Origin of the sequence: Massilia atriviolacea (assembly GCF_003953935.1) — a bacterium.
Classification (GTDB): domain Bacteria; phylum Pseudomonadota; class Gammaproteobacteria; order Burkholderiales; family Burkholderiaceae_D; genus Telluria_A; species Telluria_A atriviolacea.
Genome location: NZ_RXLQ01000013.1, coordinates 111818 through 168697, shown reverse-complemented (window position 1 = coordinate 168697; position 56880 = coordinate 111818). Strand labels below are relative to the sequence as shown.

The 56880-nt window shown below is 66.5% G+C and carries 50 protein-coding genes and 1 tRNA gene (2 of these 51 only partly in view); 25 read left to right on the top strand and 26 right to left on the bottom strand.

From position 1 onward, the window contains the following. From EJB06_RS22975 to EJB06_RS22965, 3 genes are all read left to right on the top strand, one after another. A protein-coding gene (locus EJB06_RS22975; RefSeq protein WP_229427230.1) for a hybrid sensor histidine kinase/response regulator crosses the window boundary here: on the top strand, positions 1 to 1220 show its 3' portion. The gene continues 1099 nt to the left of window position 1, outside the view; 1220 of the gene's 2319 nt are visible here — the last part of the coding sequence; its start codon lies beyond the left edge, outside the window; it ends in the stop codon at positions 1218 to 1220. A 353-nt stretch (positions 1221 to 1573) separates the two neighbouring features. Next, the gene (locus EJB06_RS22970) at positions 1574 to 2152 is read left to right on the top strand and encodes a collagen-like domain-containing protein (RefSeq protein ID WP_126076348.1); all 579 of its coding nucleotides are present in this window, start codon (positions 1574 to 1576) and stop codon (positions 2150 to 2152) included. A gap of 130 nt (positions 2153 to 2282) precedes the next feature. Beyond that, complete coding sequence (locus EJB06_RS22965) at positions 2283 to 2588, top strand: hypothetical protein (RefSeq protein ID WP_126076347.1); 306 nt, start codon at positions 2283 to 2285, stop codon at positions 2586 to 2588. 98 nt (positions 2589 to 2686) lie between these two features. Here EJB06_RS22965 and EJB06_RS22960 read toward each other — a convergent pair whose 3' ends face one another. Then, positions 2687 to 3928 (bottom strand): class I SAM-dependent methyltransferase, encoded by a 1242-nt coding sequence (locus tag EJB06_RS22960; RefSeq protein ID WP_126076346.1) that lies wholly within the window; start codon positions 3926 to 3928, stop codon positions 2687 to 2689. A 50-nt stretch (positions 3929 to 3978) separates the two neighbouring features. Beyond that, complete coding sequence (gene pdxH / locus EJB06_RS22955) at positions 3979 to 5181, bottom strand: pyridoxamine 5'-phosphate oxidase (RefSeq protein WP_126076345.1); 1203 nt, start codon at positions 5179 to 5181, stop codon at positions 3979 to 3981. Between the two features lie 82 nt (positions 5182 to 5263). Here pdxH and EJB06_RS22950 point away from each other — a divergent pair, with 82 nt between their 5' ends. The 5 genes from EJB06_RS22950 to EJB06_RS22930 all read left to right on the top strand — a co-directional run bounded on the left by EJB06_RS22950 (position 5264) and on the right by EJB06_RS22930 (position 8936). Further along, the gene (locus EJB06_RS22950; protein WP_126076344.1) at positions 5264 to 6118 is read left to right on the top strand and encodes a tRNA threonylcarbamoyladenosine dehydratase; all 855 of its coding nucleotides are present in this window, start codon (positions 5264 to 5266) and stop codon (positions 6116 to 6118) included. A gap of 60 nt (positions 6119 to 6178) precedes the next feature. Beyond that, positions 6179 to 6787 (top strand): FKBP-type peptidyl-prolyl cis-trans isomerase, encoded by a 609-nt coding sequence (locus EJB06_RS22945; RefSeq protein ID WP_229427229.1) that lies wholly within the window; start codon positions 6179 to 6181, stop codon positions 6785 to 6787. A 29-nt stretch (positions 6788 to 6816) separates the two neighbouring features. Then, positions 6817 to 7749 carry a cysteine synthase A gene (cysK, locus tag EJB06_RS22940; RefSeq protein ID WP_126076343.1) on the top strand — a complete coding sequence of 311 codons (933 nt, stop codon included), beginning with the start codon at positions 6817 to 6819 and terminating at the stop codon, positions 7747 to 7749. Positions 7750 to 7824: 75 nt separating this feature from the next. After that, positions 7825 to 8448 (top strand): SMI1/KNR4 family protein, encoded by a 624-nt coding sequence (locus EJB06_RS22935; protein ID WP_164558007.1) that lies wholly within the window; start codon positions 7825 to 7827, stop codon positions 8446 to 8448. Next, positions 8442 to 8936, top strand: a complete 495-nt coding sequence (locus EJB06_RS22930) for a hypothetical protein (RefSeq protein ID WP_126076341.1) — start codon at positions 8442 to 8444, stop codon at positions 8934 to 8936. Before EJB06_RS22935 ends, EJB06_RS22930 begins: the two co-directional genes overlap by 7 nt. Positions 8937 to 8943: 7 nt before the next feature. Here EJB06_RS22930 and EJB06_RS22925 read toward each other — a convergent pair whose 3' ends face one another. From EJB06_RS22925 to EJB06_RS22905, 5 genes are all read right to left on the bottom strand, one after another. Continuing rightward, on the bottom strand, positions 8944 to 9975 hold the full coding sequence (locus tag EJB06_RS22925) for a cation diffusion facilitator family transporter (protein ID WP_126076340.1): 1032 nt from the start codon (positions 9973 to 9975) through the stop codon (positions 8944 to 8946). After that, positions 9972 to 10298 carry an ArsR/SmtB family transcription factor gene (locus tag EJB06_RS22920; RefSeq protein ID WP_502559456.1) on the bottom strand — a complete coding sequence of 109 codons (327 nt, stop codon included), beginning with the start codon at positions 10296 to 10298 and terminating at the stop codon, positions 9972 to 9974. Before EJB06_RS22920 ends, EJB06_RS22925 begins: the two co-directional genes overlap by 4 nt. Positions 10299 to 10357: 59 nt before the next feature. Beyond that, entirely contained in the window at positions 10358 to 10879 is a 522-nt protein-coding gene (locus tag EJB06_RS22915; RefSeq protein ID WP_126076338.1) for a hypothetical protein, read from the bottom strand. A gap of 6 nt (positions 10880 to 10885) precedes the next feature. After that, positions 10886 to 11617 (bottom strand): P-loop NTPase family protein, encoded by a 732-nt coding sequence (locus tag EJB06_RS22910; RefSeq protein ID WP_126076337.1) that lies wholly within the window; start codon positions 11615 to 11617, stop codon positions 10886 to 10888. A gap of 115 nt (positions 11618 to 11732) precedes the next feature. Beyond that, positions 11733 to 12215: a CinA family protein gene (locus EJB06_RS22905; RefSeq protein WP_126076336.1), complete on the bottom strand. Its 483-nt coding sequence runs from the start codon at positions 12213 to 12215 to the stop codon at positions 11733 to 11735. A 334-nt stretch (positions 12216 to 12549) separates the two neighbouring features. Here EJB06_RS22905 and EJB06_RS22900 point away from each other — a divergent pair, with 334 nt between their 5' ends. The 3 genes from EJB06_RS22900 to EJB06_RS22890 are packed head-to-tail and all read left to right on the top strand — an operon-like array spanning position 12550 to position 17743. Continuing rightward, entirely contained in the window at positions 12550 to 13131 is a 582-nt protein-coding gene (locus tag EJB06_RS22900) for a TOL_0243 family YfiR-like periplasmic protein (protein WP_164558006.1), read from the top strand. After that, positions 13128 to 15161, top strand: coding sequence for a sensor histidine kinase, YfiR-like protein-associated (locus tag EJB06_RS22895; protein WP_126076334.1), 2034 nt, complete (start codon positions 13128 to 13130; stop codon positions 15159 to 15161). The genes EJB06_RS22900 and EJB06_RS22895 overlap by 4 nt, the downstream gene beginning before the upstream one ends. Next, positions 15158 to 17743, top strand: coding sequence for an EAL domain-containing protein (locus EJB06_RS22890; protein ID WP_126076333.1), 2586 nt, complete (start codon positions 15158 to 15160; stop codon positions 17741 to 17743). Before EJB06_RS22895 ends, EJB06_RS22890 begins: the two co-directional genes overlap by 4 nt. Before the next feature lie 4 nt (positions 17744 to 17747). Here EJB06_RS22890 and thiL read toward each other — a convergent pair whose 3' ends face one another. Next, positions 17748 to 18716 carry a thiamine-phosphate kinase gene (gene thiL / locus EJB06_RS22885; RefSeq protein ID WP_126076391.1) on the bottom strand — a complete coding sequence of 323 codons (969 nt, stop codon included), beginning with the start codon at positions 18714 to 18716 and terminating at the stop codon, positions 17748 to 17750. A gap of 415 nt (positions 18717 to 19131) precedes the next feature. Then, positions 19132 to 20394: a hypothetical protein gene (locus EJB06_RS22880; protein WP_126076332.1), complete on the bottom strand. Its 1263-nt coding sequence runs from the start codon at positions 20392 to 20394 to the stop codon at positions 19132 to 19134. A 235-nt stretch (positions 20395 to 20629) separates the two neighbouring features. On the opposite strand from EJB06_RS22880, the gene EJB06_RS22875 reads away from it, so the two are divergent. The 6 genes from EJB06_RS22875 to EJB06_RS22850 all read left to right on the top strand — a co-directional run bounded on the left by EJB06_RS22875 (position 20630) and on the right by EJB06_RS22850 (position 28536). Then, positions 20630 to 22942: an NADP-dependent malic enzyme gene (locus EJB06_RS22875; protein ID WP_126076331.1), complete on the top strand. Its 2313-nt coding sequence runs from the start codon at positions 20630 to 20632 to the stop codon at positions 22940 to 22942. 322 nt (positions 22943 to 23264) lie between these two features. Next, positions 23265 to 24311 carry a GDP-mannose 4,6-dehydratase gene (gene gmd, locus EJB06_RS22870; RefSeq protein WP_126076330.1) on the top strand — a complete coding sequence of 349 codons (1047 nt, stop codon included), beginning with the start codon at positions 23265 to 23267 and terminating at the stop codon, positions 24309 to 24311. 10 nt (positions 24312 to 24321) lie between these two features. Then, positions 24322 to 25257, top strand: coding sequence for an NAD-dependent epimerase/dehydratase family protein (locus EJB06_RS22865; RefSeq protein ID WP_370660148.1), 936 nt, complete (start codon positions 24322 to 24324; stop codon positions 25255 to 25257). Next, complete coding sequence (locus EJB06_RS22860) at positions 25254 to 26387, top strand: glycosyltransferase family 4 protein (RefSeq protein ID WP_307720469.1); 1134 nt, start codon at positions 25254 to 25256, stop codon at positions 26385 to 26387. Before EJB06_RS22865 ends, EJB06_RS22860 begins: the two co-directional genes overlap by 4 nt. 31 nt (positions 26388 to 26418) lie before the next feature. Continuing rightward, positions 26419 to 27564 (top strand): glycosyltransferase family 4 protein, encoded by a 1146-nt coding sequence (locus tag EJB06_RS22855; RefSeq protein ID WP_126076328.1) that lies wholly within the window; start codon positions 26419 to 26421, stop codon positions 27562 to 27564. Between the two features lie 246 nt (positions 27565 to 27810). Further along, a complete protein-coding gene (locus tag EJB06_RS22850; RefSeq protein ID WP_229427228.1) occupies positions 27811 to 28536 on the top strand; it encodes a substrate-binding periplasmic protein in 726 nt (241 codons plus the stop codon). 23 nt (positions 28537 to 28559) lie between these two features. Here EJB06_RS22850 and EJB06_RS22845 read toward each other — a convergent pair whose 3' ends face one another. From EJB06_RS22845 to EJB06_RS22810, 8 genes are all read right to left on the bottom strand, one after another. Next, a complete protein-coding gene (locus EJB06_RS22845) occupies positions 28560 to 29600 on the bottom strand; it encodes an RNA methyltransferase (protein WP_126076326.1) in 1041 nt (346 codons plus the stop codon). An 84-nt stretch (positions 29601 to 29684) separates the two neighbouring features. Further along, positions 29685 to 30647 carry a hypothetical protein gene (locus EJB06_RS22840; protein WP_126076325.1) on the bottom strand — a complete coding sequence of 321 codons (963 nt, stop codon included), beginning with the start codon at positions 30645 to 30647 and terminating at the stop codon, positions 29685 to 29687. A gap of 330 nt (positions 30648 to 30977) precedes the next feature. Continuing rightward, positions 30978 to 31499, bottom strand: a complete 522-nt coding sequence (locus EJB06_RS22835; protein ID WP_164558005.1) for a hypothetical protein — start codon at positions 31497 to 31499, stop codon at positions 30978 to 30980. Then, entirely contained in the window at positions 31496 to 32374 is an 879-nt protein-coding gene (locus tag EJB06_RS22830) for a CsgG/HfaB family protein (RefSeq protein WP_126076323.1), read from the bottom strand. Before EJB06_RS22830 ends, EJB06_RS22835 begins: the two co-directional genes overlap by 4 nt. Further along, positions 32371 to 32799 (bottom strand): curli assembly protein CsgF, encoded by a 429-nt coding sequence (locus EJB06_RS22825; protein ID WP_126076322.1) that lies wholly within the window; start codon positions 32797 to 32799, stop codon positions 32371 to 32373. Before EJB06_RS22825 ends, EJB06_RS22830 begins: the two co-directional genes overlap by 4 nt. A 40-nt stretch (positions 32800 to 32839) precedes the next feature. Then, positions 32840 to 33298, bottom strand: coding sequence for a CsgE family curli-type amyloid fiber assembly protein (locus EJB06_RS22820; RefSeq protein ID WP_164558004.1), 459 nt, complete (start codon positions 33296 to 33298; stop codon positions 32840 to 32842). Positions 33299 to 33661: 363 nt separating this feature from the next. Next, the gene (locus EJB06_RS22815) at positions 33662 to 34780 is read right to left on the bottom strand and encodes a PEP-CTERM sorting domain-containing protein (protein ID WP_164558003.1); all 1119 of its coding nucleotides are present in this window, start codon (positions 34778 to 34780) and stop codon (positions 33662 to 33664) included. A 379-nt stretch (positions 34781 to 35159) separates the two neighbouring features. Continuing rightward, positions 35160 to 35246, bottom strand: a tRNA-Leu gene (locus EJB06_RS22810). 232 nt (positions 35247 to 35478) lie between these two features. Here EJB06_RS22810 and EJB06_RS22805 point away from each other — a divergent pair. Beyond that, complete coding sequence (locus EJB06_RS22805; protein WP_164558002.1) at positions 35479 to 36543, top strand: DUF418 domain-containing protein; 1065 nt, start codon at positions 35479 to 35481, stop codon at positions 36541 to 36543. Between the two features lie 14 nt (positions 36544 to 36557). Here EJB06_RS22805 and EJB06_RS22800 read toward each other — a convergent pair whose 3' ends face one another. Then, positions 36558 to 37301, bottom strand: coding sequence for an SDR family oxidoreductase (locus EJB06_RS22800; RefSeq protein ID WP_126076318.1), 744 nt, complete (start codon positions 37299 to 37301; stop codon positions 36558 to 36560). Positions 37302 to 37409: 108 nt separating this feature from the next. On the opposite strand from EJB06_RS22800, the gene EJB06_RS22795 reads away from it, so the two are divergent. Beyond that, a complete protein-coding gene (locus tag EJB06_RS22795) occupies positions 37410 to 38300 on the top strand; it encodes a LysR family transcriptional regulator (protein WP_126076317.1) in 891 nt (296 codons plus the stop codon). 21 nt (positions 38301 to 38321) lie between these two features. On the opposite strand, the gene EJB06_RS22790 is transcribed toward EJB06_RS22795, so the two are convergent. The 7 genes from EJB06_RS22790 to hutC all read right to left on the bottom strand — a co-directional run bounded on the left by EJB06_RS22790 (position 38322) and on the right by hutC (position 48061). Further along, positions 38322 to 40043: an ArnT family glycosyltransferase gene (locus EJB06_RS22790; RefSeq protein ID WP_126076316.1), complete on the bottom strand. Its 1722-nt coding sequence runs from the start codon at positions 40041 to 40043 to the stop codon at positions 38322 to 38324. A gap of 91 nt (positions 40044 to 40134) precedes the next feature. Beyond that, entirely contained in the window at positions 40135 to 40404 is a 270-nt protein-coding gene (locus EJB06_RS22785; RefSeq protein WP_054268338.1) for a type B 50S ribosomal protein L31, read from the bottom strand. A 417-nt stretch (positions 40405 to 40821) separates the two neighbouring features. Beyond that, positions 40822 to 42084 carry a transcription termination factor Rho gene (gene rho / locus EJB06_RS22780; RefSeq protein WP_054268339.1) on the bottom strand — a complete coding sequence of 421 codons (1263 nt, stop codon included), beginning with the start codon at positions 42082 to 42084 and terminating at the stop codon, positions 40822 to 40824. 146 nt (positions 42085 to 42230) lie between these two features. Beyond that, entirely contained in the window at positions 42231 to 42557 is a 327-nt protein-coding gene (trxA, locus tag EJB06_RS22775; protein WP_126076315.1) for a thioredoxin TrxA, read from the bottom strand. 189 nt (positions 42558 to 42746) lie between these two features. After that, complete coding sequence (locus tag EJB06_RS22770) at positions 42747 to 43229, bottom strand: response regulator (RefSeq protein WP_126076314.1); 483 nt, start codon at positions 43227 to 43229, stop codon at positions 42747 to 42749. 119 nt (positions 43230 to 43348) lie between these two features. Then, positions 43349 to 47203, bottom strand: coding sequence for a PAS domain S-box protein (locus EJB06_RS22765; RefSeq protein ID WP_126076313.1), 3855 nt, complete (start codon positions 47201 to 47203; stop codon positions 43349 to 43351). Between the two features lie 138 nt (positions 47204 to 47341). Next, on the bottom strand, positions 47342 to 48061 hold the full coding sequence (gene hutC, locus EJB06_RS22760) for a histidine utilization transcriptional repressor HutC (RefSeq protein ID WP_126076312.1): 720 nt from the start codon (positions 48059 to 48061) through the stop codon (positions 47342 to 47344). 138 nt (positions 48062 to 48199) lie between these two features. On the opposite strand from hutC, the gene ada reads away from it, so the two are divergent. Together ada and EJB06_RS22750 are read left to right on the top strand one after the other, a co-directional pair. Further along, the gene (ada, locus tag EJB06_RS22755) at positions 48200 to 49390 is read left to right on the top strand and encodes a bifunctional DNA-binding transcriptional regulator/O6-methylguanine-DNA methyltransferase Ada (RefSeq protein WP_126076311.1); all 1191 of its coding nucleotides are present in this window, start codon (positions 48200 to 48202) and stop codon (positions 49388 to 49390) included. Then, positions 49387 to 50082 (top strand): 2OG-Fe(II) oxygenase, encoded by a 696-nt coding sequence (locus tag EJB06_RS22750; RefSeq protein WP_126076310.1) that lies wholly within the window; start codon positions 49387 to 49389, stop codon positions 50080 to 50082. The genes ada and EJB06_RS22750 overlap by 4 nt, the downstream gene beginning before the upstream one ends. 124 nt (positions 50083 to 50206) lie before the next feature. Here the strand turns inward: EJB06_RS22750 and EJB06_RS22745 are convergent, their stop codons facing one another. Continuing rightward, on the bottom strand, positions 50207 to 50890 hold the full coding sequence (locus EJB06_RS22745) for a transposase (protein WP_126076309.1): 684 nt from the start codon (positions 50888 to 50890) through the stop codon (positions 50207 to 50209). A 257-nt stretch (positions 50891 to 51147) separates the two neighbouring features. Between EJB06_RS22745 and EJB06_RS22740 the strand changes: the two genes are divergently transcribed. The 4 genes from EJB06_RS22740 to hutG all read left to right on the top strand — a co-directional run. After that, on the top strand, positions 51148 to 52818 hold the full coding sequence (locus tag EJB06_RS22740; RefSeq protein WP_126076308.1) for an amidohydrolase: 1671 nt from the start codon (positions 51148 to 51150) through the stop codon (positions 52816 to 52818). A gap of 120 nt (positions 52819 to 52938) precedes the next feature. Continuing rightward, positions 52939 to 54651 (top strand): urocanate hydratase, encoded by a 1713-nt coding sequence (gene hutU, locus EJB06_RS22735; RefSeq protein ID WP_126076307.1) that lies wholly within the window; start codon positions 52939 to 52941, stop codon positions 54649 to 54651. A 32-nt stretch (positions 54652 to 54683) separates the two neighbouring features. Beyond that, positions 54684 to 56249 carry a histidine ammonia-lyase gene (gene hutH, locus EJB06_RS22730; RefSeq protein WP_126076306.1) on the top strand — a complete coding sequence of 522 codons (1566 nt, stop codon included), beginning with the start codon at positions 54684 to 54686 and terminating at the stop codon, positions 56247 to 56249. Between the two features lie 40 nt (positions 56250 to 56289). Next, a protein-coding gene (gene hutG / locus EJB06_RS22725; RefSeq protein ID WP_126076305.1) for an N-formylglutamate deformylase crosses the window boundary here: on the top strand, positions 56290 to 56880 show its 5' portion. 198 nt of this gene lie beyond the right edge of the window; 591 of the gene's 789 nt are visible here — the first part of the coding sequence; it begins with the start codon at positions 56290 to 56292; its stop codon lies beyond the right edge, outside the window.

Genomic DNA, 56880 nt, shown 5'->3' with positions numbered 1-56880 from the left:
TGGCCTGCGAGCTGCCGCCGCACCTGCCGTGCGCCATGAAGGGCGATCCCGGCCGCCTGCGCCAGGTGCTCATCAACCTGCTGGGCAACGCCATCAAGTTCACCAGCGAGGGCGGGGTGACCCTCAGCGTGACCATGCGGCGCGCGCTGGAAGAGCGCTGCGAAGTCGAATTCGCGGTGCGCGACACCGGCATCGGCATCGCGCCGGACAAGCAAAAGCTGATCTTCGACGCTTTTTCGCAGGTGGACGGCTCGACCACGCGCCAGTACGGCGGCACCGGCCTGGGCCTGACCATCTGCCGCCGCCTGGTGATCCTGATGCAGGGCGATATCGCCGTCAGCAGCGAGCCCGGCCGCGGCAGCGTGTTCCGTTTCACCGTGCCGCTGGGGCAGATGGCCTCCGCCGTGGCGGACGCTTCCGGCGCGCCGGCCATGGCCGCGCCGGCGCCGCCGGCGCTGCCCGCGCCCGCGCCGGCGCCCGATCCGGTGCCGGCGGCCAGGAGCGGGCGCCTGCACATCCTGCTGGCCGAAGACAACCCGGTCAACCAGCGCCTGGCGCTGCGCCTGCTGGAAAAAATGGGGCACCGGGTGACCCTGGCCGACAACGGCATCGACGCGCTCGAGCTGGCGCTGCACGGCGGCGTCGACCTGGTGCTGATGGATGTGCAGATGCCCGGCCTGGACGGCATGGCGGCCACGCGCAGCCTGCGCCAGCGCGAAGCGGCGGCCGCCGCTGGCGGCCACCTGCCGGTGGTGGCCATGACCGCGCGCGCGATGCAGGGCGACCGCGAACGCTGCCTGGAGGCGGGCATGGACGACTACCTGTCCAAGCCGGTCGACAGCGCGCGCCTGCGCGAGGTGCTGGCGCGCTTCCAGGGATGCCCGGACGGCGCGGTGCTGGACTGGCGTGGCGCCTTGCTGCGCCTCGATGGCGACCGCGAGCTGCTGCTCGAACTGGCGGCCCTGTTCATCGCCGACGGACCGCAACTGCTGGCCGCGCTGGAGCGGGCGCTGGCGGCGGGCGAGCGCGACGCTTCGCAGCGCGCCGTGCACAGCCTGCAGGGCGTGCTGGTCAATTTCGGCGCGCAGCGCGCGATCGCCTGCACCGAACGTCTGGCCGCCAGTGTGCACGCGGGCGCCCACGGCGCGTCGACGCGCGAGCTGGCGGCCGCGCTGCACGAGGTCTACGCCGCGCTGGGCGCGCACCTGGGCAAGGCCTGAGGCGCCGCCGCCAGTGGCGCGGTTCAACTCCTGATTCCCCTTTCCATTTTTTTTGCTGGCAGAAGCGCTCCGCTGCCGCGCGCGGCGCTTTGTCGCCTGTCGATTCGGATAGGGGAGGCCCTATACGAAGCGTCAGGTACCCCGGCATCGCCGTCAGCTTATTCTGAGTCACGCCTGCGGGACATGTGCCCGACGCCCGGCAGGCGCAGCGGCTTACGAGCAATTTTTCTCAACGCGTCATTGTTGATCTTTCTTTAAATCCAGAGGAGTGCACGGACATGAATGAACAAGGCTTGGTGTTATCGCTGAACGACGATCAGATTCGTCAAATTCACGCCCTTAGCGGACAACGGATGACGTCGATCCGGATCGTCCCCGACTTCCCTGGCGTACAGGCTGGGCAGGGCGTCCCGTGGGTGCAGGGTTATCAGGGGCCGCAGGGCTACCAGGGGCCGCAGGCGTCGGGCGGCTTCCAGGGCACGCAGGCCGTCATCGGCCCGCTCGGCTTCCAGGGCTCGGTCGGTCCGTTCGGCTTCCAGGGCCCGCAGGCCATGGTCGGCTTCCAGGGGTCGCAAGGCGTCTTCGGGCCGTTCGGCTTCCAGGGCGCGCAGGGACCCGGTTTCTTCAACCCCTTCGCCTTCCAGGGCGGCCAGGGACAGCAGGGCTACCAGGGGCCGCAGGCGGTGTTCGGCTTCCAGGGGCCGAGCGGCTTCGTCGGGCCGCTGGGATTCCAGGGTTTCGTCGGGCAGCAGGGCTACCAGGGACCGCAGGGCATGGGCAGCTTCCAGGGCGGGCAGGGCTTCCAGGGCCCGTTCGGCTTCCAGGGGGGGCAGGGATTCCCCGGCATCGGCTTCCAGGGCTTCCCCGGCCAGGGCTATCCGGGTTTCGCCGGCCAGGGCTATCCGGGTTCGCAAGGCTATCAACGCTACTAGGCGGCTGATCGGCTAGCGGCGCTGCCCATGGCCTGGGCGATCGGCATTGCCCGGGCCATGGTTCCGGTTTGGCGCGCAAGGGCGCCAAGGTTCTTCTTCACTACGACAGAGTCAACAAGGGAGCTTTATTGTGAATTCATCAGAGGTATTTATTCCGGCCGGCTGGCTGGCCCTGAGCGGCGAGCAGTCGGCGCACATCAAATCGGTGCTGGGCCAGGACGTCAGCGCCGTACCGGTGTACAACGTCGTGTCGCGCGGCGCGAACAAGGGCTACCAGCCCTTGAACATCGTGCCGGGGCTGGCCTGCCTGGTCGTGCATGAGGACAGCCACCAGCAGTTCGGGACGCACGGCGAACAGGCGCGCGCACTGCCCGGCGACATGGCGCGCCAGGGCGAGGACGACGCTGCCAGGAACGCAAAGCTCAAGGCAAAGTAATCGGTCCGTTCGAGGCGGGAAGGGAACTGCGCCAGGCCTGCCAGGCATCCTTCCTTGGCCGCTGGCCGCCTCCGTAACGCAGGCGCGGCCGCGCGGGCTCACGCCTGCGCATACATGTAGCGCCGCGACCACGGTATCGGCGCCGGATCGCGCCCGGCCTTGCCGCACACGATCTGGTACAGGCTGATCCAGTCATGCGCGAACGCATGCGTGCACCCGGCCAGGTACACCTGCCAGATGCGAAAACGGCGCGCGTCGGTCAAGCCCTTGATGCGCTCCGCATTCGCCTCGAAATTCTCGCTCCACATGGCGCAGGTGCGCGCGTAGTGGCGCCGCAGGTTTTCCACGTCGCGCACCTCCAGCCCGCCTTGCTGCATGGCCTTGACCACCGTGCCCAGGTGCGCCAGTTCCCCGCGCGGGAACACATACTTGCTGATGAATTCGCCGCCACCGTGCGGCACGCCGCGGCCGTCCGGATCGGTGCTGGTCAGGCCGTGGTTCATCGCCACGCCGTCGGGCGCGAGCAGGGTCGCCATGCGGCGGAAGTACGCCGGCAGCTGGCGCACGCCCACGTGCTCGAACATGCCCACGCTGGTGATGCGGTCGAACTGCCCGCCGACGTCGCGGTAATCCTGCAGGCGGATGTCGACCAGCCCTTGCAGGCCGGCCCGCTGGACCTGTTCGCGCGCCAGCCTGGCCTGGTTGTCGGACAGGGTGATGCCGACGCAGCGCGCGCCGTAGCGCTGGGCCGCCCGGATCGCCAGCGCGCCCCAGCCGCAGCCGATGTCGAGCAGGCGGTGGCCGGGCCGCAGGCCGATCTTGGTGAGGATGTGGTCGATCTTCCCGAGCTGCGCCTCGGCCAGCGTTTCGCTGCCGTTCTCGAAGTAGGCGCAGGAATACACCATGTTCGGATCGAGCCAGGCGCCGTAGAAATCGTTGGACACATCGTAGTGGTAGCGCACCGCCCGCGCATCGCGCTGGCGCGTGTGGCCGCCGCCGAGTGCGTCGCCCAGCGCATCGCCGAGCGCGCCGAGCAGGCGCCCCAGCGCGGGCTGCCTGGCGGCGAGTGGATCGCCGGCCAGCGCATTGACCACGGCGATCATGTCGCTGGCGCGCCCGCTGACATCGAGCGCGCCTTCGACGTACGCGCGGCCCAGCGTGTACAGCGAGGGCGACAGCAAATAGCGCAGCGCGCCCGGGCGCGGCACGCGCACCGTCACGCGCGGCGCTTCGGGCGAAAAATCGAAACGCTGCCCGTTCCACAATTCCACCCGCAATGGCAGCGAGGGCTGGCTGCGCAGCCCCTCGCTCCAGGCCTTCAGTCTGATCTGCTGGAACACAGGCACCTCCGGTCGATGACGGCAGGCCCGTGTGCGTGCACGCAGGCCGCTTAAGGTTGCAAGCGCTCGCGCACCCAGCTGCCATCGCTTTGCAGCGTGTACACGATGCGGTCGTGAAAGCGCGAGCGGCGTCCCTGCCAGAACTCGATGCGTTCGGGTACCAGGCGGAAGCCGCCCCAGTTGTCGGGACGCGGCGGCTCCTCGCCGAATTGCCTGGCGACTGCCTCATAGTGCTGTTCCAGCGCGTCGCGGTTGGCGATCGGCTCGCTTTGTGCGGACGCAATCGCGGCCAGCCGGCTTTTCAGCGGACGGCTGTGGAAATACTTGTCGCTCTCTTCCTCGGAAGTGCGCTCCACCTTCCCTTCGATCCGGATCTGGCGTTCGAGTTCCGTCCAGAAGAACAGTAATGCCGCATGCGGGTTGGCGGCCAGCTGGCGCCCCTTCTGGCTGTGGTAATTGGTGTACCAGGTAAAGCCGCGCGGATCGAACTGCTTGATCAGCACGATGCGCGAGGTCGGCCGGCCCTGTTCGTCGACGGTCGCCACGCTCATCGCGTTCGGCTCGTTGACCTGGGCCTTGAGCGCTTCCTCGAACCAGGTGGTAAATTGCACGAAGGGATCGTCCGCCACGTCGGTCTCGCTCAGGCTGGCCTGGCCGTAGTCCTTGCGCAGGCTGGCCACGGCGTCGCCGGTCGCCGCCGCCGGGGCCGGGGCGGCGCTCGGGGCGATGCCGCGCCGCTGCTGCATCGCCTGGCCCAGCGCGGCCATCTGCGCGGCGCTGAACAGGCGCTTGGCCATCGGCGCGATATGGCCTTCTTCGCGCTCCATGTGGCTGCGGTACATGGCGGCGAAGCGCTGCACGTCGTGCGCGCGCAGCACGGCGGCGGCGCCGTCGGCGATGGCGCGCAGCTGCTCGTGCAGGTCTTGCCAGATGCCATCCATCTGGCGGTGCTCGTCGAGGATGCCGGGCACCAGTTCGGCCAGCAGCGCGGCGTCGGCCCCGCTGGCCGTGCTGTGCAGCATCGGCACCAGGTTCTGTTCCTCGTCTTCGTGATGCAGCGGCGCGGCCTGGTCGAAATACTTGATCACCGCGCGCGCGGCCTGGCGCGCCTCCTCGTCGGCGCCGTGGCTGGCCAGGTGAGGGAGCAATTTTTCCAGGGTCGCCAGCTGTTTGCGGATGCGGTCGTGGCAGTGTTTCAGCACCGCGATCGGCTGGTCGAAGCCGGGGGCGCTGTCGGGCAGGGCGTAGCTCATGGAGATTTCTCGCTTGTGGCTGGTGGGAACATAACGCTCATTTTAGAGCAGTCGGTCCGGCCGCGTCCGTTAAAATGGCGGCATGAATACCATCACCACCCCCTCCCTTCCTCCCGCATCCGGCGAGGTCGACTTCGAACGCCGCTTCGGCGGCATCGGCCGCCTGTACGGCGAGGCCGCGCTGGCGCGCTTTCGCAGCGCCCATGTGTGCGTGATCGGCGTCGGCGGCGTCGGCTCCTGGATCGTCGAGGCGCTGGCGCGCTCGGCCATCGGCCAGCTCACCCTGATCGACCTCGACAACGTGGCCGAATCGAACATCAACCGCCAGATCCAGGCCATGAGCGGCACCATCGGCCAGGCCAAGATCGGCGCGCTGGCCGAGCGCATCGCCCAGATCAATCCCTTCTGCAAGGTCAACCTGATCGAGGAATTCATCGATCCCGACAACCTCGACCAGATGATCGGCGCCCACCGGTACGACTACGTGGTCGACGCCATCGACAGCGTCAAGGCCAAGGCCGCCCTGATCGCCTACTGCCGCGACCATCAATTGCCGATGGTGATCATCGGCAGCGCCGGCGGCAAGACCGACCCGACCCGCATCGCATTGCGCGACCTGTCCAGGACCGAGCAGGAACCGCTGCTGAAAATGGTGCGCAAGCGCTTGCGCAGCCAGTACGGCTTTCCGCGCAGCCTGAAAACCAAGTTCAACGTGGATGCGGTGTTCTCGATGGAGCCGCTGACCATGCCGGCCGGCGAAGAGAGCTGCCAGATCGACGGCGAAGGCATCACCGGCCTCAATTGCGCCGGCTTCGGATCGAGCATGGTGGTCACCGCGACCTTCGGCATGGTGGCCGCCGGCCACCTGCTGCGCCGTCTTGCCGACAGTGCAATTCACCCGCCTTCTGTGCAGCTTCCCGAGGCCTTGCTATCATAGCGTTGCAGAATGACCCAGTTTGACCGTTCTTTACTGAATCTTACTGAAAGAGATCACCACATGCGCCGTCCTATTTCCGTATTCCTGATGTGCGCCGCGGCGGCATCCCTGGCCCAGGCCGCCGGCCAGACGCCACCCGCTCCCGAGACCCCAGCGGCCGCGACCGTGCCCGCCACCCCGCCCGCCACCCCGCCCGCCACCCCGCCCGCGACCGACGCGCCGGCCGCTCCGGTCACGCCGCCGGCGGCCACGGCGCCGCCGCCCGCGCCGGCCCAGCCTGCCACGCCGCCAGGCACCGTGGTGCTGGCCGAGCCGGTCCTCGATCCGCTGGTCGCCACCGACACCAAGGTCGGCAGCGGCGCCGAAGCGACGGCCGGCAGCAAGGTCTTCGTGCACTACACCGGCTGGCTGTACAAGCCGATGGCGACGCGCCAGCGCGGCCGCCAGTTCGATTCCTCGCTCACGCGCGGCGCGCCGCTCGAATTCGTGCTCGGCACCGGCCGCGTAATCAAGGGCTGGGACCAGGGCGTGCTGGGCATGAAGGTGGGCGGCAAGCGCACCCTGATCATCCCCAGCTACCTGGCCTACGGCAAGCGCGGCGCGCCGGGCGGCGGCATTCCGCCGGACGCCGACCTGATCTTCGACGTTGAACTTGTCAACGTCAAATAAGTCCAATCCATTCGAGCGGGGAGATGAGCATGAGAATCGCAAACGACATCACTGAGTTAATCGGTAACACCCCGCTGGTCCGGATCCGCAAGCTGGCGCAGGGCGCCGGCGCCGACATCCTCGCCAAGCTGGAGTTCTACAACCCGGCCCACAGCGTCAAGGACCGGATCGGCCTGGCCATGATCGAAGCGGCCGAGGCGGCCGGCAGGATCGGCCCGGACACCGTCATCGTCGAGCCGACCAGCGGCAACACCGGCATCGCGCTGGCCATGGTGTGCGCGGCGCGCGGCTACCGCTGCAAGCTGGTCATGCCCGAAACCATGAGCAACGAACGGCGCATGCTGTTGCGCGCCTACGGGGCCGAACTGGTGCTCACGCCGGGGCCGGAAGGCATGCTCGGCGCCATCAGGGTGGCCGAGGAACTGGTGGCGGCCAATCCCGCCTACTTCATGCCGCAGCAATTCAACAATCCCGCCAATCCCGATGTGCACCGCCGCACCACGGCCGAGGAAATCTGGCGCGACACCGACGGCAAGGTCGATATCCTGGTGGCCGGGGTCGGCACCGGCGGCACCATCACCGGCGTGGGCGAAGCGCTCAAGGCGCGCAAGCCGGGCTTCCAGGCCATCGCGGTCGAGCCGGAAGCCTCGCCCATGCTGTCCAAGGGCACAAAAGGGCCGCACCCGATCCAGGGCATCGGCGCCGGTTTCGTGCCGCAGGTGCTCAACCGCGCCGCCTTCGACGAAGTCATCTGCGTAAGCAACGACGCCGCCTTCGACACCGCCAGGGCGGCGGCGCGCGAAGAAGGGCTGCTGGTCGGCATTTCGTCGGGCGCGGCGCTGTGGGCCGCGATGCAGGTGGCGCGCCGTCCCGAGAACGCGGGCAAGCTGATCGTGACGATCATCCCGTCCTTCGGCGAGCGTTATCTGTCCACCCCGCTGTTTGCCAATCTGGCCGGCTGAGGCGCAATGCGCACCGGCGTTTGCCTGTCCGGCAGACGCCGCGTGTTGCGGCTGTTTTTCTGCGTTGGATACGCAATGAACGACTTGCTCGACCGCCTGCAAGCCTGCATCGCAGCGCGCTTCCCCGCCATGGAGGCCGACCTGAATGCGGGCGCCAGCGATGCCGGGATTGACACCTTCGAGCGCGCCATCGGCAGGCCATTGCCGCCGCCGCTGCGGGCGCTGTACCGCTGGCACGACGGCCAGGCTGGCCATGCGGCGCCCGGCCTGTTCTTCGGTTTGCCGTTCCTGCCTCTCTCTGCCGCCCTGGCGCATTGGAACAGCGAAACAGCCGGCGAATCCGTGGGTGATGTTTCCGCCTACACTTGCCTGCCGCCCGGCACCATCCGTCAAGCTGCCGCCAGCAGGGCGTGGATTCCGCTGGCCGATGACGCCGGCGGCGCTTACCTGGGCGTCGACCTCGACCCCGATGCCGCCGGCAGCGCGGGCCAGGTGATCACGTTCGGCGGCCGTGAATTCATCCGTGTGCAGGCCGGCGCCAGCCTGGAACACTTCCTGGAACGCTTGCTCGGCCTGTACGAGAATGGCGACTACGTGCTGGTGGAAGAGGACGAGGACGCGTTCAGCCTGTCCACCGTGAATCCCTGCACGGACCACTTCCTCGACTACCTGCGGCGCAAGGCGCAGGGCGCGTGCTGATCGCGGTCCAGGTCGTCGAAATCCGCTGGACCAAGGCCACCCGCGGCGCCCCGCGCGCCAACGAGCGGGCGCGGCTGCCACGCGCCTTTATCCTGCCGCACACCGGCGCGGCGTATGCCTGCCAGCACTACCTGATGCATGAACAGGAAGGCTTCGCCGCCGTGCTGAAAAAGGAAAGGCAGGCCGACCGGGCCCCGCTCAAGGAACGCAGCCTGATCCTGCGCGAGCGCGACGACGGCGTGCTCGTGCTCGGCCTGAAATGGGACCCCTCGGAAGGCCAGCCGCGCCGTTCGCCGAGCAACAGCGCCATCCGCCTCGCCCCCGGCCAGAGCGCGCGCCTGGTGCTCAACGGTCGCCATACGTCCTACCTCGGCCAGGAGTACTCGGAAGTGATCTATAACGTCGCCTATGGCGAGGCCATCGCGCCGGAGCGCTTCCTGTGCGCAGAGGCCGACCGGCAGTTCAGCCTGGCCGCCCACCTGTTCTGAGCGCCGCTCAGGCCGGCCTGGCCTGCTCCGCGTGCAGCGCGCAGCTGTGATCGCTGGTGCCCAGTTCCACCTGCAAGGTGCAATGGGCAATCGCATGGTCGGCCTTGAGCGCCGCCACGATGGCGTCCAGCGCCGCGTCGCCCGGGTAGCCGCCGGGCATGACCAGATGCGCGGTCAGGGCCGTCTCGGTCGTGCTCATGGCCCAGATATGCAGGTCGTGCATCGCGCTCACGCCCGGCCGCGCCAGCAGAAACTGTTCCACCGCGTCGGCATCGACATTCGGCGGCACCGCCGCCAGCACCAGGTCGAGCGACTCGCGCAGCAAGCCCCAGGTGGCGGCCAGGATCAGCGCCACGATCACGATGCTGACCAGCGGATCGAGCCAGGTCCAGCCAGTGGACATGATCGCCACGCCCGACACCACCACGCCCAGCGAAATCGCGGCGTCGGCCGCCATGTGCTGGTAGGCGCCGCGGATATTCAGGTCGTCCTTGCTGCCGGCCATGAACAGCCAGGCCGAAAAGCCGTTGACCAGCACGCCGATACCGGCCACCACCGACATCGTCATGCCCTGCACCGGCGCCGGATTGGCGAAGCGGTGCACGGCTTCCCAGCCGATCGCGCCGCAGGCGAGCATCAAGAGCAGGGCGTTGAGCAGCGCCGCCAGGATCGACGAGCTGCGCAGGCCGTAGGTATAGCGTCCGTTCGGCGCGCGTCTGGTGAGCATGGCCGCGCCCCAGGCCAGCACCAGGCCCAGCACGTCGGACAGGTTGTGGCCGGCATCGGCCATCAGCGCGGTCGAGTTGGCCAAAAAGCCGTAAAAGAACTCGATGCCGACGAACACCGTGTTCAGGCCGATCGCCAGCGCGAAGGCGCGCCCGTTGCCGTTGGGGTCGAGCTGGTGGTGATGGTGGCCGTGCCCATGCCCGTGGTCGTGATCGTGGCCGTGCTTGTGCGCCGCCCTGGCGGGCGGGTGCGCGTGAGCGTGTCCGGCGTGGTCGTGGTCATGCTCGTGGTCGTGGTCGTGGGCGCTGGTCATGGGTCGATTCCATTGGTGGGTTCGGCGATGTGGTCGAGCATGTCGGTCAGGACGCCGCTGATGTGGGCGTCCGCCGTCGAATAGAACACCTGCTTGCCCTGGCGCTCGGCCTTGACGATGCGCGCGGCGCGCAGCAGGCGCAGGTGGTGGCTGACCAGCGAACTGCTCAGTTGCAGGCCGCCGGCGATCTCGCCCACCGGAATCGGTCCCGCCAGGCAGGACAGCACGATGCGCAGCCGGGTCGGGTCGCCCAGCAGGTGGAACAGGTCGGCCAGCTGGGCGATGGAGGCGTCGTTATCGGGAGAAGGTTTCATAGTCAACATGTGAAGATATGTCGATATGATAGCGCATATCCGCCCCGTACGGCTGCGCTTGCCTTAAATCAGGGCTTTTGCATCTCGGCGGCGATCGCGGCGCGGGTCTTGGGATCGAGCTTGGCGACGATGTTTGCCAGCTTCTCGCCCTCGCGCAGGGCGCTGCTTTGTTCGGGCGTCAATTCCTTTGCAACCATGACCGGCGCCGGCGCCGGCGCGGGGCGCAGCAGCAGCGCCTGGCCGGCCAGCACCACGAAGGCGCACAGCAGGGCGGCGCCGCCGGCGATGGCGACGAGGCGTTTTTCCTGCAGCGGGGCGCCGTGCGGCACGGGCGCAGTGGCCGAGACCAGCGCCGCCGCCGGACGCGCCTCGGCCGCGTGGACGGGCGGATGCACAAAACCGCTCTCCCGCAGCGCCTGCACCTGCTCGGCCAGGTCGGCGGTGGCGTCGTCGAGCAGGTCGACATGGCGCTCGACCGCTTCGGCCAGCACCGCCTCGTTCAGCGCCACCAGCGCGAAAATCGGATCGTCGATATCGATCCGCACGCCGGTTTTTTCAAAGACGAGGGTGCGCAGTTTGTGCTGGTCCATGGGGGCCTACCACTGCACGTTGTCGAGTTGCTCGAACAGGTCGCGGAACAGCACCTTGATGCGCTGCTTTTCCATGACGTTGAATTTGTCGCTTTCGCGCACTTCATTGGCGGTCAGGCGCGCGATATTCATCTTCTTGAAATCGGCGCCGAAGGTGTCGGCATTGCGTTGCGACAGCACCACGCGCCCGCACACGCGCGCGGCGTTGTCCGCATAGGTCTGCGACTCGGTAAACACCTTGCCGCTGGCCGATTGCAGCGGGCCGAAGTGTTCGTTTTCCCACAGCACCAGCGGCACGCTGGTCGACTTGGCGGTCGAGACGAAGCCCATGGCCGTGTCGTGCAGGGTGTCGCCGCCGCCGACGATGGTGTGGATGTAGACCTTGCGCCCCGATTCCTTGAGCAGGTCGAAGCAATCGTTTTCCAGCAGATAAGCCATCAGCGGCGAAAAGGTATTCGCGCCGTTGTCGACGACGCAGTTGCCTTCTTCTTCCAGCAGGTCGATCATCAGCGCGTCGAAGCGCTTGGGGTCGATATTGCGCGCATCGGTCATGACCGGCACATGCTTCACGTCCATCGCCTTGTAGCGCGAAAAGGTGGCGTTTTCCTGGTCGGTATCGTAGCAGCGCAGCGGGCGCTCGGTGTCCTTGCCCGCCAGCCATTGCGCCAGGATGGTCGAGACCAGGGTCTTGCCGATGCCGCCCTTGCCCTGCAAGATGAAATGAACCGTATTGTGCATCGCGTTGCTCCAGATAATGACCGGCGCCGGTGCGCATGCCGGCCCGGCCTGGCATGCGTTCGACAGGGAAGACATTGACGATGGCGCCGCAACGCCATCCGGGGGCGACCCGGGTTTATTCGACGATCCGCAGCAGCCCTTGCAGCGCATGCACCACGGTCTGCTCGCGCACCGCCTGGCGGTCGCCGGAAAACACCAGGCGTTCGGTGTGGACCGCGTCGCCCCTGGCCCAGCCGAAGCAGACGGTGCCGACCGGTTTGCCCGGCACCGCGCCGCTCGGGCCGGCGATGCCGGTGGTCGACAGCGCCACATGCGCGTTGCTGTTTGCCAACGCGCCGCTCGCCATGGCGGCCGCCACTTCTTCGCTGACGGTGCCGAGCTGCGCGATCAGCGCCGCCGACACGTCGAGCAGCTCGGTTTTGGAGGCGTTGGAATAGGTCACGAAGCCGCAATCGAACCAGGCGGTCGAGCCGGCCACCTCGGTGATCGCCTGCGCCACCCCGCCGCCGGTGCACGATTCGGCGGTTACCAGCAGCAAGCCTTTGGCTTGCAGCGCGCGGCCGACTTTGGCGGAAAGATCGAGAATGTCGTTCGTCACGTGTTGCTCCTTTTGGACGGTAATCGGAAATCGGTTTACAGATCGAAATACAGCGTTCCGGAGGGCGCGCGCACGACGGCGCGGCCCTGCGATTCTACTTTACCATGCCCTCTGCAACACCGGCGGTCCACCCTGTTGCAATGTTTCAAAAGGGATATCCAAGCCCATCAAAAAAGCGTAGAGTGGATCGGCGGAAATCCTCGCGCGGTCCCGTCCGTCGTGCCGTGCGCCGCCAGCCTGTTGCTCTGCTATGCTGGATTTAACCGCCGAGTCTGTTTTTGTCTGTTCCGGATTGGAGTCCCATGTCCCCGATTCTCTTGCTGGCCGAACTGCCATGGCGGGCCTGAGCCGGTTCGCAATGCGCCGGCGCGCGGGACGCTGGCTGGCGCTGCCGGCGCTGCTGGCGCTGCTGGCCTGGAGCGGCGTGTGCGCGGCCCAGCCGCAGGCCAGCGTCGAGAACCAGGTCAAGGCGGCTTACCTGTTCAAGTTCGCCGGCTTCGTCGAATGGCCCGACGGCAGCTTCGCGCGGGCCGACAGCCCGCTCCAGATCGGCGTGAGCGGCAACGACGGCCTGGCCGACCAGCTCGAACAGATGGTGGCCGGACGCACCGTCGGCGGGCACGCCATCCTGGTGCGCAAACTGCGCCGCGGCGATCCTGTCGGCGGCATCCACATTCTCTTCATCGGCGCCGGCGAACGCGCCGCCGTGATCGACATGCTGGCCGCCGCGCGCGGCCAGTCGGTGCTGACCGTCTCCGACGCCGACGACAGCATCGCCCTCGGTTGCATGATCGCCTTCGTGGTGGCCCAGGAGCGGCTGCGCTTCGACGTCGCCCTCGGCCAGGTCAACGCCAGCCGCCTGCGCATCAGCGCGCGCATGCTGGCCGCCGCCAACCGCGTGCAGGGGGCCACATGATCGTGCGCTCGATCCGCGAAAAACTGGTCACGGTGGTCATGCTCACCACCCTGGCCGCGCTGCTGGTGTCGATCGGCACCGTGATCGCCTACGACCTGCGCAACTACCACAAGGCCCTGCTGGGCGACATGGCCACCCAGGCCGAACTGATCGGCCACATGACCTCGGCCGCGCTGACCTTCGACGACGCCCGCCTGGCCACCGAAAACCTGGCGCTGCTGCGCCTGCGCCCCTCGGTGCGGGCCGGCGCCATCTACGACGCCAAGGGCGCGCTGTTCGCCTCCTACCGCGCGCCGGGCGAACAGCAAGCCTTCCCGGTCAGTCCCCAGAACGACGACCTGCGCGTGAGCGGCGACGACCTGCTGCTGTACCGGCGCGTGGCCGAAAACGGCGAACTGCTCGGCACCGTCTACCTGCGCGCCGAATACACGCTGGTGGCGCGCGCGGTCGATTACCTGAGCATCGCCGCCGGCGTGATCGCGCTGGCCATGCTGATCGCCTGGCTGATGACGCGCCGCCTGGGGCGCATCGTCACCACCCCGATCGTGGCGCTCACCGAGACCGCGCGCGAAGTGGTCAGCACGCGCGACTACTCGCGCCGCGCGCCGCGCATCAGCGACGACGAGGCGGGCGAACTGGTCGACTCCTTCAACGCCATGCTCGGCGAGATCGAACAGCGCACCGGCGCGCTCGAAACGTCGCACCGCGCGATCGCGCGCGAAGCCGAGGAACGCGCGCGCGCCCAGCAGGAAATCATGGACCTCAACGAACGGCTGGAAGTGCGCGTGCACGAACGCACCATGCAGCTGGAACTGACCAACGCCGAACTGGAAGTGGCCATGGCCGCCGCCAAGAACGCCAACCAGGCCAAGTCGGCGTTCTTGTCCTCGATGAGCCACGAACTGCGCACGCCGCTCAACGCCATCCTCGGCTTCGCCCAGATACTGACCTCCGAATCGCTGCCCTCGACCCTGCCGCAAAAGAAGGAATTCGCCGGCCACATTCTCAAGTCGGGACGCCACCTGCTGACCCTGATCAACGAAATCCTCGACCTGGCCAAGGTCGAATCGGGCACCGTGACCCTGTCGATGGAACCGGTGGCGCTGGCCGACATGCTGGTCGAGTGCCGCAACATGACCGAACCGCTGGCGCAGCAGCGCAAGATCCGCATGCTGTTCCCGGACGCGCCGGCGGCCGTGGTGCAGGCCGACCGCACGCGCCTCAAGCAGGTGCTGCTCAATCTGCTCTCGAACGCGATCAAGTACAACCGCGAGATGGGCGCGGTGGTGTGCGACTGCAGCGTCGTCACCGCCAACCGCGTGCGCCTGTCGGTGCAGGATACCGGCATGGGCCTGCGCCCCGAGCAGATCGATGCGCTGTTCCAGCCGTTCAACCGCCTGGGGCAGGAAAACGGCAGCGAGGAAGGCACCGGCATCGGCCTGGTGGTCACGCGCCGCCTGGTCGAACTGATGGGCGGCGAGATCGGCGTCTCCAGCAGCGTCGGCGTGGGCACCGTGTTCTGGATCGAACTGGGCCTGACCCAGCCGGTGCCCTCGGTCGCTGGCGAGGCGCAGGCGCTGGCGCTGGCGGCCGACCACGCCGAAGCGCAGGCGCCGCTGGCCGAACACACCTTGCTGTACGTCGAAGACAACCCGGCCAACCTGAAACTGGTGCAGGAAATCGTGCGCTTCCGGCCCGACCTGCACCTCCTGAGCGCGCCCGACGGCCACATCGGCATCGAACTGGCCAAGGCGCACCTGCCGGACGTGATCCTGATGGACCTCAATCTGCCGTGCGTGAGCGGCACCGACGCGCTCAAGGAGCTGCGCAGCGATCCGCGCACGGCCCACATTCCCATCATCGCGCTGACCGCCAGCGCGATGCCGCGCGATGTCGAGCGCGGGCTGGCCAGCGGCTTTTCCCGTTACCTCACCAAACCGATCAACATTGACGAATTCAACGAGGCGATCGACTCGACCCTCGCATTCGCCGACACGCGGCAGTTTGCGCAGAAAGCGCGGAATCCATGATATCGCTCGAAGACATCCACAACGCCGCCATCCTGATCGTCGACGACCAGACGGTCAACGTGCAGCTGCTCGAATACCTGCTCACCACCACCGGCTACGCCAACGTGAGCAGCACCACCGACCCGCGCGAAGTGGCGGCGATGCACATGAAGCACCGCTACGACCTGATCATCCTCGACCTGCACATGCCGGGCATGAACGGCTTCCAGGTGATGGAGGCGCTGGCGCCGATGGAAACCGAAGCCTACCTGCCGGTGCTGGTGGTGACGGCCGAACCGGACAAGAAGCTGGCCGCGCTCGACGCCGGCGCGCGCGACTTCGTCGGCAAGCCCTTCGACCCGGTCGAAGTCTTGACGCGCATCCGCAACATGCTGGAAGTGCGCCTGCTGCACCGCGAATCGAAGAACTACGGCGCCCTGCTGGAACAGACGGTACGCGAGCGCACCGCCGAGCTGCAGCGCTTTCGCAGCGCCATGGACGCCACCGACGACGCCATCTTCCTGATCGACATCGGCGCCATGAAGGTGGTCGACGTCAACGACGGCGCCTGCCGCATGCTCGGCTACCAGCGCGAGGAACTGCTGCGCCTCGACCCCACCGTGTACGGCCTGGCCGCGCGCGGCCAGCTGGCCTGCCAGGCCGACCCCGCGCGCGACGTGCTGCGCTACCCCGACCTGGTCGAAGACCAGCTCACGCGCGCCGACCTGCGCGAAGTGGCGGTCGAAATCTACTGGCAGACCCAGACCGTGGGCGCCACCCGCATGCTGATCGCGACGGCGCGCGACATCAGCGAGCGGCTGGCGGCGCGCCAGCGCCTCAAGCACCTGGCCAGCTACGACAGCCTGACCGGCCTGCCCAACCGCACCCTGTTCTACCAGACCTTGCGCGAAGCGATCGAACTGGCGCAGGACAAGCACTGGCGCATCGTGGTGCTGTTCATCGCGCTGGACCGCTTCAAGACCGTCAACGATTCGCTCGGCTCGGCCCTCGGCGACGAGCTGCTGCGCCAGTTCAGCACGCGCCTGGTGCAGTGCGTGCGCATCCGCGACACGGTCGGGCGCCTGGGCGGCGACGAATTCGCCCTGATCCTGACCATGACGCGCAACCAGCAGGACGCCGTCAACGTCGCCAACGAAGTGCGCGACGCCCTGCGCGCCCCGTTCGACCTGCAGGGCCGCCAGGCCGGCCTGACGGCCAGCATCGGCATCGCCATGTATCCGGACGACGCCACCGATCCGGAAACCCTGATCAAGTACGCCGACACCGCCATGGGGCGCGCCAAGGAAGCGGGGCGCGACGGCTACCGCTTCTTCACCGCCGGCATGAACGTGCAGGTGCTGGCGCGGCTCGACCTCGAACTGGCGCTGCGCCACGCGCTGGAGCACGGCGAATTCCTGCTGTACTACCAGCCCAAGGTGAACCTGCGCACCGGCCGCATCGCCGGCGCCGAAGCGCTGCTGCGCTGGGACCGGCCCGGCGTCGGGCTGGTGTTCCCGGCCGAATTCGTGCCGGTGATGGAGGAAACCGGCTTGATCGTGCGCGTCGGCGCCTGGGCCATCGACGAAGCCTGCCGCCAGATAGCGCAATGGTCGGCCGGCGAAGTGGGCGACGTGCGGGTGGCGGTGAACGTATCGAGCCGCCAGTTCGTCGAAGGCGACCTGGAAGGCGAAATCCGCGCCGCGATCGGCAGGCACGGCATCGACCCATCGCTGCTCGAACTGGAACTGACCGAAAGCGCGCTGATGTCGAACGCCGAGCACACCATCGAGGTGCTGGGCAACCTCAAGCGGATGGGGATCACGATCGCCATCGACGACTTCGGGACCGGTTACTCCAGCCTGGCGTACCTGAAGCGCTTCCCGATCGACAAGCTCAAGATCGACATCGCCTTCGTGCGCGACGTGACCGTCAACCCGGACGACGCGGCCATCGCGCTGGCCATCATCGGCATGGCGCACTCGCTGCACATGTCGGTCATTGCCGAAGGGGTGGAAACGCCGGCGCAGATGACCTATCTGCGGCGCCACCGCTGCGACGAAGTGCAGGGCTTTCACTTCAGCCGCCCGCTGCCCGAGAACGAGTTCGGCGCGCTGGTGCTGGCCAACCTGGCGCAGCCGCCGGAGCCGGAATCGTCCGACAATCACCGCCAGACCCTGCTGATCGTCGACGACGACGTGAACGTGCTGTCGGCGCTGCACCGGCTGTTCAAGCGCGATAACTACCGGATCCTGACGGCGGTGTCGCCGGCCGAAGGCTTCGAGCTGCTGGCGCTGCATACGGTGCAGGTGATCGTGTGCGACCAGCGCATGCCGGTGATGAGCGGGACCGAGTTCCTGAGCAAGGTCAAGGAGCTGTATCCGGACACGATACGGATCATCCTGTCGGGGTACACCGGGCTCGAAGCGGTGCTCGACTCGATCAACCGCGGCGCGATCTACCGCTTCTACACCAAGCCGTGGGACGAGACCCAGCTGCGCGACAACGTGCGGCTGGCGTTTCATCATTACTGGCTGGTGAACGGGCCGAAGGACGACCCGCACAATGCCCACTTCGTCGAGGCGGGGCAGGTGACGGCGGAGTAGCGGCTCAGGGGCTGGCGAAGTGGTCGAAGCCGGCCAGTTGCAGCGCGAGTGGCTGGCCGTGTGCGTCGACCAGGCGCAGGCCCGGCGCGGCATCGATGCGGCCCACGCGCGTGACGGCGCTGCCGCTGGCGGCGCCGGCGGCCAGGATCGCCTCGCGCTGTCCTGCCGCGGCGGTGAAGCACAGCTCGTAATCGTCGCCGCCGGCGGCGCAGAAGCGGCGCCGCAGCGCCTGCGGCTGCGCGGCCAGTACCGGTCCCGCCGGCAGGGCATCGACATCGACGGTGGCGCCGACATGCGACGCGGCCAGGATATGACCGAGATCGCCCGCCAGGCCATCGGAGATATCGATGGCCGCGCGGGCCAGCCGCGCGCTCGATAGCGCCAGTCCGAGGTCCACGCGCGGCGTCGGCATGTGCATGCGTGCGCCGGCCGCGCGCAGCGCGATCTCGTCGAGTGCAACTTCCCTGCGGTAGCCGGCCAGGGCCAGGCGCGCGTCGCCCAGCGTGCCCGAGATCCAGAGATCGTCGCCGGGCACTGCCGCATCGCGGCGCAGGGCCTGGCCGGGCGCCAGTTCGCCGAAGATGGTGATGCAGATATTCAGCGGCCCCTTGGTGGTATCGCCGCCGATCAGTTCACAGCCGTGCAGGTCGGCCAGTGCGAACAGGCCGGCGGCGAATTCGCCCAGCCATGCCGGCTCGGCCGCCGGCAGCGCGAGCGCCAGCGTGAAGGCGACCGGCTTGGCCCCCATTGCGGCCAGGTCGGACAGGTTCACCGCCAGGCACTTATGGCCCAGCATGCGTGGGTCGGCGCCGGCGAAGAAATGGCGGTCCTCGACCAGCATGTCGGAAGAAATGGCCATCTGCATGCCGGGGGAGGGTGCGAGCAGCGCGCAATCGTCGCCGATGCCGAGCGCCGCCCGGCCGGCGCGCGGACGTTGAAAAAACTGCTTGATCAGGTCGAATTCGGAGAGCATGCGCAATTGTACTCCGGCATTCCTCCCCCCTTGTCCACCCCGGTGCCAGGTCTGACATTCGGACACGAGCCCAGCTTTGGGTTGCCAGTCCGGCCCAGTCCGTGTCCACCCCGGTGCCAGGTCTGACTTTCGGACACGAGCTCAGCCTTAAGTTGTCAGCACTGTCCAGTCCGTGTCCGATTGTCAGACCTGGCACCGCAGTGGACAAGCTCAGCCTTAAGTTGTTAGCACTGTCCAGTCCGTGTCCGATTGTCAGACCTGGCACCGCAGTGGACACGGGCCCATCCGTTGATTGCAGAGACAGTCCAGCTCGTGTCCGATTGTCAGACCTGGCACCGGGGTGGACAGAGACAGTCCAGCCCGTGTCCGATTGTCAGACCTGGCACCGGGGTGGACATGGCGCAAGCGCTGGGGCTTACAGCCGGCCCAGCTTGACTTCGACCAGGCGGCCTTTTTTCTTGAACTCTTCGTTGACCGTCACCAGGATGCGCCCTTGCGCGTCTTCGGCGATCGAGGTCACCTGGCTGTCGGCGTCGGGATTGGTGCGCTTGTAGCCCGGCAGCAGCGTCGACAGGTCGGTCCATTTGTCGCCGTTGTCGTTCGACCAGACCAGGTACGGCAGGGCCTTGGCCTTGTCGAAACCGGCCGCCACAATCACGTTGGGCTTGCCGGCCGGCGAGAGCAGATGCGTGATGTAGGGATAGTTCGGGCCCTCGATCGGATGCTTGAGCACGAACTTGTAGCTCTTGCCGCTGTCGTCGCTGCGCAGCAGCCCGCCTTCGACGCCGACGAAGACGCGCTCGTTCTTGCCCAGGGTGGTGATCAGGTGGACGTTGCGGTTTTCCAGTTCCGGTACGACAAGCGCCTCCGGCACCTTCGATGCCAGCGCGGACAGGTCGGCGTTCATGGTGTAGGCGCGCACGTAGGCCATGTCGAGCGGGCATTCGCCGCCGGTCAGCAGGCGCCCGCCCACCACCTCGAACGATTGGTGGGTGCAGCTCATGCTGTCCATGGTGCCCATCAGCGGACGCCAGTTCAGGCCCTGGTTGTCCGACACCTGCACGTTCTGGCCGGCGCCGCCGTTGGCGAACCAGCGCTTGCCCACCGCTTTGACGTCGCCCACATGCATGCGCTCGCAGTAGGTCTCGTAGCAGATGCGGAAGTCCTTGTCCTTGGGCACGAAGCTCATCTTCGCCTGGTCCAGCTCGCACAAGGTGTGCTCGTCGGCGCTGCCCCAGGCCGGCTGCATCATCAGGGTCTTGCCGCCCACCTGCTTCAGGTCCGCCGCGCGCCGCACTTCGACCTGGGTGCTGGCCGGCAGCCTGCACTCGCCCAGGGCGACATTCTGCCAGCTGGACTTGGCGCTGACCCCGCGCGCGGTGGCGAGGATGGACGTGCCCTCGGTTTCGGTATTGGTCAGCGCGACGTAGGCATGCTTGTCGTCGACGGTCACCGATTTCATGCCGCGCTCGTTACTCATCAGCAGGTCGACGCGCGCGACCGGGTCCGGCACCGGCTCGGGCAGGAAGCTGTCGTTGTTGCCGCCGCAAGCGGACAGCAGGGTGGCGGCGATCAGGCCGGCAGGCAGGCATTTCTGGAACTCGTTCATGGGCACCTCGGTTGACAGGGTTGGCAAGGCGCGCGGCGAGTCGTGGACCGCCAGCGCGATGCCTTGCATTCTCTGGCCGGCCCACGCCCCGGTCTATTGCGTTTATGTCTAGGATTTGTATCAACTGTCGGCAATCTGTACCTCCTTGCGATGACGAGCGAGCGTTCGCTTTGTTTTTTCTCGGCGCAAAAAAAGCATGTTTTTGGGCAATTGACCCGATGTTGGTGAAAATACGTACCTTGTTGAAAGATCACGTCTGATAAAATCGTCAGTCCCCGACAGTACACAGGAAGGCCGTACCAGCATGGATTCGTCATCAGACAAGAAGGAAGAGTTGCGCCAGCAGTTGCGCCTCGCAGCGCTCGACTATCACGAGTGCCCCCGCCCCGGCAAGATCAGCGTCACCCCCACCAAGCAGCTACTCAACCAGCGCGACCTGGCCCTGGCGTATTCGCCGGGCGTGGCGGCGCCGTGCGAAGAGATCGTCAAGGATCCGGGCAACGCCTACAAGTACACGGCGCGCGGCAATCTGGTGGCGGTCATTACCAACGGTACCGCTGTGCTGGGTCTGGGCAATATCGGTCCGCTGGCCTCCAAGCCGGTGATGGAAGGCAAGGGCGTGCTGTTCAAGAAGTTCGCGGGCATCGATGTGTTCGATATCGAGATCAACGAGTCCGATCCGGACAAGCTGGTCGATATCATCGCCTCGCTGGAACCGACCTTCGGCGGCGTCAACCTGGAAGACATCAAGGCGCCCGAGTGCTTCTACATCGAGCGCCAGTTGCGCGAGCGGATGAAGATTCCGGTGTTCCACGATGACCAGCACGGCACCGCGATCATCGTCGGCGCCGCCATCCTGAACGGCATCAAGGTGGTCGGCAAGGATATCCGCGAGTGCAAGCTGGTGGTGTCGGGCGCCGGCGCGGCGGCGCTGGCCTGCCTGGAACTGATCGTCGACCTCGGCTTCCCGATCGAGAACATTTTCGTGACCGACCTGGCCGGCGTGGTCTACAAGGGCCGCGCCGAACTGATGGATCCGGACAAGGCGCGCTTTGCGCAGGACACGCCCTTGCGCACCCTGGCCGAAGTGATGCCGGGCGCCGATATCTTCCTGGGCTTGTCCGCTGGCGGCGTGCTCAAGCAGGAGATGGTCAAGGAAATGGCGGCCAATCCCCTGATCCTGGCGCTGGCCAACCCGACCCCGGAAATCCTGCCGGAAGAAGTCAAGGCGGTGCGCGGCGACGCCATCATCGCCACCGGCCGTTCGGACTATCCGAACCAGGTCAACAATGTGCTGTGCTTCCCCTACATTTTCCGCGGCGCCCTCGATTGCGGCGCCACCACCATCACGCGCGAGATGGAAATTGCGGTCGTGCACGCGATTGCCGACCTGGCCCATGCCGAGCAGTCGGACGTGGTCGCCACCACCTACGGCATCAGCAACCTCTCGTTCGGCCCGGAATACCTGATTCCGATGCCCTTCGATCCGCGCCTGCTGATCCACATCGCCCCGGCCGTGGCCAAGGCGGCCTTCGAGTCGGGCGTGGCGACGCGTCCGATCGCCAACCTGGAAGCCTACGCCGACAGCCTGCAGCAGTTCGTGTACCGCAGCGGCACCTTCATGAAGCCGCTGTTCGCGGTGGCCAAGGCGGCGCCGCCGGAACTCAAGCGCATCGTCTACGCCGAGGGCGAAGAAGAGCGCGTGCTGCGCGCCGTGCAAGTGGTGGTCGACGAGAAACTGGCGCGCCCGATCCTGGTCGGCCGTCCGAGCGTGCTGGAGCAGCGCATCGTCAAGTTCGGCCTGCGCCTCAAGCAGGGCGAGCATTTCGACGTCATCAACCCGGACCACGACGAGCGTTACCGCGATTACTGGCAGACCTATTACGCCATGACCATGCGCAAGGGCGTGACCCAGGAATACGCCAAGCTGGAAATCCGCCGCCGCCACAGCCTGATCGGCGCGATGATGATCCACAAGGGCGACGCCGACGGCATGATCTGCGGCACCTTCGGCACCACCAATCTGCACCTGCACTATATCGAACAGGTCCTGGGCAAGCGCGAGGGCGCCAATGTGTACGCGGCCATGAACTTCCTGATCCTGCCGGAACGCCAGATGGCGATCGTCGACACCCACGTCAACGAAAACCCGAGCGCCGAGCAACTGGCCGAAATCACCATCATGGCGGCCGACGAGATGAGCCGTTTCGGCCTGATTCCGCGCGCGGCCCTGCTGTCGCATTCGAACTTCGGTTCGGCCAACAGCGCCTCGGCGCAGAAGATGCGCGCGGCGCTGGCGCTGGTGCAGCAAAAGGCGCCGCAGCTGGAAATCGATGGCGAGATGCACGGCGACGTGGCGCTCGACGCCAAGCTGCGCAAGCAGATGATGCCGCACTCGACCCTGCAGGGCGAGGCGAACCTGCTGGTGATGCCGAATATCGACAGCGCCAACATCGCCTACAACCTGCTCAAGACCGCGGCCGGCAACGGCATCGCGATCGGCCCGGTGCTGCTCGGCTGCGCCAAGCCGGTGCACATCCTGACCCCGTCGGCCACGGTGCGCCGCATCGTCAACATGACCGCGCTGTGCGTGGTGGACGCGGTGTCGGAACGCTGATCGGGAGCGCATCGCGCGCCTGCTTCGCACGCGCGAACGGCCGCCATCGTCACCGATGGCGGCCGTTTTTTTGTAGTAAGACTGTGCCGGATTCAGGTGTATTACTACATTTCATTACAGTTCAAGATAGGCGTAACAATGCGTAAGGTGCTGCCCATGTGCATGGAAAACAGGCATAATATCCACGCAAGTCGTTGTTTATATTGCACGAAATCCTTTTGCGTAAAGAATAGTCAAAGCGATTCTGTTACAATGCTGAGTTGTTAACTGCGAGTCGGACGTGCAGATTACCGCTCTCCAACTCCACACGAATATCACGAATATGCAAAAAACAACAAAAAAAGCCCTGATTACCGGGATTACCGGGCAAGATGGCGCCTACCTTGCGCAGTTGTTGCTTGAAAAGGGCTACGAGGTCACCGGGACTTACCGTCGCACGAGTTCGGTGAACTTCTGGCGTATCGAAGAGCTGGGCATCCAGGCGCATCCGAAGCTGCGCCTCGTCGAATACGACCTGACCGACCTGTCTTCCAGCATTCGCCTGATCCAGAGCACCGAACCGGACGAGGTGTACAACCTCGCGGCCCAGAGTTTCGTCGGCGTGTCCTTCGAGCAGCCGGTCGCGACCGCCAGCATTACCGGCCTGGGCGCCGTGCACCTGCTCGAAGCGATCCGCATCGTCAATCCGAAGGCGCGCTTCTACCAGGCCTCGACCTCCGAAATGTTCGGCAAGGTCCAGGCCATTCCGCAAATCGAAGATACCCCGTTCTACCCGCGCAGCCCGTACGGTGTGGCCAAGCTGTACGCCCACTGGATGACGGTCAATTACCGCGAATCGTACGGCATCTTCGGTTCCAGCGGCATCCTGTTCAATCACGAATCGCCGCTGCGCGGCCGTGAATTCGTCACCCGCAAGATCACCGATTCGGTCGCCAAGATCGTCCTCAACAAGCTCGACGTGCTGGAGCTGGGCAACCTCGACGCCAAGCGCGACTGGGGTTACGCCAAGGAATACGTCGAAGGCATGTGGCGCATCCTGCAGGCCGACCAGCCCGACACCTTCATCCTGGCCACCAACCGGACCGAAACCGTGCGCGACTTCGTCACCATGGCGTTCAAGGGCGCCGGCATCGATGTCGAGTACAAGGGCACGGGCGAAGCCGAGACCGGCCATTGCGCCCGCACCGGCAAGCTGCTGGTGCGCATCAGTCCCAAGTTCTACCGTCCGGCCGAAGTGGAGTTGCTGATCGGCGACCCGGCCAAGGCCATGCGCGAACTGGGCTGGGCGCCCAAAACCACGCTGGAGCAGCTGTGCCAGATGATGGTCGAGGCCGACATGCGCCGCAACGAACAGGGTTTTTCGTTCTGATATGACGGCCATGGTCACGGAAACGTCTCCCGCGCCCGGCGCCGAAGGGCAGGGCAAGCGTGCCCTGATCACCGGCCTGCACGGCTTCACGGGGCGCTACGTGGCGCGCGAACTGGCTGCCGCCGGTTACCGCGTGTTCGGCACCGCCGTCCCGGGCCATGGCGACGCGGCCCCCGAGGCCGATGTGTTCGCGGTCGACCTGCTCGACCGCCCCGCCGTGGCCGCCATGGTGGAACAGGTGCAGCCGGACGTGGTGGTGCACCTGGCCGGCATCGCCTTTGTCGCGCATGCCAACGCCGACCTGATTTACCGCGTCAACATCGTCGGCACCCGCAACCTGCTCGACGCGCTGGCGGCCCAGCGCCACCTGCCGTCGGCGGTGCTGCTGGCATCGTCCGCCAATGTCTACGGCAACGCCAGCGTCGGCCGGATCGATGAAACGCTGGCGCCCGCGCCGGCCAACGATTACGCCGTCAGCAAGCTGGCCATGGAACACATGGCCCAGTTGTGGAGCGACAAGCTGCCGATCATCATCGCGCGGCCCTTCAACTATACCGGCGTGGGCCAGGACGAGAATTTCCTCCTGCCCAAGATCGTCGCGCATTTCCGCAAGGCCGCGCCCGTGATCGAACTGGGCAACCAGGCCATCGCCCGCGATTTTTCCGATGTGCGCATGGTGGCTGACAGCTACCGCCGCCTGCTGGTGGCCGGCGTGGCCGGCCAGGCCTTCAATATCTGTTCCGGCCAGGCCCACTCGCTGGGCGAGGTGATCGCGCTGATGGAATCGATCGCCGGCTACACGATCGAGGTCAGGGTCAATCCGGCCTTCGTGCGCGCCAAGGATGTGCTGGTCCTGATGGGCAACAATGAAAAACTGCGCGGCGCGATCGGCGGCCTGTCCCCGATTCCGCTGGCCGACACCTTGCGCTGGATGTACCAGGCGTGAGCCGCCTGCGCGTCGGCCTGGGAACGACCATGATCGAACCGGGCCTGACCGGCGGACGGCTGGACGGGATCGGCGTGTACACCCAGGCCCTGCTGCGGCACTTGCCGGCCGCCGGCTGCGCTGTGGACGCCTACTCGTATCCGCGCGCGCGCGGCGACGCCGGCGCGATCAGCGTGGGCCGGGCCATGCCGCAATCGTTCGAAGCGGCCAGCCTGACCGACCTGCTGACGCCGGCAGCGCACCGGGTGCACATGCCGGCCGATCTTTTTCACGCGACCGACTACCGGATCGTGCGCATGGATTGCCCGGTGGTGGCGACCCTGCACGATGCGCTGCCGATCAAGTATCCGCAGTGGTGCAGCCCCGGCATGCGGCGCGCCAAGAACTGGATGCAGCAAAAAGCGGCGCGCAAGGCCCAGCATGTGATCGCGGTGTCGAACTTTGCGATCGGCGAACTGGTCGAATGCTTCGGGGTCGACGAAAAGCGCATCAGCGTGGTGCCCAACGGCGTCGACGCGGCGTGGCTGCAGGCGCCCGACGCGGCGGCTGTGGCGCAGACCTTGCGCCAGAACGGCTTGCGCGAAGGTTATTTTTTGTTTGTCGGTACCTTGCAGCCGCGCAAGAACGTCGAGCGCCTGCTGAGTGCCTATCTGAGTTTGCCGGACGCCCTGCGCGCCGAACGCCAGCTGGTGATCGTCGGCGGCGCCGGCTGGCGCTGCGAGGAACTGATCGCGCGCATCACGGCGGCGCAGGGCGACGGCGAGCGGATCGTCTGGCTGAACCGGCTGACCGGCGCCGACGGCCTGCGCCATGTGTATGCGGGCGCGGGCGTGTTTGTGTTTCCGTCCTTGTATGAAGGTTTCGGTATCCCCGTGGTCGAGGCCTTTGCCTCGGGGGTGCCGGTGGTGGCTTCGAACAGCAGTTCCTTGCCGGAAGTTACCCGGGGCGCGGCGCTGGACGTCGACCCGGGCAACACTGGCGACATCGCCGCGGCGATGCAAGCGCTGGCGCGCGACGACGCGCTGCGGCAGCAATGCATCGCGGCGGGCCGCGCGCGCGCCGCCCAGTTGACCTGGCACGACACCGCGCTGCAGACCGCCGCCGTGTATCGTGCCGTTCTTTCCCAATAATCCGACGTCGTCCTTTGCCCTTTGCGAAACTATGCGTGTCCTACATTTCTATAAAACCTATTTCCCGGAATCGGTGGGCGGCGTCGAGCAGGTCATCCGGCAAATGTGCGTCGGCACCGGCCGCCTGGGCGTGCGCAATGAGGTGCTGACCCTGACCCGCCAGAAGGAAAAGCGCGACGTCGAGTTCGAAGGCCACAAGGTGCGCCTGCTGCCGCTCGACTTCGAGATTTCCTCGACCGGCTTTTCGCTGGCCGCCTTCGGCGAACTGGCGCGCATGGCGCAGGAAGCGGACGTGGTGCACTACCACTTTCCGTGGCCGTTCATGGACCTGGCGCACTTCATGTCGCGCATCAAGAAGCCGAGCCTGGTGACCTACCACTCCGACATCGTGCGCCAGAAGCAGTTGCTGCGCCTGTACCAGCCGCTCAAGCAGCGCTTCCTGCAAAGTGTCGACACCATCGTCGCCACCTCGCCCAACTACATGGCCTCGTCGGCCGTGCTGGACCGCTATCGCGACAAGACGCGCGTGATCACCTACGGCCTGGACAAGACCATTTACCCGGAACCGGACCAGGCGCGCATGGACAAATGGCGCGCCCGGATCGGCGAACGCTTCTTTTTGTTCGTGGGCGTGCTGCGCTATTACAAGGGCTTGCATATCCTGCTCGACGCGGTGGCCAATACCGATTATCCGGTGGTGATCGTCGGCGCCGGGCCGATCGAAACGGAACTGAAGGCGCATGCCGAACGGCTCGGCCTGACGCATGTGCTGTTCGTCGGCGCGCTCGACGAAGCCGACAAGGTGGCGCTGCTGACCTTGTGCTACGCGATGGTATTCCCCTCGCATCTGCGCTCGGAAGCGTTCGGTATTTCGCTGCTGGAAGGGGCGATGTACGGCAAGCCGATGATTTCGAGCGAGATCGGCACCGGCACGACGTATATCAATATTGACGCGGAAACCGGGCTGGTGGTGCCGCCGAGCGACCCGCAAGCCTTCGGCGAGGCCATGCGCACCCTGTGGGACAACCCGGAACTGGCGCAAGCGATGGGCAAGCGCGCCGAAGCGCGCTACTGGGAATTGTTCACCGCCGAGCAGATGGCCAAGAGCTATACCGCGCTGTACCAAGAGCTGGTGGCGCGCCATGCGACGGTGGCGCTGGCCCAGGTGCAGGCCTAGGGCGCCATCGCTGGCCTGGCCCGGTCGTGCCGGGCTGGCCGGAACGGCATCAGCTCGCTGCATCAGTGGTGCGCGCCGCGCGCCGTTTTCATGATGTATCGACGTTGCTATATTGCATAGGCATCGCCTCACGCCGTGCTCAGCCGCACGATTGCCGTCGAAACGCGGGAACTGGTATGCTTTGACGGAGGAATCGCAAAGGCAGCCATGGTGAAGCGGATATTACTTGTTGCGGGATTGCTGGCCATGGCGCCTTGCCATGCCGGCCCGCCGCAGCTCTTCATCACCACCGAGCATTCGCCGCCGGCCATCATGCTGGAGGGCGAGCGCGTGGCGGGTTACTCGTCCGACAAGATCCACGAAATCATGGCGCGTACCGGCGTGCGCTATTCGATCGACGTATTGCCCTGGAAGCGCGCATACACCTCGGCCGTGCAGCGCCAGGACGGTTGCGTCTACGCCACCACCCGCACGCCCGAGCGCGAGGCGCTGTTCAAATGGGTCGGACCGACCGACGAGGGCGCCTGGGTATTGCTGGGGCGGGCCGACCGCAACTACCAGCTGAGCACGCTGGAAGACGCGCGCGGCCTGCGCATCGGCACCTACAACGGCGACGTGCGCGACGACTACCTGCGCGCGCGCGGCTTCACGGTCGACCCGGCGCCGAACGACATGCTCAACCCGCAAAAACTGCTGCTGAACCGGATCGACCTGTGGGCCACCGGCGCGCGTCCGGGCGGTGGCGTGCTGGAACAAAATGGCTGGGCCGGGAAGATCGTTCCGGTGCTGGTGTTTAACCGGGTCAAGGCCTATCTCGCCTGCAACCGCGCCGTTCCGGACGCCCTGATCGACAGGATGAACGCCGCGCTCGACGCCATGAACCGCGACGGCACCTCGCGCCGGATCGAGCGCAAGTACGACAACTGGACGCCGCGCAAGCAGGCCGACGGCGACCCCGCTGCGGCGCGCTGAACAGCGGCGCGGGCGGCGCACAGTCAGGCGGCGCCGGCGCGGCCGATCGCGATCGTGCGGCGCGCCGGCGCCGCGGCGCGGGCGCGCAGTTGCCCGCAGCCTCCATCGACATCCTGCCCGGCCGAGTCGCGCAGCTTGGTCAGCACCCCGCGCCGGTGCAAGCTTGCGGCGATCGCGCGTGCGCTCTCCCAGCTGGGCCGCTTGAAGGCCAGGTCCGGGATGGTGTTGTACGGGATCATGTTCAGCACCGCATACTTGCCTTTTAACAGGCGCACGATGCCGTCGAGTTCGTCGTCCCCATCGTTCACGCCTTCCAGCAAGGTCCACTGATACTGCACCGGATAGCCGGTAAGGCGGGCATAGGTTTCCCCCGCCTCGACCAGTTGCTCGGGCGTGATGCGCGGCGCGCGCGGCAGCAACTGCTCGCGCAGGGCGGGCTTGGTGGTGTGCAGCGACAAGGCCAATGCGGGTTTGACCACGCCCTGCGCCAGGCGTTCGAACACGCGCGCATCGCCGACGGTGGAAAACACCAGGTTCTTGTGGCCGATATTGCCTTCCGTGCCCAGCAGCTCGATGGCGTCGAGCACGTTGTCGAGATTGTGCGCCGGCTCGCCCATGCCCATGAACACCACTTTCTTCACCGGCCGCTGGGTGCGCGCCAGGACCACCTGGGCGATGATCTCGCCGCTGCTGACCTGGCGGATCAGGCCTTCGCGTCCGGTCATGCAGAACTGGCATCCGACCGCGCAGCCGACCTGGCTGGAGACGCACAAGCCGTCGCGCGGCAGCAGCACGCTTTCGACCGCCTGGCCGTCGGCCAGCCCCACCAGCAGGCGCGCCGAGCCATCGTCGCCGGGATGGGACGAGATCAGGCGCGCCATGCCGTGCAGCTCGGCATCGAGCGCGGGCAGGGCGGCGCGTACGCCGAGCGGCAGGAAATCGTTGGGACGGCGCCGTCCCTGGTCGTAGGGGCGGCCCTGGACCCAGTCGCGCAGGACGCGCTGTTCGTGCAAGGGCAGGGCGCCCAGGGTGCGCAGGCGTTGGCGTATCGTTGTAAGTTGCATCGCGCTATTTTATGGCATAACGCGATGCGAACAGCCTGAAGCGGCGAAAACGGCGCAATCGCCTGCGCCGTGCTGCCGCGCCGCTTAGTACTGGACGATGCCCGAATGGTTGTTGCTGCCGTTCTGGTTCAGGCTGGCGACATAGCCGTTACCGGTCTGGATGATGTAGGACATATTCGCCAGCGAATTGTTGGCGTTGGTACCGGTCTGGCTGACCGTTGCCTTGTTGGCGATGCCGTTCTGCGTCACCTGCGACTGGCTGGCATTGTTGTTTTGCGTCAGGGTTGTCAGGTTATTGCTGCCTTTCTGGTTGATGGCGCTGATGTTCTTGCTGCCCGATTGGTCGGTCAGCGCATTATTCCCCGTGCCGTCCTGGGCAATGGTGGAGTTGACGTTGCTGGCGTTCTTCTGGATCGCCTTGACGTTGTTGCCGGTGCCGGTCTGGTTGACCGTCACGCCGGCATAGTCGGTTTGCGTCTGTGCCACCGTCACGCCGTTGGCCACGCCATTCTGAGTGACATACGCCCCCTGGTGGCTGGAATTGAGCTGGTTGACGGCCAGCTTGTTGTCGCTGCCGGTCTGCTTGGCCAGGATCTCGAAGTCGCTCACGCCCTGCTGATCGAGCGTGGCGCTGTTCTTCTGGCCATTCTGCGACAGCGTGGCATTGGCTTGGGTGGCGCTGTTCTGGCGCACCGTGGCGGTGTTTTGATTGCCGGTTTGCAGCAGGCTAGCCGTGGTGCGCAATGCCTTTTCCTGGCGGATGCCGGCATTGTTCTGGTTACCCTGCTGGGTGATCGCGCCGCTGATGTCCTTGTTGACCCCGATCTGGACAATGCCGCCGGTCTTCGCAACCGAATCGCCCGCCTTGTTGTTGTCGCCGGTTTGCGTAATCGTGGCCTTGATCAGGCCGGTCGAATTTTGCTGCACCGTATAAGCGTTATTGCCTGCGCCCTTTTGCGTCGTGATCGAATTGAGTTCAGCCTGGGCCGAGTGAGCGGCAAACGCCAGCGTCAGTGCGCTTGCCAGGGCGGATAAATGAAGTTTCATGAGATGCCTCCGTAAATGACAGGGTCAGGATGGATGCCATTCAGCGACCCCGCTAGCTGAATTCTGTGCCGAAGTACTCGCCCGGAAATAAATGTGTTTTTGGCCGCCGGAAGCGGCGCGTTGCTGGGTTGGCTCCTGCTTGCCGTGCCCGCACTGCCGCGCACTCGCCGCCTTGCACCGCATCCGTTTCTGTTTCCAAAACTCACATTGATTGCCGGTCAAGTACTTCGCGCCGATCGGCCGCGAACGACAAGCCGACGCCAGCGCCGGGCGCCGCGAAAAAGGGATTCATGGCGTCGCTCCGAAAGAGGATGGGTGCGCAGCAGAAGGTCAGCGCCCCTGATGCTGGATCAGCGTGGCGGTCCTGGCGCTGCCGGACTGGCTGAGCCGCGCGCTGCCGTCGCGCCCGGACTGCGCGATGCGCGCCGTGTTCAGGCTGCCGTGCTGGTCGATACTGGCGCGGTGGCCGATGCCATCCTGCACAATGCCGGCCTGGTTGTCCTGGCCCAGCTGGACGACGCCGGCGTGGTTGCCTTCCCCGCTTTGCAGCAGGTCGAGCGTGTTGTTGCCGCCCTCCTGCAACAGGGTGGCGCGCTGCAGGGATCCGCGCTGCACGACCCTGGCGCGCTGGGTGGCGCCGGCCTGGATGCCGTCGAACCAGTGTTGCTGTCCGGACTGCTCGGCGGCGACGGCATTCGCGCTGCCGTGCTGGCGCAGCGCCAGCGCATGCCCGGACGGCGCGGCGGCGCGCAGTTCGGACGGCGCCAGGTCGCCCGCGCCCGCCAGCGTGGCGAAGCACACGGCAGCCGCAGCGATGGCGGCGCGCAGCCGGCGTGTCGTCAGCGGCGTCATGGCTGCGCTCCGGCGGCAGCCTGTTTCGCAGGCAGATAGGGCGCACGTTCGGCGAGGTAACGTTGCAGCACGGGATTGCTCCATGCCGATTCGTCCTGCAGCGCCCAGCTGCCTTCGCGCAAGCCTTCGACGATCAGGTGCGCCACGCCGGCTTCGATCGCTTCGCTGACGCACAGCTGGGTCGGCTCGTTGCGCGTCATGCCCCCTTCCAGCTCCAGTAAATTTTTTACGTTCACGAACTTGAAGACGCTCGGATGGATCTCATACGAATAAATGGTCTTGGTGGTGGACACGCTCTGCAGCACCTGTCCGCCCCGGATATCGATGCTGCGCAGGTTCACCGTGACCTGGTCGACCCGGTATTGCGTGCTCATGCCGATGCCCAGGAAGCGCGCGCCCGCGCCGCCGGTGCGCACATTGCTTTCGTAAGCCACGATGCCGCCCTCGATCAGCAGCGAGGCGGCCAGCAGCGGCGGAATCTGCACCGGTGGCGCGTCGGCCGGCTGCGGCATTTCCAGCGCGCGCACGATCTTGCGTTCGGTCAGCAGGTTCTGCAGGTTTTCGCGCTCGACCGGAATGAACCAGCCCGATTCCTTGAGCGCCTTGACCAGCATCGACGAGGCGCCCTGGGTGACGGCGGTGGAGAAGGAACTGTCCGGGGCCGGCTTGTACTGCCCGGTCTGGTCGCGGATGCCGTACACGGCCACCGCCACCTTGCCTTTCGGCGCCGGCAGGTTCAGCAGGTCGCGCGTGACCGGCGTGGCCGGGGCCAGTTGCGCGCTGGCGGTCACGGCCGATGGCGGGTGGCGCACTGCGCAGCCGGCCAGGAGGCTGGCGCCGGCCGCGGCAACGACGACCCAGCGCCGCGCGTTCATTGCGCCACCTCGAAGGTGGTGGTGGCGCCGGTGGTCCTGTCGGTGGTGGTGATGCGCAACATGCCACCGCCGAGGTCGATGACAGTGATGGTGAAGTTTGCGGTGGAAAACGTTCCGGGCACCAGCTTGCCATCTTGCCCCAGCAATTTGGAGGTGGCGGCGGAGGCGAGTTGACTTAGCACAGTGCGTTCCAGGGTTTGATTGAACTGTGCCAGCGGCGACTGGTCGAACACGGAAGAGCCGCCCAGGCCTGCGCTTTCCTTGTGCTTGTTCGTCGCTGTTGCTGTGGCCAGCAGGTTGGCGCCGTTGGCGGGGTAGCCGCCGAAGGAAGGGTTGACTGGCTGATACACGAGTTCGGTCGCGCTGGCGCTGCCCGCCAGTACGGCCAGGCACAGTGCCGCGCGAGAAAGGGAAGGGAGGTGCATGGCTGAGTTCCTTACATGGACGGAGTGAATGGAGACAGCGTCAGAATTCGTCGGGCGCCAGGTCGGCGTCGTGGATGCTCTTGCGCTCGGCGTCGGCTTCCAGGACCGCTTGCCAGGTGCGTTCGGCGGCGTCTTCGCCGAGCGGTTTGATGGCCGCGCGGGCGGCGGGCAGGCGCGTTTCGTACACCCGCCGCTGGGCGAAGTCGATCCGCACCTCGCTGCCGCGCCGAGCCGACGGGCGCTCGACGATGGCCAGGGTGAAGCGTTCGCTGCCTTCCTTGTCGCGCCACGCGGCAATGAAGTACTGGCAGAAATCGTGACCGGCGACGGTGATGGCCTGGCTGGTCACGACGCCGCTGCCGGTGTCGGAGGCGAGCGCACGCCTGGGCTTGTCGAGCGTGCCCGCCGCGTCTTGCGCGGCCGCTGTCGGGGCGGCGGCGCCGGGCACGCAGGCGAGCGACAACGCGCACGCGGCGAGTAGGGTGATGTTCGTGGGCATACGGCCTCGCGGTTGTTGTTCTTGTGGGCCTCGGCAAACCGTGGCGGGCATCGCAGGCGATCGTGCGCGGCGCGCGGCGGTGTCGATGTCCCCTCGTGTTGTGGCCAGAAAAATCGGTGATGACGGCGCTGATGAGAATCGAGTTTATCGAGCGAGTCCCTGCCGGCTTTGACGACTGTCAAAAAGGGAGGGCCGGGATGTCAAGCCCGCCGGCTGGCTAAAAATCAATACTGGCGCGTGGAAATTTGACTGGAACAAGAGCTGTCCCAAAAGAAATCGCGCTGCCTGTCGGGGCAGCGCGAACATGCGGCGGGGAGGAGGCGATAAAGCGCGAATGCGGGGCGAACTGCCGGTACCGGGTACTCAGCACGCGGCGCGGCGCCGGCGCGCGGCGTACAGTCCCAGCATCGACAGCCCGAACAGCGCCAGCATGCCCGGTTCCGGCACGTCGTTGCGGCCGGGAATCGCCGCGCCCGCGATCAGGAAGATATCGCCATAGCCGCCCGTGTCGCACGGCCCCACGGGGTTGCCGTCGGCCAGGGTCGGACCCGAGGTTTTGCCGCCGGTGCCGAAGCACCCCATCCACACCTGCACCGACATGGTGTCGTAGCCGGCGCCTTCGAGCCCTTTCAGGTCGAGGCTGGGGATGTAGTTGATGAATTCGACGGCATTCGATGCCTGGTTTGTGTTGATCAGCTGGCCGCCCGTGGGGCAGCTGCTGCCGTTCGGGGAAGGGTAGGAGACCGTGTCGCTGACCACGCAGATGGCGCCGACCGTCAGCGCAAAGTCGGTCGAGCCCGGCGTCGTCACGCCGCTGCCGTTGAAGGTCTTCGTCGATTGGAACAGCGAGGGATCCTTGAAGATATCGGACAGGTCGAGCTGTTGCGTCTCGAAGTACTGATTGGCCAGGTTGCCCTCGCTATCGCGGATCGTCACCAGCGCCCAGATCGGCAGGCTGGCGGTGCTGTTCTGCGGGTTATTGAAATCGAAGGCGATCATCATCTGGTGGTACTCGCCGTCGAAGGTCAGCTTGCTGTTCAGTGTCGACAGGCCCATGTCCCAGCTGAAGGCGGTGTCGTTGGCCAAGGCGCCGTTGTTGGTGGGATCGTTCTGGTCGCCCGTGAAGAAGTAATCCTTCTTGCCGCTGTTGATGGTCTTGAAGCCATCTTCCGACGGCAGCGCCGCGTCGCCGTTGCCCAGGATGGCGCCGCCGTTCGAGGCGACCACGATCGAATCGTGCAGCGCGCCCTGGGCCGCGCTGAAGGTATAGTCGCCCGTAAAGCCGCCGGCGCCGCTGCCGGACAGGTAGTTCAGCACGCCTGTCGAACACGACACGAAGTTGCCGTAGGTCGCGCAGGCCGAGTTCGGCGTGGGGTAGGTGCTGGAGTAAATTGGCAGCGGTCCTGCCAATGCCGCGTTCGAAGCGATACCGGCCATTCCCAGCAACGCAAGGGCGACGCAACGACGTGTGAGCGAGTTCATTTTGGGCATCCCTATGTGATTATTCTTGATGTATTGACGAGCATAGAACGTGCCAGTTTCGTAACTCTTTGTTTTTAATCAGAACAGCAAAAAACTTTCCGTGAATATGTAAAAAATTCCGACAGGTAAGTAATGTTTTCAAATAGTAATGGTTGATCTGCGGTCAAACATGTTTTTGCCGTCACAGGCGGGCCGTCGGCCAGGCGAAACGCCGTGCTGCGGCCGTAGCGGAGGGAAGGAAGGGGGCGGCGCCAGAGCGCGCCGTCCGCGGCCGATGTCTCGGCAGGTGCGCGCAGGACGCGGGCAACAAAAAACCCGCGTTCTCAAGGCGAGAATCGCGGGTCGGTGGGTCTTGCTGTACTTCGTGAAGCAAATTCTTTGGTGCCGGGAGCCGGAATCGAACCGGCACGCTGTCTCCAGCGCGGGATTTTGAGTCCCGTGCGTCTACCTATTCCGCCATCCCGGCAACGCGACCCGCATTATGGCTGATTTGTCCGGTTCCGGCAAATTTTTCGCGCGCTGGCGGTGCGGCCGGCATGCGCTGCGGCTGCGGACGGCGTCGCATCGTTCCGGACCAGGTTGCTTGAACGGGGTCCGGGAAAATAGACGAGGGATGCATAAGTCTTGCTGATCGAAACGGCGTTTCCCCTACCCGCCAGGCCGCGTGCTACATTGCGTTTTTTTCAATGTGGTCCACCATGAAACAACGCATCGCCGGCTTCGACCTGGCCCGGGCACTTGCCGTGATCGGCATGGTGATCGTCAATTTCAAAGTCGTCATGCACGCGAGCGGGCCCGGCGCGCCATGGTGGCTGGCGATCTTCGACGCGCTCGACGGCCGTGCCTCGGCCCTGTTCGTGGTCCTGGCCGGCATCGGCCTGTCGCTGCTGTCGAAGCGCGCGCGCGAATCGGGCGACGTGGCCGCCTTGCGCGCCGAGCGCAGGGGCATCCTGAAACGCGCCGCCTTCCTGTTCGTCGCCGGCCTGCTGTACCTGCAGGTCTGGCCGGCCGACATCCTCCATTACTACGGCGCCTACATGGTCATCGGCGCGCTGGCGCTGTCGTGGCGCAGCGGCGTCCTGCTCGCCGCCGCTGTCGCCATGATGGCCGGCTTCGTCCTGCTGGCCGCAATCCTCGACTACGGCGCCGGCTGGAACTGGGAGACCCTGGCCTACGCCGGCTTCTGGACCCCGGCCGGCTTCGTGCGCAACCTGTTCTTCAACGGCTTTCATCCGGTGTTCCCGTGGGCCGGCTTCCTGTTGCTGGGAATGGCGGCCGGCCGCGCCGACATGCGCTCGCCGACCGCGCTGTACCGGATCTTCATCGGCGGCCTGGTGACGGGCATCGCGGCCGAATCGGCGATGGCGATCGGCGCCCTGTTTGCCGCGCCGGGCAGCGGCGTCTGGCAGCACCTGTGGTCCTCCGGCCCGCTGCCGCCGCTGCCGCTGTACTGGATCGCCGCCGCCGGCGACGCCATGGCGGTGATCGCGGCCTGCGTCTGGATCGGCCAGCGCTGGGACGGTGCGCGGGCGCTGGCGCCGCTGCTGCACACCGGCCAGCTCGCGCTCACGCTCTACATCGCCCACGTCGTCATCGGCATGGGCGTGCTCGACGCCTTGGGCCTTCTGGGCGGGCGCACGCTCGCCTTCGCGGTCGGCAGTGCGCTGATCTTCTCGGCCGCCGCCATCGTGTGCGCGCACCTGTGGCGCCGGCGCTTCGCGCTGGGACCGGTCGAGTGGCTGATGCGGCGCTGCACCGGCTAAGTGCGCGCGCACGCCTACGCCACGCCGCCGTTGGCGCGCAGCACCTGGCCGTTGACCCAGCCGCCATCCGGTCCGGCCAGGAAGCTGACTACCCTGGCGATATCGTCCGGCTGGCCGAGGCGCCCGAGCGGCGCCATGGCGGCCAGCTGCGCCACCAGTTCCTCGCTCTTCCCGTCCAGGAACAATGCGGTCGCCACCGGTCCCGGCGCGACCGCGTTGACCGTGATGCCGCGTCCGCGCAACTCCTTGGCGAAGACGCGCGTAAAGGCTTCCACCGCCGCCTTGCTGCCGTTGTAGAGCGCGTATCCGGGCATGTCGAGCGCCAGCGCCGTGGTCGAAAAATTGATGATGCGGCCACCCTGGCGCAGGCGCTGTCCCGCTTCGCGCAGCATGTTGAAGGTGCCTCTGGTATTGACCGCGAAGTGGCGTTCGAACTGGGCGTCGCTGGCGTCGGCGAGCGGCGTCGGCGTCATGATGCCGGCGTTGTTGACCAGGATGTCGGCCATCCCGAAAGCCTGCTCGGTTTCCTCGAAAATGCGGCGCGCGTCCGCCGCCACCGAGACATCGCCCTGCACCGCGAGCGCGCGCGCGCCTTGCGCCCGCAGGGCCGCCACCAGCGCCGCCGCCTCGCCGGCCTGGCTGACATAGTTGAGGGCGAGCGCAATGCCGTCGCCGGCCAGGCGGCGGGCGATCTGCGCGCCGATGCCGCGCGACGCGCCGGTGACGATCGCGACTCTGGTGTGCTCTGTCTTGTTCATGCTGTTCTCCGTAGTGGTCAGGTAGTTGCATGATGCCCGCCTTGCTGCGCCGGATAATCAGGGTAAGATTGGCATGACTATTCGACCGGCTACAACAATGAGGGGCAGATGGACCGTTTCGACGACATGCGGATCTTCGTGCGCATCCTGGAGCGGCGCAGTTTCACGGCGGCCGCCGACGACCTGCAGCTGCCGCGTGCGACCGTCACCAATGCGCTGCAGCGCCTCGAAGCGCGCCTCGGCACGCGCCTGCTGGAGCGCACCACGCGCCAGGTCGCGCCCACGCTCGACGGCGCGGCGCACTACCAGCGTTGCCTGCGGCTGCTGGCCGACATGGAGGAAGCCGAAGGCGCCTTCCGCAGCGCCGTGCCCGGCGGCCTGCTGCGGGTCGACCTGCAGCCCACCCTGGCGCGCCACTTCGTGCTGCCCGCGCTGCCCGATTTTTTTCAGCGCTACCCCGACATCGCCCTGCAGGTCGGCGAAGGCGACCGCCTGGTCGACCTGGTGCGCGAAGGCGTCGATTGCGTGCTGCGCGCGGGCGAGCTGCAGGATTCGAGCATGGTCGCGCGCCGCGTGGCCCTGCTGGAACAGGTCACGGTGGCCAGTCCCGCCTATCTGGCGCGCCACGGCGAGCCGCGCACCCTGGCCGACCTCGCCACACACAAGGCGGTCGATTTCCTGTCCACCGTGAGCGGCAAGCCCTACCCGTTCGACTTCACCGTGGACGGCGGCGCGCAGGCGGTCGGCCTGGCGGCGCAGGTATCGGTGACGGGGGCGGAGATGTACAAGGGCGCCTGCCTGGCGGGCCTGGGGCTGGTGCAGGTGCCGCGCTATGGGGTGGCGCAGCACCTGGCCGACGGGACGCTCAAGCTGGTCTTGCCGCACATGGCGCCGCGCCCGATGCCGGTCAGCGTGCTGTATCCGCACAACCGGCACCTGTCGCCGCGCGTGCGCGCCTTTGCCGGATGGCTGGCCGAGGTATTCGCCGCTGCCGCCTGAACGGCCCGGCGGCGCCCGCAATCAGGGCGCGCGCTGGTACAGGCGGAAACGCTCGTCGCGGTCGGCGGCGCGCCGGCCTTCCCACAGCAGGCGCCACTCGGCGCCCGGCGGCGGCTTGGCCAGTTCGCGCTCGTCGTGCACCTTCACGCTGTCCTGCAGCAGGATCAGGTCGCACTTGCCGGCGCCGATGTGGTCGAACGGCAGCTTGCCGTAGAAGGCCAGCGAGGCGCGCTGCGGCGCCCCCACGTTCGAATTGATGCAGCCCGTGCCCTCCGGCAGCGAACTGGCGATCTGGCGCGCCACCACCGCGTAGCTCTTGCTGTAATTGAAGTCGGGCAGGAACAGGGTCATGAGCAGCACCCACAGCAGAATCAGGCCGCCCGAGGACAGCACCACCGCGCGCCACAGCACGGCCGGCTGGCGCGAGATGCGCCAGTGGACCAGGGCGATCCAGCCGATGGTCGCGCCCAGCGCCACCACGAAGGCCAATACCTCGACTTCCGGCCGGAAGCCCGGCAGCAGCTTGAGCGCGTTCTTGGCCAGCTGCGCCGGCCAGCCGGTCAGCTTGGCGATCCAGAACAGCCACACGATCGCGCCCAGCATGGTCAGCACCATCACCGAGAACCAGTCGATGGCGTTGATGGCGCCGCGCTTCATGGTCGGCAGCCCGAACGCGGCCATGATGGCCAGCGGCGGCAGCAGCTTGAGCAGGTCGCCGTTTTCCGGCAGCGGATCGCACAGGATCAGCAGGGTCAGCGCGCCGACGAAAAACAGCGGCAGCACGATGTGCAGCAGGTGGTCCTGGCGGCGCCAGGCGTAAATGGCCCAGCCGGCGAACGGCCAGGCCGGCCAGAAGAACCAGATGCCGACCCGGAAGAACGTCTTGATCGAAATCCAGCTCGGCAAGCCGATCTGGTTCGCGGTCCAGGCCAGCCAGCCGGCGACCGGATTGAGCCCGTACGGCTGCATCAGCACGGCCGGCAGCACCCAGATCAGGGAGATGGCCAGCGCCGTCAGCACGGCCAGGCCCAGGTGGCGCAGGACCGGCGCGACCGGCACCGACAGGAAGCGCGTGCACGCGAACAGGGCCAGCAGCAGGGTGAGCGGGGTCAGGAGGCCGCGCGTGAGCACCAGCGCCCCCAGCGACAGGCCGATCAGCACCGCATTGCGCAGCGTCTGCGCTTCCACGTAGCGCACCGCGCGGTACAGGAAGTAAGCGACCAGGCCGCCCTGCAGGGTGACGGCCAGGGTTTCGTGGCTGAACATCAGCAAACCCAGGCAGCCGAGGTAGATCAGGGCGGCGGTGTCGGCCAGGGTGCGGCCGTAATCGTCCGGCTCGGGCTGGCCGCCGAAGGCCAGGCGCAGCGGCTGCGCATCCTGGCGCCGTCCCAGGTGGAAGGCGGTCCACCAGACCGAGGCGGTGGCGGCCACGAAGATGGCGATGGTCGACATGCGCGCCGCCATCATGTCGCCCATCAGCCAGCCGAACAGGCGTATGCACAGGGCGCCGAACCAGAAGGCCAGCGGGCCGTCGTCGGGCACGCGCATGCCGGCGATATTGGGCAGCAGCCAGTCGGCCCATGCGCCGTGCGCCATGGTCCACATGATGCCGAAACTGCCGGCGTCATCCTTCCAGTCGGCACGCCCGATCAGGCCGGGCAGGATGTACAGCAGGCCCAGCGCGAACAGGGCCCAGCGCGGCAGGGCCAGGGTGGCGGCGGCGGAAAGACGGACGGGTTTCATCGATAACGGGGGCATCGGGCGTGGCGAAAAGACGTAGTATCAACGAAAAAAAAGCAGCCGGGGCTGCTTTTTAGGAGTGCAAGGCAAAAACTTAGCCGTTTGCAACTGCGGTTTTGGAGCCGACGGCGCCAAATTTCTGACGGAACTTCTCGACGCGGCCGGCGGTGTCGACGATTTTGTGCTTGCCGGTGTAGAACGGGTGCGATTCAGCCGAGACCTCGATCTTCACCAGAGGGTATTCTGCGCCTTCGTGGGTGATTTTTTCGCGGGTCTGGATGGTCGAACGGGTAACGAATTTGAAATCGCACGACAGGTCGTGGAAAACAACGTCGCGGTATTCTGGATGGATATCTTTACGCATGGTCTTGCCTCGGTTAGTTTGGTAGCCAAACTGCACTTCGTCGGTCGTCTTGCCTCGTGACCCGATTGCCGCTCACTTGCCAGGGGTTAAATACTGCAACCGGCGATTATACATCGGTTTTAGCCTGGGAGGGGTCAGACCCCGGTTTTTCTGTTAGGGGGGAGGGGTCAGACCCCGGTTTTTCTGTTAGGGGTCTGACCCCGGTGTGTGAGCCAACACCAAGCCAACACCGGGGTCAGACCCCCAAGGGAAAAACCGGGGTCTGACCCCAAGCCAACACCAAGCCAACACCGGGGTCAGACCCCCAAGCCAACACCGGGGTCAGACCCCCAAGGGAAAAACCGGGGTCTGACCCCGGTGTTGGCTTGATAAAAAAGGACAGCCGCGGCTGTCCTCCTGTCGATGCGTCGAACGGGCTTACCCGCCGCGGCGCATCATGTCGAAGAACTCATTGTTGTTCTTCGTGGCCTTCATCTTGTCGAGGATGAACTCCATCGCTTCGATCTCGTCCATCGAGTACAGCAGCTTGCGCAGGATCCAGATCTTCTGCAGCTGGTCGGCCTTGATCAGCAACTCTTCGCGGCGCGTGCCCGATTTGTTCAGGTTGATCGCAGGGTAGACGCGCTTCTCGGCCAGGCGGCGCTCGAGGTGGACTTCCATGTTGCCGGTGCCCTTGAATTCCTCGTAGATCACGTCATCCATGCGCGAACCGGTTTCGATCAGGGCGGTGGCGATGATGGTCAGCGAGCCGCCTTCTTCGATATTCCGGGCCGCACCGAAGAAACGCTTCGGACGCTGCAGCGCGTTGGCGTCCACGCCGCCGGTCAGGACCTTGCCCGAGGCCGGGATCACGGTATTGTAGGCGCGCGCCAGGCGGGTGATCGAGTCCAGCAGGATGATCACGTCTTTTTTCATTTCGACCAGGCGCTTGGCCTTTTCGAGCACCATCTCGGCCACTTGCACGTGGCGCGTCGCCGGCTCGTCGAAGGTCGAGGCGACCACTTCGCCGCGCACCGAGCGCTGCATTTCGGTCACTTCTTCAGGACGTTCGTCGATCAGCAGCACGATCAGGGTGCAGTCCGGATGGTTGGCGGTGATCGCATGCGCGATGTGCTGCAGAATCACCGACTTGCCCGACTTCGGCGAAGCCACCAGCAAGCCGCGCTGGCCCTTGCCGATCGGGGCGATCAGGTCGATGATGCGGCCGGTGATGTTTTCCTGGCCGTTCATTTCGCGCTCGAGGCGCAGCGGCTCGTTCGGGTGCAGCGGGGTCAGGTTCTCGAACAGAATGCGGTGCTTGCTCGCTTCCGGAGATTCGCCATTGACCTTGTCGACCTTGACCAGCGCGAAATAACGCTCGCCGTCCTTCGGGGTGCGCACTTCGCCTTCGATCGAATCGCCCGTATGCAGGTTGAATCGGCGGATCTGCGAAGGCGAGATATAGATATCGTCGGTGGACGCCATGTAGCTGGCGTCGGGCGAGCGCAGGAAGCCGAAGCCGTCCGGCAGCACTTCGAGAGCGCCGTCGCCAAAAATCTGTTCGCCCGATTTCGCGCGCTTCTTGAGAATGGCGAACATCAGTTCCTGTTTGCGCAGGCGGGCTGCGTTGTCGATATCGAGGCCAATCGCCATCTCCAATAGTGCGGAGACATGCATGGCCTTCAGTTCAGATAAGTGCATGAGTTGAGTCCCGTGACGGGAAGTAAAGGTAGGGGAGGGAACTGCGTGGGTTAATCATCCGGGAAGAAGTCGGTCGAGGCCGGCGCGCTTCCCGGCCGGACAAGACGGCGGCGCGGGCGCGCCGACGTCACGTTGTACTTACTTATTCAGATATTGCTGTCCAGGAAAGCGGTCAGCTTGCCCTTGCCATTGTTGCCGACCATGCGGGCCGCTTCAACACCGTTCTTGAACAGAACCAGGGTTGGAATGCCGCGGATGGCGAATTTGGCGGGAACCTGCTGGTTGGCGTCGACGTCCATCTTGGCGATGACGACCTTGCCGTCGTATTCCTGGCTGATCTCTTCGAGGATCGGAGCGATTTGCTTGCATGGACCGCACCATTCGGCCCAGAAATCGACCAGCACCGGACGGTCCGACTTGAGGACGTCCGCTTCGAAAGATGCATCGCTAATGTATTTAATATTTTCGCTCATGTTTTCCTCTAAATGAGGTAGGGGGTCAATAACGCCTGGAGGATAAGCCGACCCTGCTTCGGGGACCATCGCTATCACCAGCCAGTTCCTTTTTTATCTTGCAACACTATGGTGGTGACGGTGTGCGCAAATTCAATATAGGGAAGGGCGGCAGAGGGTGTCAGGCGGGGATTTAGCCGAAATAATAACCTATTTTCCCGAAAGGGGAGAGAGATTGTACAAATTCTCGTGCCCGGGTCCGTCCGGGGCCAGCAGCGGGGCCAGCGCGGCCTGCAGTTCGCGCGGGCTGATCGGCTTCTTGAAGGCGCCCAGCACGTTCAGGCCATGCGCCCGCGCCAGCCGTTCGGCCGCCTTGCGCACCCCGCTGTCCATGCCCGAGAGCAGCATCACGCCGCCGCCGAAACCGGCCGCGGCGGCTGCCTGCATGAACTCGATGCCATCCATGTCCGGCATCGACAGGTCGCAGATCAGCAGCGCCGGCGCCTCGGCCGCCAGCCCGGCCAGGGCGCGCCGCGCGTCGGACTCGGTGCGCACCTCGAAGGCGGGGGCGCCGTCCGTGGCGCCGCCGAGATCGGCCAGCATATCGGTCAGCAATTCCAGCATGAAATGATCGTCGTCCAGCAGCAGCACGCGGATGCGTGGCGGCGGGGCCTGTTTGGCAAGCTCGTCCATGGTTGTCTTTAGCGGCTGTTATTCTCGTTATGGGCATCGCGCCGCAGGGCATTTTGCGGCGTGTGCGCCGCTATTATCAGGGAAGTCGCCCCCGAACGGCAGCCGTGCGCGCGTATTTTTTAAGCGTCGCTGGCAAATGTGGTGTTCTGCATGATTTGCTCGGTGATGCGCGCCAGCAGCGGCCACAGCTGGGCGATCAGTGCTTTGGCCTCGGCCCGTTCGCTGGCCGGACTGCCGTGCGCCAGGTTTTCCAGGCGCAGGCACAGTTCGCCCATGCCCATCGCGCCCACCGTGCGCGCCGACGACTTGATGCGGTGGCCCAGCTCGCGCACGCGCGCGATGTCGCCGGCCGCCAGCGCCGTTTCCATCTCCTCGAACCCATCCTGGGTCGTCTGCAGGAACTTGAAGGCGAACTTGCGCACCTTGTCCTGGTTGTAGCTGAGCAGCTTGGCCAGCACCGTCAGGTCGATCACCTCCGGGTCGCCGGCCACCGTGCGAAAGCCCGGCTGGGCCGGCAGGGCCTGGGGCGCCTGGGCGGCCGGCGCGCGCGCCGGCATGGCCCGCGCCACCGCCGCGCACAGCAGCGCCGGCTGGATCGGCTTGCTGATGAAATCGTCCATGCCCGCCTCCATGCAGCGCGCCCGGTCCTCGCTGGTGGCGGTGGCCGTCATGGCCAGCACGCGCAGGCCGGCCAGGCGCGGGTCGAGCCGGATCAGGCGCGTGGCCTGCAAGCCGTCCATGACCGGCATCTGCACATCCATCAGCACCACGTCGAAGCTGGCCTTGGCCAGCAGGTCGAGCGCTTCCAGGCCGTTCTGCGCCAGGCACACCACGCAGCCGGCTTCCTCCAGCATTTCGAGGGCGATCTGCTGGTTGAAGGTATTGTCCTCGACCAGCAGGATGCGTGAGCCGCGCAGCAGCGCCTCCTGGCCGGGCGCGCGCGCGGCGGCCTGCGGCGCCGGCGCGCCCTCGTGCGCGCCGGCGCCGGCCGGATCGAGCTTGCCCAGGCGCGCGGTGAACCAGAAGCAGCTGCCGCTGCCCGGATGGCTCTCGACGCCGACCTCGCCCCCCATCAGCTGCGCCAGCTGCTTGCAGATCGCCAGGCCCAGGCCGGTGCCGCCGTACTCGCGCGTGGTCGAGGTGTCGGCCTGCTGGAACGACTGGAACAGCTTGGCCGTCTGCTCTTCGCTCAGGCCGATGCCGTTGTCGCGCACCTGGAAGCGCAGCAGGCAATCGTCGGCGCGGTCGTCGATATTGTCGATCCGGATCGTGATGCTGCCGCTGTCGGAAAACTTGATCGCATTGTGGGTGTAGTTGATCAGCACCTGGCCCAGGCGCAGCGGATCGCCCTGCAGCGCCTGCGGCAGCGCCGGATCGAGCTCGAACACCAGCGCCAGGTCCTTGCTGGCCGCCTTGGGCGCGACCACCGTCGACAGGGTCTGGATCACATGGTCGAGCGTAAAGGCCACCATCTCCACTTCCAGCTTGCCCGCCTCGATCTTGGAAAAATCCAGGATGTCGTCGATGATGCCCAGCAGGTGCTCGCCGGCGAAGCGGATCTTTTCGATGTAGTCGCGCTGGCGCGGATTGAGGTCGGTCTTGAGCGCCAGGTAAGCCATCCCGATCACGCCGTTCATCGGCGTGCGGATTTCGTGGCTCATATTGGCCAGGAACTGGCCCTTGGCCATGCTGGCCTCCTCGGCCACCTTCTTGGCCTGGTCCAGCTGCGCGGTGCGCTGCTGCACGCGCTCTTCCAGGTGCTCGTTCAACTCGCGCAGCTGCTGCTCGGTGCCGATGCTGGCGCTGATGTCGACCATCATCGCGATCAGGTAGTCGTTCTGCCCCTGCTCGTTGCACACCGGCTTGCGGATGGTGCGCACGTGCAGCTCGCGCCCCAGGCGCGCGTTGTACACCCGCTCCACCTCGTCCTGCATCGCGCAGCCGGCGAACGCCGCGCGTTCGCGTTCGCTCAGGGTGCCGCCGCCCTGCGCGTCGCCGCCCAGCTGCGCCAGGGTCAGGCCGAACTGGCTCTCGCAGGCGCCGTTCATGAGCGTCACGCGGCCATCGGCATCCTTGATGTACAGGCCGATCGGCATCATCTGCAAGATCTCGTGCAGGCGCGCCGCCAGCGCCTTGAGCGCCTGCTCGGCGCGCTGGCGCTCGCTGATGTCGCGCAGCGACACGATGGTCAGGGTGTGGCCCTGCGACTGCATCGGCGTGCGGTTTACTTCAGCGGGGAACTGGCTGGCGTCGCGCCGGCGCGCCGTGAGCACCCGGTTCGGCGCGCCCGGCTCGCGCACGCCCGGCGCCAGCTGCTCGGCCGGCATGCCGACCAGCGCCTCCAGCGCATACCCGAAACTGCTGGCGCACAGGTGGTTGGCGTAGCGGATGCGGCCGTCGGCGTCGAGGATCAGCATGGCCTCGGGCGAGGCTTCCAGCACCGCGCGCACGCGCGCCTCCTCGGCCTGCTTGCGGTCGCCGATATCGGCCATGGTGCCCGACACCCGCAGCGCGTGCGCCTTCGCATCGCGCTCGATCACGATGCCGCGTCCCAGCATCCACTTCCAGCGGCCATCCTTGCAGCGCATGCGGAACTCGCACGCCAGCACATTGTTGCCGGCCGCGGGCGACTTCAGGCAGGCCGACAGGTCGGCCTTCAGGCGCGCCACGTCCTCCGGGTGCACATGCAGCAGCCAGGCGTTGAAATCGACAAGGAATTCGTCCGCCGCATAACCGAGCAGCTCCTTGAAGCGCGCCGACAAAATCAGCTCGCCGCTCGGCTGGATCCACTCCCAGGTGCCATGGCCCGAGCCGTCGAGCGTAAAGCGCAGCAGGTTTTCGCTGGCGGCCAGCTGCGCGCGCGTCTCGGCCAGCAGGGCGCGTTCCGTCGCCAGGGCCGCGCCCAGGCGGCGCGCGCGCATCCAGGCCGCCGCCGCCAACAGCAGCAGCGCCAGCACGCCGATGCCCGCCAGCGCCGGCAGCCAGGCCGCGCGCCCGTCGGGCTGCGCCTCGCGGTACAGGAAGCCGTCGAGCGAAAAACCGGCAGGCAGCAGGCCCAGGCCGGCGTAGGCCGCCGCGATGGCGCGCCAGCGCTCCGGATTGCTGTAGCCGGGTTCGAGCATGTCGGCCTCGATCAGCGGCACGATCCCGCGCGCCTCGTACAGCAGGTGCTCGCGGCTGAGGCGATGCGGATAGCGCGCGCGGATCAGGTCCACCATCTCGGCCTGGTGCGCCAGCGCGTGGCGCCAGCCGCGCAGGGTGGCCGCGCGCATGGCGGCGGCGCGCGCCGGATGTTCGCGCAATTCGGTCTCGCTGGTAAACAGCAGGTCGCCGTAAAAATCGATGCCGGCCGCGCGCGGCGTCAGCGTGGCGAAGCGGGTGCGATCGCGTTCCAGCAGATAGGGCTGGTCGGTGCTGAAGGCCGACATGGCCGCCACCCGGCCGCTGGCCAGGTCGCCCACGTTATAGCTGTGGCGCACCTGGGCATAGCCGGACAGCGGCGCGCCGTACTTCTTCATGAACACCAGCAGCTCCACGCTGTTCGGCGAAATCATCACCGTGCCGGTGGCCGGCAACTGCGGCTGGCCGCCGGCATCGGCGCGCACCAGCAGCACCGCCGGCGAATGCTGGAACACCGACGCCAGCACCACCACCGGCTTGCCGCGCCCGCGCGCCACCAGCAGGTTGGTATTGGCCACCCCGTATTCGGCCGCCCCCGAGGTCACCGCCGACACCGCGTCGTCGCCGCGCTCGGCCTCGCGCAAGGTCACATCCAGCCCCGCCTCGCGGTAAAACCCCTGTTCCTGGGCCGCGTAATAGCCGGCGAACTGGAACTGGTGCTGCCATTTCAGCTGCACCACCACCTTGTCGAGCGCCAGCGCCTCGCCTGCGCACAGCGCGGCCGCCAGCAGCGCGCACGCACGCCAGCGGCGCAGCGCGGCGCGGTGGCGGGTGAACGAAGTCGGAACGGGCATGGCGGGGCCATCTGGAGAGATGTGGGCGAAGCTCCATAGTAGCCATTTTTTGGCGGAGAGAATTTACCAACAGGAATCTTCGCGTATCGTGCGGATAAAAGTGTCGTATTTCTGCTGCGTGGGCGCGCTTGTGGCGATTCAGCCAAGTTTGCCGGTGAACTGATATAACTGGCCGGGATGCCACATTGTCACCACCGAGGCAACCTGTCCCAGGGCGCGGGTCTGGCGCTTGAGCACCAGGCAGCACTGGCGCGGCGCCACCGCCAGCATGGCGGCGATCTCGCGCGGGGCGGGCAGGGCCTCGATGCTGTAGCTGGCGCCTTGCAGGGGCGCGGCCTGCATCAGGTGCTCGTTGGGCGTCATGGCCGAAAAATCCTGGGCCAGGTAAGCCGGCGCGCAGGCCGGATTGACCCAGCGGTCCTCGACCTGGATCGGCACCTCGTTCTCGAAGTGCACGATCACCGAATGAAACAGCGGCTGGCCCGGCGCCAGTTCGAACTGGCGCGCCAGCAGTTCGCTCGCGCGGCCCTTTTCCAGCAGGTGCAGGCTGCTGCGGTGGGCGTGGCCGCGCGCGCGGATTTCATCGGCGATGCTGCGGATTTCGACCAGGGTAGCCTGGTATTTCTGCGGCGCGACGAAGGTGCCCGAGCCCTGGCGGCGCGTCAGCACCTGCTCGGCGGTCAGTTCGCGCACGGCGCGGTTGACGGTCATGCGCGAGACCCCGAACTGGCGCACCAGGGCCTGTTCGGACGGCACCACATCGCCCTCCTTCCAGCGGCCGGCGGCGATCTCGCCCAGCAGATAATCCTTGATGCGCTGGAAAATCGGCGTCGTGTCTTGCGCAATCTGCTGTTCCAAACTACTCTCCGAAAGCCGGCTCAAAACCCGATTTTAGCACCGGGGCGGCGCGCCCGGATTCAAAAGCAAGCGACGGGAAGCCTGCCGGCGCCGCGTGGCCCAGTATGGGGGCATGCGAACAGGATCGGGAGCAGGGCAATGAACAGAGCAATCGAGAGAACCAGCGTCAATACAAGCGACGTCACAAGCGACCTCACCAGCGACGTCACCAGCGACCTCACAAGCGACGTCGCCAGCGACGTCGCCAGCGGCACGGCGATCGGCGCCGGAATCGACCCTTTCGGCAGCGACGAGGCGCGCTGGGCCGCCGTGCAGCGGCGCGACGGCGGCGCCGACGGCCGCTTTTACTATTCGGTGCGCACCACCGGCGTGTACTGCCGGCCCTCGTGCGGCGCGCGCGCGGCGCTGCGCGCCAACGTCGCCTTCCACGCCAGCGGCGCCGATGCCGAGCGGGCCGGCTTTCGTCCCTGCCTGCGCTGCAAGCCCGACCAGCCGCCGCTGGCCGAGCGCCACGCGCGGGTGGTCGCGCAAGCCTGCCGCCTGATCGACGCCAGCGAGGCCGAGCCGGACCTCGACAGCCTGGCCACGGCCTGCGGCATGAGCCGTTTTCACTTTCACCGCATCTTCAAGCAGCACACCGGCATCACCCCCAAGGCGTATGCCGCCGCGCGCCGCGCCGGCAAGGTCGACGCCGGCCTGGCCACGGCCGGCAGCGTGACCGAAGCCATTTACGCGGCCGGCTACAACTCGAGCGGGCGTTTTTATGCGAATGCCCCCGCGCGGCTGGGCATGACCCCGACCGCCTGGCGCGCCGGCGGCAGCGGCGCCGTGATCCGCTTCGCCATCGGCGCCTGCTCGCTCGGTGCGATTCTGGTGGCATCGACCGAGAAAGGCATCTGCGCCATCCTGATCGGCGACGATCCGGATGCGCTGGCGCGCGACCTGCAGGACCGTTTTCCCGCGGCCGAGCTGCGCGGCGCCGATGCCGCTTATGAAGAAACGGTGGCGCGCGTGGTCGGCCTGGTCGAAGCGCCGAATGTCGGACTCGACCTGCCGCTCGACGTGCGCGGCACCGCCTTCCAGCAGCGCGTCTGGCAAGCCTTGCGCGAGATTCCGGCGGGGCAGACGGTCAGCTACGCCGAACTGGCGGCGCGCATCGGCATGCCGGCGGGGGCGCGCGCGATTGCCGGGGCCTGCGCCGCCAACCCGGTGGCGGTCGCCATTCCCTGCCACCGCGTGGTGCGCACCGACGGCGCGCTGTCCGGCTACCGCTGGGGCGTCGAGCGCAAGCGCATCCTGCTCGACCGCGAGAGCGAGGGCGGGGCATGAGCGCCGGGTCGGTCGACTGGGAGCTGGCCGGCGCCGATCTCGACGCGCACGGCTGCGCCGTGGTCAAGGGCTTGCTGGACGGCGCGACCTGCCGCGCCTACGCCGGCGCCTACGACGACGAGGCGCGCTACCGCAGCCGGGTCGTGATGGAGCGGCACGGTTTCGGGCGCGGCGAATACCGCTACTTTGCGTATCCGCTGCCCGAGGGCCTCGCTGCGCTGCGCGCAGGGCTGTACGGGCCGCTGGCGCGCATCGCCAACCGCTGGCACGAGGCGATGCGGATCGCCACCCGCTTTCCGGCGTCGCACGCGGAATTTTTGGCGCGCTGCCACGCGGCAGGGCAGGAGCGGCCCACGCCCTTGATCCTGCGCTACCGCGCGGGCGACTACAACTGCCTGCACCAGGACCTGTATGGCGAACACGTGTTTCCCTTGCAGGTCGCGGTGCTGCTATCGCGGCCGCAGGACGATTTCAGCGGCGGCGAATTCGTCCTGACCGAACAGCGGCCGCGCATGCAATCGCGGGTCGAGGTGGTGGGGCTGGGGCAGGGCGACGCCGTGATCTTTCCGGTGAACCAGCGGCCGGTCAACGGCACGCGCGGCGCCTACCGCGTCACGATGCGCCACGGCGTCAGCCGCCTGCACGCCGGACAACGCCACACCCTCGGCATCATCTTCCACGACGCCGAATAGTCCTACAACCAGGGTCAGAGCTTTAATTTGAAATTGTTGCCGGTGAGCCATCTTAGCCTGACGACGACGGTCAGAATTCCTACAACCGGGGTCAGAGCTTTTAAATGAAATCATTGTCGATGGTTCAGTCTCGACACCGTCCCCTGCGCCGTGGCATGACGTCGTTGTCACTGGCAATTGCCATCCGTTCAATGAAGTCTTCGCTTCCGAAAACCGCGTTCCGATGCGTTGCCTTGCGTACTTGCTCGACCATTCCCCAGGGCATTTCATTTTCGAACAGTGCACGATACCTGCGTTCGCGTTCGAACCGCTCGGTCCCGAGCGCCATGTAGAGGGAGTGAGGTTCGACAATATTGCTTTTCTCGCCGTAGGCGTTGGCTTGATAGCTCGACCACCGGTAGTCGAGTGGATGAGTCACCATGCTTGCCCTCACAGGGTTCAGTTCGATGTAGCGTTGGCATACAAACAGGTATTCCGCGTCCTGCACCAGGCAGGAGCGATATCGTCCCTCCCATAAGGTACCGGTGCGGTTGCGGCGCCGGTTGATATACGGAACATAACGTTCTCCCAGTGCTTTCATCATGATCGCAGGCGATGAGCAGGACTGCGGAGTGAGCAGTAAATGCACGTGGTTGGTCATCAGTACATATGCATGCACACGGCATCCTGCCTGTTGAGCGGAGCGCCGGAGCATGTCGAGATACACCAGATAATCTGCTTCAGAAAAAAAGCACGGCAAGCGGTTATTTCCTCGTTGAATGATGTGAAGTGGAACGTTCGGGACGGTCAGGCGGGGGCGGCGAGGCATAAGTTACTCTCGAAAATAGTTGGACATAACTAAGCTGCACCAGCGTATCCCTTGAGGCGGTTTGATCATGGCCTTGCATCAACCGCAGGCGGTTTTATTGCTAATGAAAGCTCTGACCCCGATGGCCTCGACATCATGCGATTGAGAATTTAATTGCAAGTTAAAGCTCTGACCCCGGTGTAGCAGCGGTGTAGCAACACGTTGACGACAAAGCAAAGCGCGCTACACTTTGGTCTTGCCCACCGAATGGAGACATGATGCGTCCGATCCCTCTGCAGTGCTGCCTCGCCATCCTCGCCGCCCTCGGGCCGCTCGCGCCGGCGCAGGCGGACACCGTCCTCGATAACGCCAACGGCTATACCCTCGACAGCCGCAACGAGCTGCTGCGCTTCACGTCCCTGGCGTTCGACGACAAGGGCCGCATCCTGGCCGTCGGCAGCGCCGCCCAGACCCGCGCCAGGGCGCCCAAGGCGCGCCACATCGACCTGCAAGGCAAAACCGTCCTGCCCGGCCTGATCGACGCCCACGGCCACGTGTTCGGCCTCGGCGAGATGCTCACCCAGCTCGACCTGGCCGGCAGCGCCACCCTGGCCGATGCCCTCAAGGCCGCCGCCGACTACGCCCGCGCCAATCCCTCGCACGCCTGGCTGCGCGGACGCGGCTGGAACCAGGAGATCTGGAAGCTGGGCCGCTTCCCCACCGCCGCCGAACTCGATGGCGCCGTCGCCGACCGCCCCATCTGGCTCGAACGCGTCGACGGCCACGCCGGCTGGGCCAACACGCGCGCGCTGCAACTGGCGGGCATCGGCAAGGACACCCCCGATCCCGCCGGCGGCAAGATCGTGCGCGACGCCGACGGCAACGCCACCGGGGTCCTGATCGACGCCGCCCAGGACCTGGTCGCCAAGGTGCTGCCCAAGCAATCCGAAGCCCAGGCCAAAGTCGTCCTCGATCGCGCCCTCGGCCAGATCGCGCAGATGGGCCTGACCAGCGTGCACGACGCCGGCGTGAGCGTCGGCCAGGACGCCCTCTACCGCAGCTACGCCGACCAGGGCAAACTGACCGCGCGCATCTACGGCATGATCGGCGACGTCGGCGCCGACTTCGACCAGCTCGCGGCCAGGGGCCCGCTGAAAACCTACGCCGGCGAGCTGTATGCCCTGCGCGCGGTCAAGCTGTATTCGGACGGCGCCCTGGGCAGCCGCGGCGCCGCCCTGATCGCGCCCTACAGCGACGAACCGGCGTCGCACGGCCTGCTGTTCCGCAAGGACGCCGACATCGTCGCCATGATGGACAAGGCGATGAAGCGCGGCTACCAGGTCAACGTGCACGCCATCGGCGACGCCGGCAACCGCCAGATCCTGGACGGCTACCAGCAACTGATCCCGCGCCACAACAGTGCGTCCCTGCGCCACCGCATCGAGCACGCGCAGGTCGTGGCCCCGGCCGACATCGCGCGCTTCAAGACCATCGGCATCGTGCCGTCGATGCAGCCGACCCACGCCACGTCCGACATGAACATGGCCGAACAGCGCGTCGGCCCGCAGCGCATCAAGGGCGCCTACGCCTGGCGCACCTTTCTCAAGCAGGGCTCGCGCATCGCCTGCGGATCGGACTTCCCGGTGGAGTCGTCCAACCCCTTCTTCGGCATCCACGCGGCCGTCACGCGCCAGGATGCGGCGGGCAGGCCGGCCGCCGGCTGGTACGCCAACGAGGCCATGACGCTCAAGGAAGCGCTGCGCTGCTTCACCCTCGACGCGGCCTGGGCCGGCCACCGGGAAAAATCCACCGGCTCGCTGGAAAAAGGCAAATGGGCCGATTTCATCGTGATCGACCAGGACCTGTTCAGCATGCCGGCGGCCGACATCCACAAGGTCGGCGTGCTGCAAACCTGGGTCGGCGGGCGCCAGGTCTTCAAAAAGGAGTAGGCGGGGAGGGGGTGCACAAATGATTTGACTTGGTTGTATATACAACTTAGACTTTGAAGCTGCACGGGGCGCGTGGCGGTTGCGCGCGCGCCTGCCCCCTAAACTCATGAAGGAGATGCCATGCCCACCGATCCGACCAGTTTCGATGACGATCCCCGCTTCGACGCCAGCCGCACGATCCGCGCCCCGCGCGGCACTGAGCTCGCTTGCAAGAGCTGGCTGACGGAGGCGGCCTACCGCATGATCCAGAATAATCTGGATGCGGAGGTGGCGGAAAACCCCAGGCACCTGGTGGTGTACGGCGGCATCGGCCGCGCGGCCCGCAACTGGGCCTGCTACGACCAGATCCTCGCCTCCCTGCGCGAGCTGGAAGACGACCAGACCCTGCTGATCCAGTCCGGCAAGCCGGTCGGCGTGTTCCAGACCCACGCCGACGCGCCGCGCGTCCTGATCGCCAATTCGAACCTGGTGCCCAAGTGGGCCAACTGGGAGCACTTCAATGAACTCGACCGCAAGGGCCTGTTCATGTACGGGCAGATGACCGCCGGCAGCTGGATCTACATCGGCACCCAGGGCATCGTGCAGGGCACCTACGAAACCTTCGCCGAGGCGGGCCGCCAGCATTTCGGCGGCGACTGGGGCGGACGCTGGATTCTCACCGCGGGCCTGGGCGGCATGGGCGGCGCGCAGCCGCTGGCGGCCACCTTCGCCGGCGCGGTCTCGCTCAATATCGAGTGCCAGCAGAGCAGCATCGACTTCCGCCTGCGCACGCGCTACCTGGACAAGCAGGCCAGGGATATCGACGACGCCATCGCCCTCATCGAGCAGCACACGGCCGCGCGCGAAGCGGTGTCGATCGGCCTCTTGGGCAACGCGGCCGAGGTGCTGCCGGAGCTGGTGCGGCGCGCCAGGGCCGGCGGCCTGGTGCCGGACCTGGTGACCGACCAGACCTCGGCGCACGACCTGATCAACGGCTACCTGCCGCGCGGCTGGACGGTCGAGCAGTGGAAGGCGGCGCAGAAGGACCCGTCCCAGCATGCGCGCCTGTCCGCCGACGCGCAAGCGTCGTGCGCGGTGCACGTGCAGGCCATCCTCGACTTCCATGCGATGGGCGTGCACGCCGTCGATTACGGCAACAACATCCGCCAGGTGGCCAAGGACCAGGGCGTGGCGAACGCCTTCGACTTCCCCGGCTTCGTGCCGGCCTATATCCGGCCGCAGTTCTGCGAAGGGCGCGGCCCGTTCCGCTGGGTGGCGCTGTCGGGCGACCCGGAAGATATCTACAAGACCGATGCCAAGATCAAGGAGCTGTTCCCGGAGCAAAAGCAGGTGCACCACTGGCTCGACATGGCGCGCGAGCGCATCGCCTTCCAGGGCCTGCCGGCGCGCATCTGCTGGCTGGGACTGGGCGAGCGCCACATCGCCGGCCTGGCCTTCAACGAGATGGTGCGCACGGGCGAACTGAAAGCGCCTGTCGTCATCGGCCGCGACCACCTGGACACCGGCTCGGTCGCCAGCCCGAATCGCGAAACGGAAGCCATGCGCGACGGCACCGACGCCGTCTCCGACTGGCCGCTCCTGAACGCGCTGCTCAATACCGCCGGGGGCGCGACCTGGGTGTCGCTGCATCACGGCGGCGGCGTCGGCATGGGCTACTCGCAGCATTCGGGCGTGGTGATCGTGGCCGACGGCAGCGAGGCCGCCGCCAAACGGCTGGCGCGGGTGCTGGTCAACGACAGCGGCTCGGGCGTCATGCGCCACGCCGATGCCGGCTACGAGACGGCGCTCGCCTGCGCCAAACGCAATGGCCTGAACCTGCCGATGGTCCGGTAACCCTCCTTCACGCACATCCGAACAGAGCACACATGAACACGACTTCGAACCAAGGCTGGACCCTCACTCCCGGCGCCATGAGCATGGCCGACCTGCGCGCCGTCTGGGCCGCACCCGGTGCGCTGGCGCTGGCGCCATCGGCTTACCCTGTCATCGAGGCTTCGGCCGCGGCGGTCGACGCCATCGTCGCCAAGGGCGACGCCGCCTACGGCATCAACACCGGTTTCGGCATCCTGGCCAAGACCCGCATCCCGGACGCGCAGCTGGAAGAACTGCAGCGCAACCTGATCCTGTCGCACTCGGTCGGCACCGGCGCGCTGCTGCCGGACGCCGTCGTGCGCCTGATCGTGCTGATGAAAATCGGCAGCCTGGCGCGCGGCTTTTCGGGCGTGCGTCCGCTCATCATCGATACCCTGATCGCGCTGTACAACGCCGGCATCATGCCGGCCATTCCGGCCAAGGGCTCGGTCGGCGCCTCGGGCGACCTGGCGCCGCTGGCGCACATGACCCTGGCCATGCTGGGCGTGGGCCAGGTGCGCGTCAACGGCGAACTGATGGAAGCGGCCGACGCGCTCAAGGCGGCCGGCATCGCGCCGGTGGTGCTCGGTCCCAAGGAAGGGCTGGCGCTGATCAACGGCACCCAGGTCTCGACCGCGCTGGCGCTGCATGGCCTGTTCATGGCCGAGCGCCTGCTGGAAGCGGCCATGGTGGCCGGTTCCCTGTCGCTCGATGCGGCCAAGGGCAGCGATGCGCCGTTCGACGCGCGCGTGCACGAGGTGCGCGGCCAGCCGGGCCAGATCGCCGCCGCCGCCATCTATCGCCAGCTGGTGGCGTCGAGCGCGATCCGCGCCTCGCACCTGGTGGGCGACGAGCGCGTGCAGGATCCGTACAGCCTGCGCTGCCAGCCGCAGGTCATGGGCGCGATCATGGACCTGATCGCGAACGCCGCGCGCACCCTCCTGATCGAGGCCAATGCGGTGACCGACAATCCGCTGATCTTCGCCGACACCGGCGAGATCATCTCGGGCGGGAATTTCCACGCCGAGCCGGTCGCCTTTGCGGCCGACACGCTGGCGCTGGCGATCGCCGAAATCGGCGGCCTGGCCGAGCGCCGCATCGCGCTGCTGATCGACGCCACCCTGTCCGGCCTGCCGCCGTTCCTGGTGCGCGAGCCGGGCGTCAATTCCGGCTTCATGATCGCCCACGTCACCGCCGCCGCGCTGGCGTCGGAGAACAAGTCGCTGGCGCATCCGGCCAGCGTGGACAGCCTGCCGACCTCCGCCAACCAGGAAGACCACGTCAGCATGGCGACGTTTGCGGCACGGCGCCTGGACGAGATGGCGCACAATACCGCCGTCATCGTCGGCATCGAGCTGCTGGCGGCGGCGCAGGGGATCGATTTCCACCGTCCGCTCACGTCGTCGCCGCACCTGGAGCATGTGCACCGGCAGCTGCGCGGCAAGGTGCCGTTCTTCGAGTCCGACCGCTTCTTCGCGCCGGATATCGAGGCGGCGCGCCGGATGGTGCTGGACGGCGAACTGAGCGCATCGTGCAAGCCGCTGTTCGCGGCCTTGTACGGCGCCGTGCCTTCGAATTGATATTCAGGCAATAATGCAAAAAAGGTAAAGGTGGGCGATCATGGATTTTGACTTCAAGGCGGGCAGTATTCCTTTGCTGGTGTCGATGCCGCACGTGGGCACCGACATCCCGGACGACATCGCGGCGCGCCTGTCGGCCGACGCGCTGGCCCGTCCCGACACCGACTGGCACCTGGCGCAGCTCTATGGTTTCCTGGGCGAGATGGGGGCCTCGACCCTGGCCGCGCGCTGGTCGCGCTACGTGATCGACCTGAATCGTCCGCCCGAAGACACCAACCTGTATCCGGGCATGGACACGACCGGGCTGTGTCCGCTCGATACCTTCGCCAGCACGGCGCTGTACCTGGAAGGCCAGGCGCCCGACGAGCACGACGTGCGCGGGCGGCTGGTGCGCTACTGGCAGCCTTACCACCGCCAGCTACGGTCCGAAATCGACCGCCTGCTGGCGCTGCACGGCAAGGTGGTGCTGTGGGATGCGCATTCGATCGCCTCGGTGGTGCCGCGCTTTTTCGAAGGGCGCCTGCCGGACCTCAATTTCGGCAGCGCCCAGGGCACCTCGTGCGCGCCCGGCCTGGAACAGGCCGTGGTCGGCGTGGCCCGGGCGCAGGAGCGCTTTTCGGTGGCCGTCAAC

Excerpts from the sequence above, each read along its gene's own strand:
- EJB06_RS22970 (WP_126076348.1), top strand. The coding sequence starts at position 1,574 with ATGACGTCGATCCGGATCGTCCCCGACTTCCCTGGCGTACAGGCTGGG.
- pdxH (WP_126076345.1), bottom strand. The coding sequence starts at position 5,181 with ATGAGCTACGCCCTGCCCGACAGCGCCCCCGGCTTCGACCAGCCGATC.
- EJB06_RS22950 (WP_126076344.1), top strand. The coding sequence starts at position 5,264 with ATGAATACCATCACCACCCCCTCCCTTCCTCCCGCATCCGGCGAGGTC.
- EJB06_RS22945 (WP_229427229.1), top strand. The coding sequence starts at position 6,179 with ATGCGCCGTCCTATTTCCGTATTCCTGATGTGCGCCGCGGCGGCATCC.
- cysK (WP_126076343.1), top strand. The coding sequence starts at position 6,817 with ATGAGAATCGCAAACGACATCACTGAGTTAATCGGTAACACCCCGCTG.
- EJB06_RS22935 (WP_164558007.1), top strand. The coding sequence starts at position 7,825 with ATGAACGACTTGCTCGACCGCCTGCAAGCCTGCATCGCAGCGCGCTTC.
- EJB06_RS22925 (WP_126076340.1), bottom strand. The coding sequence starts at position 9,975 with ATGACCAGCGCCCACGACCACGACCACGAGCATGACCACGACCACGCC.
- EJB06_RS22920 (WP_502559456.1), bottom strand. The coding sequence starts at position 10,298 with ATGTTGACTATGAAACCTTCTCCCGATAACGACGCCTCCATCGCCCAG.
- EJB06_RS22915 (WP_126076338.1), bottom strand. The coding sequence starts at position 10,879 with ATGGACCAGCACAAACTGCGCACCCTCGTCTTTGAAAAAACCGGCGTG.
- EJB06_RS22910 (WP_126076337.1), bottom strand. The coding sequence starts at position 11,617 with ATGCACAATACGGTTCATTTCATCTTGCAGGGCAAGGGCGGCATCGGC.
- EJB06_RS22900 (WP_164558006.1), top strand. The coding sequence starts at position 12,550 with ATGGCGGGCCTGAGCCGGTTCGCAATGCGCCGGCGCGCGGGACGCTGG.
- EJB06_RS22895 (WP_126076334.1), top strand. The coding sequence starts at position 13,128 with ATGATCGTGCGCTCGATCCGCGAAAAACTGGTCACGGTGGTCATGCTC.
- EJB06_RS22890 (WP_126076333.1), top strand. The coding sequence starts at position 15,158 with ATGATATCGCTCGAAGACATCCACAACGCCGCCATCCTGATCGTCGAC.
- thiL (WP_126076391.1), bottom strand. The coding sequence starts at position 18,716 with ATGCTCTCCGAATTCGACCTGATCAAGCAGTTTTTTCAACGTCCGCGC.
- EJB06_RS22880 (WP_126076332.1), bottom strand. The coding sequence starts at position 20,394 with ATGCAAGGCATCGCGCTGGCGGTCCACGACTCGCCGCGCGCCTTGCCA.
- EJB06_RS22875 (WP_126076331.1), top strand. The coding sequence starts at position 20,630 with ATGGATTCGTCATCAGACAAGAAGGAAGAGTTGCGCCAGCAGTTGCGC.
- gmd (WP_126076330.1), top strand. The coding sequence starts at position 23,265 with ATGCAAAAAACAACAAAAAAAGCCCTGATTACCGGGATTACCGGGCAA.
- EJB06_RS22865 (WP_370660148.1), top strand. The coding sequence starts at position 24,322 with ATGGTCACGGAAACGTCTCCCGCGCCCGGCGCCGAAGGGCAGGGCAAG.
- EJB06_RS22855 (WP_126076328.1), top strand. The coding sequence starts at position 26,419 with ATGCGTGTCCTACATTTCTATAAAACCTATTTCCCGGAATCGGTGGGC.
- EJB06_RS22850 (WP_229427228.1), top strand. The coding sequence starts at position 27,811 with ATGGCGCCTTGCCATGCCGGCCCGCCGCAGCTCTTCATCACCACCGAG.
- EJB06_RS22845 (WP_126076326.1), bottom strand. The coding sequence starts at position 29,600 with ATGCAACTTACAACGATACGCCAACGCCTGCGCACCCTGGGCGCCCTG.
- EJB06_RS22840 (WP_126076325.1), bottom strand. The coding sequence starts at position 30,647 with ATGAAACTTCATTTATCCGCCCTGGCAAGCGCACTGACGCTGGCGTTT.
- EJB06_RS22835 (WP_164558005.1), bottom strand. The coding sequence starts at position 31,499 with ATGACGCCGCTGACGACACGCCGGCTGCGCGCCGCCATCGCTGCGGCT.
- EJB06_RS22830 (WP_126076323.1), bottom strand. The coding sequence starts at position 32,374 with ATGAACGCGCGGCGCTGGGTCGTCGTTGCCGCGGCCGGCGCCAGCCTC.
- EJB06_RS22825 (WP_126076322.1), bottom strand. The coding sequence starts at position 32,799 with ATGCACCTCCCTTCCCTTTCTCGCGCGGCACTGTGCCTGGCCGTACTG.
- EJB06_RS22820 (WP_164558004.1), bottom strand. The coding sequence starts at position 33,298 with ATGCCCACGAACATCACCCTACTCGCCGCGTGCGCGTTGTCGCTCGCC.
- EJB06_RS22815 (WP_164558003.1), bottom strand. The coding sequence starts at position 34,780 with ATGAACTCGCTCACACGTCGTTGCGTCGCCCTTGCGTTGCTGGGAATG.
- EJB06_RS22805 (WP_164558002.1), top strand. The coding sequence starts at position 35,479 with ATGAAACAACGCATCGCCGGCTTCGACCTGGCCCGGGCACTTGCCGTG.
- EJB06_RS22800 (WP_126076318.1), bottom strand. The coding sequence starts at position 37,301 with ATGAACAAGACAGAGCACACCAGAGTCGCGATCGTCACCGGCGCGTCG.
- EJB06_RS22795 (WP_126076317.1), top strand. The coding sequence starts at position 37,410 with ATGGACCGTTTCGACGACATGCGGATCTTCGTGCGCATCCTGGAGCGG.
- EJB06_RS22790 (WP_126076316.1), bottom strand. The coding sequence starts at position 40,043 with ATGAAACCCGTCCGTCTTTCCGCCGCCGCCACCCTGGCCCTGCCGCGC.
- EJB06_RS22785 (WP_054268338.1), bottom strand. The coding sequence starts at position 40,404 with ATGCGTAAAGATATCCATCCAGAATACCGCGACGTTGTTTTCCACGAC.
- rho (WP_054268339.1), bottom strand. The coding sequence starts at position 42,084 with ATGCACTTATCTGAACTGAAGGCCATGCATGTCTCCGCACTATTGGAG.
- trxA (WP_126076315.1), bottom strand. The coding sequence starts at position 42,557 with ATGAGCGAAAATATTAAATACATTAGCGATGCATCTTTCGAAGCGGAC.
- EJB06_RS22770 (WP_126076314.1), bottom strand. The coding sequence starts at position 43,229 with ATGGACGAGCTTGCCAAACAGGCCCCGCCGCCACGCATCCGCGTGCTG.
- EJB06_RS22765 (WP_126076313.1), bottom strand. The coding sequence starts at position 47,203 with ATGCCCGTTCCGACTTCGTTCACCCGCCACCGCGCCGCGCTGCGCCGC.
- ada (WP_126076311.1), top strand. The coding sequence starts at position 48,200 with ATGAACAGAGCAATCGAGAGAACCAGCGTCAATACAAGCGACGTCACA.
- EJB06_RS22750 (WP_126076310.1), top strand. The coding sequence starts at position 49,387 with ATGAGCGCCGGGTCGGTCGACTGGGAGCTGGCCGGCGCCGATCTCGAC.
- EJB06_RS22745 (WP_126076309.1), bottom strand. The coding sequence starts at position 50,890 with ATGCCTCGCCGCCCCCGCCTGACCGTCCCGAACGTTCCACTTCACATC.
- EJB06_RS22740 (WP_126076308.1), top strand. The coding sequence starts at position 51,148 with ATGCGTCCGATCCCTCTGCAGTGCTGCCTCGCCATCCTCGCCGCCCTC.
- hutU (WP_126076307.1), top strand. The coding sequence starts at position 52,939 with ATGCCCACCGATCCGACCAGTTTCGATGACGATCCCCGCTTCGACGCC.
- hutH (WP_126076306.1), top strand. The coding sequence starts at position 54,684 with ATGAACACGACTTCGAACCAAGGCTGGACCCTCACTCCCGGCGCCATG.